We start from the raw sequence: 57,671 nt of genomic DNA, 5'->3' as shown, positions 1-57,671 counted from the left end.
CGACGGCCTTCCGATTCGACGGAAAAAATGATTTTCCCATTAAAACTTTCACTAAATTGCCGGATGGCGGCTAAAGGCTCTTTATTTTGATGCATAACCGCCAAGTCGGGTAATGCACTGACCGCTAAATTGATTCGTCCTTGCTTTTCGGTAATCGGCTCGATGCTGAGTTGTATTTGAGCCACGTTTTTGAAAAGACTAAAAAGCTCATCTTTTTTAAGCCACAATTCGTGAGGTGGCAGTAATGGGCGAAGAGGGTCAACTTTACGCTGCTGGTAACGATATTCGACGTCGGTTAAAAACTGGTCAATCGCTGTTTCGATGTTTCCTACGACAATCAGTTGGCTTTCTGGCGCGATATAATCGAACAAGGTTTCGGTGTGTTCAAAAAATAGCGGTTGCCAGTATTCAATACCTGCGGGCCAAATCCCCTTTGAGACTTGCATATAGACTGATTCTGGTTCGCGACGCGCTTCAAATCGTTGACGCCAGCGGGTGCGAAAATCTTCAATGGCACTTTCTGTGGTGGGAAATTCATGAGCAGGCAGTAAGCGTATCTCGCTGATCTCTTCAATTGAGCGTTGATTCTCAGGATCGAAGGTGCGTATGGTGTCGATTTCATCATCAAAAAAATCAATGCGATAAGGATCGCTGCTGCCCATTGGAAATAAATCAAGAATCGAACCTCGGCTGGCATATTCGCCTGGGCCAAACACTTGATCAACATGACGATAGCCCGATTTTTCCAGTTGAAGACGTAATTTATCTAAGGAAAATTGATCACTGATTTTGACCATTAAAGTATGCTGTAGCAGAAATTCTCGCGGCGTTTGACGCTGTAATATGGTGCTCACAGGCACAATGGTAATGCCTGTTTTCAAGCTCGGTAATTGATACAGGCGTGCGATGCGATCAGAAATGATCTCTTGATGAGGCGAAAAATTATCATAAGGCAAAGTTTCCCAATCAGGGAACAGCGCTACTTCGGTGTCACTAAACTGCTCAATTTCGTGCTGCAGCTTTAAGGCGGTTTTAGGATCAGGTACAGCCAATAAGGTGTGGCTATTATGCTGGTTGGCCAGTTCTGCAATTGCCAATGCTAGGCTTGCACCACGTAGGTTACCAATGTGTTTTTTGTCGCCCGCGCCAGCAGGTTTAATCAGAGTCAGTAAAGAGTGTGTAGTCATGAGAACGCTTATGGTTTATTTCGGTCTAAAGAGCGTTGACGCAGCAATTTTTGCTGCTGGTACAGTGCGGCTTTAATTAAGAGATCTTGGTCAGTATCTCGCAGTAAATCGTATTTCATCGTGATGAGATAGTGTTGATCGTCCGCTTGGCAATCAATCACCGAACTATAGCAATAAATGGCAGCCGCCGGATGATCTAAAAACAGTTTACTGCGGGCTTGGGTGCCAATTTCTAGTGCGCTTGGATAACGAAAAGAGAAGCGGCTGGCGCCAAATGTGCTGGTGATGAAGCGTGAATGCGGTTCATCTTGCTGTGATAACATAAAGGTCAGTAACAAATTCAGTTTCGAATTTTGAGTATCAAGTAACTGAACGACATGCTTGAAATCGCTACTCTTCAGCTCTAGCCGTGCACTTTCGGTGAGTGCATCCAACTGGCTAAACTCACTAGCCACAATAAATGGGGCGGGAATTTCCGCTTCAAATATCGACTGGGAAGGTAGCATAAATGCGCTGTCTAAAAGTTCAATATTGGCTGTCAGTCCATAGTGAACCGTAAAAAATTCTTGCTCGGTCATAAAGGCGTCCTTCTCATTACTTTGTTGATTATCATCATACCGGCGAACTAATCAAGGTATGTCATTGTTATCGAGCCTATTTAACCGATAATTGGCAAATTAAAGCTACAACCTTGCATCGTTTCTCGTTACAGTACTGAGCATCACTTTTAGGCGGTTTTTGTTATGTTTCATCCTATTTCGGCGTTTATCGGCTTACGTTATCTACGAGGCCGATCCGGTGATAGATTCAGTCGATTTGTTTCTTACATGTCTACGGCGGGGATAACCATTGGCGTGATGTCATTGGTGACGGTACTTTCTGTCATGAATGGCTTTGAATCTCAGCTCAAAAATAGAATTTTGGGCGTGTTGCCTCAAGCGGTAGTTTCACAAAACGGCGATCACACTTTGCTCACGCAAGATGTGCCTCAATTTATTAACCAGCTCTCTAGCGCCAGAGCGGCTGAACCGATTGTGCGCAGTGAAGCTGTGGTGCAAAGTTCATCGCAACTTGCAGCTGGTTTGTTGGTGGGAATTGAACCAAATCAACATGATCCGATTGCGGCGCACTTGATTGAAGGTCAAGTGAGCGCACTTAATCCGGGTGATTATCAACTGTTGCTTGGCCATTCACTGGCGCGGGCACTTAACGTGACAATTGGCGATAAAGTGCGCTTGATGGTGACTTCGGCTAGCCAATATACCCCTCTAGGTCGTATCCCTGCACAACGTAATTTTACAGTCGCAGGCATCTTCAATACGGGGTCTGACGTTGATGGACAACTGATGCTGACGCACATCAAAGATGCAGCGCGATTGCTTCGTTTACCATCAAATACGGTGTCGGGATGGCGGCTCTTTTTTGATGATCCTTTTGTGGTCGCAGACCTAGCTAGCGCACCTTTGCCTGAGGGGTGGCAATGGAGTGACTGGCGAGATCAGCGTGGCGAGTTGTTCCAAGCTGTTCGCATGGAAAAAAATATGATGGGTTTGATGCTTGGGTTGATTGTTGGCGTGGCGGCTTTCAATATCATTTCCGCGTTGATCATGGTGGTGATGGAAAAACAAGCTGAGGTCGCGATTTTGAAAACGCAAGGCATGACAGATCAACAAGTACTGGCCATTTTTATGGTTCAAGGTGCGAGTAGTGGAGTGATTGGTGCGCTTGTCGGTGGTGTGTTAGGCGTATTGCTGGCGGATAACCTCAATGGATTATTAGAAGGCATGGGGGTCGCGCTGTTCTCTGTAGGGGGAACGCTGCCTGTAGTGATTAACCCCATGCAAATTATGTTGGTGGTGATAGCGGCCATCACGCTCAGCTTATTCGCGACACTGTTTCCTTCCTACCGCGCTTCATCCGTAAAACCTGCCGAGGCTTTAAGATATGAATAACCTTTTACAATGCCATAACGTATGCAAAACCTACCAAGAAGGGGAGCTACGGACTCAAGTGCTAAAAGGCGTCAGTTTTGGCATTCAAGCGGGCGAGTTAGTCTCAATTATTGGGACTTCTGGATCTGGGAAAAGTACGTTATTACACATTCTGGGTGCACTGGATGAGGCAACCGAAGGTTCAGTGTCATTTTTAGGTCAGGATTTATCGAGCTTAAGCTCCAATAAACAAGCGAACATTCGCAATCAACATTTGGGTTTTGTGTACCAGTTCCACCATTTATTAGCCGATTTCACCGCTCTTGAGAATGTTGCCATGCCGTTGCTTATTGGTGGCCAAAAAGCATCGCGTGCTAAACAGGCCGCGCAAGCATTGCTAGAAAAAGTGGGGTTGGGGCATCGCTTATCTCATCGACCCTCTGAGCTCTCTGGTGGAGAGCGGCAGCGGGTAGCGATTGCGCGAGCGCTGGTCAATCAACCCGATTTGGTGTTAGCCGATGAGCCTACGGGCAACCTTGATCACAAAACGGCGCTGGCGATTTATGATTTGATGCGTCAAATGAATCAAGAGTTTGGCACGGCATTTTTAGTGGTAACGCATGATAGCGAACTTGCTGAAAAAATGGACAGACAGATGCACATGCAAGATGGTTTGCTGATTAATGTGGAGGCACTGTAGATGTTCACCTCGCTCTCTTTAGTGATTGGTCGTCGTTTTAGCCTGGCAAAGCAGCGTAATAAAATGGTGTCGTTTATCTCGCTCTCTTCCATTATCGGTATCGCCGTGGGAGTCGCGGTGATCATTGTTGGCTTGTCGGCGATGAATGGCTTTGAGCGCGAACTGCAGAATCGGGTGTTATCTGTCATTGCACACGGAGAGTTTGAAGGGGTTCAACAACCCATCGCGAACTGGTCGTCATTAGTCAAGCAAGCCGTGCAGCATCCAAAAGTGGAAGCGGCCGCTCCTTATGTAAAATTGACGGCATTAGCGGAGAAAGGCGCGCAACTGAAAGCGATTGAGGTACGCGGAATTGATCCGCAAATGGAGCGCGCCGTGTCGCGTTTATCTCAATTTGTCTCTTCCGATGCATGGCAAGGTTTTGTCGCAGGTCAGCAACAGGTCATCTTAGGCAAAGGAGTGGCGGATAAATTGGGCGCGGTAGTCGGTGACTATGTCACTTTGATGATCCCCTCTGCGAATGAGATCGCTAAAGTTCAAGCGCCAAAGCGCGTGCGCGTCAAGGTCTCAGGGCTTTTGGAGCTCAACGGCCAAATTGATCACAGCCTTGCGTTAGTGCCATTGGCAGATGCACAAGCTTACGCCAAATTAGGAGAGCGAGTGACGGGCGTTGCTATCAAGGTCTCAGAGGTATTAAATGCGACTCAAATTGTAAGAGAGGTCGGCAATACGCTTGATCAATACGTCTATCTACGCAGTTGGCAGCAAAAGTTTGGCTTTTTGTACCGTGATATTCAGTTGGTCAGAACCATGATGTATTTGGTGATGGTGCTGGTGATTGGTGTGGCGAGCTTCAACATCGTTTCAACACTTATGATGGCGGTAAAAGATCGTGCGGCTGAAATCGCTATTTTGCGCACTATGGGCGCGACCGATGGATTAGTGAAACGAATTTTTGTCTGGCAGGGTGTTTTCTCTGGTGTATTAGGCAGTGTGATAGGTGGCGTGTTAGGTGTGTTGATTGCGTGGAATTTAACAGCGTTAATCAAAGGATTAGAACGGTTAGTCGGCCATCAGTTTTTGTCTGGTGATATCTATTTTGTCGACTTTTTGCCATCACAAGTGAACCTATCGGATGTGGTGCTTGTCTCTTCGACGGCGATTGTGTTGAGCCTACTAGCTACTTGGTATCCTGCCTCTAGGGCCAGTCAACTGAACCCGGCGTCTGTGCTTATCGCTAAATAATCTCAACTCGGATTCTTTTCGTTCATCAGCATTGAGCTATTTTTAGCAAACAAAAAGGACCATTTGGTCCTTTTTCAACATCATGCGACATCGTTTTACATGCTCAGTTGTATAGCCAGTCTCAATCTCTTGAAGCTTTTATCTCGCTTGGCGCTTTTGCCAGCTTCTTACGACAGAATAGCGCCATAAACCGTGAATGCCGAAGTAGCCGATTATGGCGGAGATCACTCCGCACATCATGCAACCCAAAAGGAATGGCGGACCAATGGTACTCATTTGTTGCATGATAAAATGCCAAGAGAGTTCAAAGTGAAATGGTTGTGGTGGTGTTTGCATTACCCATGCCCCAAGTTTGTAGGCGAAGTAGAACAGCACTGGCATGGTGATGGGGTTGCTAATCCAGACCAAGGCTACAGAGAGCGGTAAATTGACGCCGCACATAATGGCAAGGCCAGCGGACATGATCATTTGACTCGGAAGTGGAACAAAAGCCATGAACAAACCTACGGCGAAGGCGCCCGCTGCTGAGCGGCGGTTCAAACACCATAAATTGGGGTTGTACAGCACATTGCCAAAAATTTTTAATGCCTTCTGACGCTTAATCACTTCATGGTTAGGCATAAAACGTTTGATGAACTTTCTTGGCATCGTGACATGACTCTCTTATCTAATTACTGGACTCTAGCTTCGTTTTCGCTAACCGCCATTTCTGCTTCTTACTGGTCTTGGATGCCAGATTGGAAATGGAGTATGCCTCTATTCGCCATTCTTATACTCTCTGTCGTTTATAGAAAACTGCGCTTTCTCTCAGGAGTAACAATGGCTGTAGTCGTCATTGTGATCAGCGGGAACCTATTGCGTGAGCAGTCCAACACTCTGTTCCAGGCAGGTCCGGATATTACCATAAATGGCCAGGTTAACAGCTTTTTTAGACAAATTAGTCATGGTTACGAAGGAACAATTTCGATTCGATCAATCAATGGTCAAACCTTAAACATTTTTTTGCGACCAAAAGTACGATTAGTTGCGCCTTTGCTGTTGAAAAAGGGCGATGTGGTTGAATTTACCATTACTGTAAAACCTATCTTTGGCCGGTTAAATGAGACGGGATTTGATGTAGAGTCGTACTCTTTGAGCCAAGGTATTGTGGCTCGAGCAACCGTGAGTAATGGGCAGCCTTATCGTATTGAACCCTTGCCAGAGCGGCGAACACAATGGTATCAGAAAATCAAAACTTGGCTCGCGGATGATCCTAATCTTGGTATTTTAATGGCGCTCACATTTGGAGAACGCAGTGATATTTCAGCAGCACAATGGCAAGCATTACGAGACAGTGGCCTGATTCATTTGGTTGCCATTTCTGGTCTGCACATTGGCATCGCATTTGGTTTTGGTTATAGCCTTGGGCTCGTATTGATGCGTTTGCATCACCGTATGGGGTGGTCGCCATTCGTCGTAGGAAGCTTGTGCGCACTAGGCTATGCTTGGTTGGCTGGCTTTACCTTGCCCACTCAACGCGCGCTCATCATGTGTTTGCTTAATGTGGCGATGATTATCCTCAATGTCCGTATCAATACGTTGCAGCGACTACTTATGACGTTATCGGCGGTGCTGCTCATCGATCCTTTTGCTGCGCTATCCAGTAGCTTTTGGATGTCCTTTATTGCTGTCTCAGTGGTGTTTTACCAACTTTCGCTACCTCAAACTCAGCGATTTTTTTTATGGCGTTTATTGACGATGCAGATTGGGTTAGTGCTGTGTATGCTTCCGGTAACCGCTTATTTTTTCGGTGGGGTGAGTACCAGTGCGGCGCTCTATAACTTAGTGTTTATTCCTTGGTTCAGTTTTGTGGTGGTTCCGGCGCTCTTTGTTGCTTTAGGGTGTACGGTTTTGACTTTTGATGGCGCACCTATGGTGTGGCATTGGGTGGCTAAATTACTCATTCCCGTTGATTGGTCAATACATTATTCAAGCCTCAGTTGGTTTCCTATTTCTGGTGCTGTTTTGGTTCTGTTGAGCAGTGCTCTGTTGTTGTTTGTGTTTTCACCGTTGATCTCGCGTTTTGCGCTTGCTGTCTGTAGCTTAATTATGATGGCTTCTTGGGTCACCATTCCAATCAAAACAGGTTGGCGGATTGATGTGTTAGACGTTGGGCATGGGTTGGCGGTGTTGATCGAAAAAGAAGGGCGCTACGTGCTTTATGATACTGGTGCAAGTTGGCAAGGTGGCGATCATATCCAAACTACGGTTGCCCCTGTGTTAACCAAGCGAGGAGCGAAACAATTAGACGGGTTGATTTTAAGTCACTTGGATAACGATCATGCAGGCGGAAGATCGGAAGTTGAGCGTGTTTGGCAGCCCAAATGGAAACGTGCTAGTCAAACGATAGCGGGTTATCAACCTTGTATTGCTGGCGAACAATGGCAGTGGCAACAGCTCTTTTTTGACGTTATCTGGCCACCTAAAACTGTAGCGCGGGCTTACAATCCTCACTCTTGCGTGATCCGGATCTTTGACCCAAATACCGGTTTTTCAGTGCTTCTGCCCGGGGATGTGGATGCCATGAGTGAGTGGTTACTTGCGCGAACAGAGCAATCCTTACAAAGTCATATCCTGCTTGTACCACACCACGGTAGCAGAACATCTTCTACTGTTGCTTTGATTAATAAGGTCAATCCTGAGGTCGCTATTGCCTCGCTTGCCAAAGGTGGACGCTGGCAATTACCTTCCGCACAGGTTGTTCAACGCTACCTGCAACATGGAACAAACTGGTTGGATACGGGTGAAGACGGGCAAATTAGCGTTATTTTTGGCATGCAGAACTATCAAGTCAACAGCCTGCGTACCTCTCGCTCTCAGCCTTGGTATAGGCAGATGCTCCGTAACGAGGTAGAATGAGCGCAATATTTTCTTAAGAACAAAACATGTCTATGTCACTCAATACTGACGAAACCACTTGGCAAACCTTCAAACGCCTGTGGACCTATATCCGCCTTTACAAATCTGGCCTAGCGGTTGCGGTTGTCGCATTAATCATCAATGCGGTTTCTGACACGTATATGGTGTCGTTACTTAAGCCTCTTCTCGATGAAGGGTTTGGGAATGCGGAATCTGATTTCTTGCGCGTGCTGCCTTTTATCATCTTGGGGATGATGGCGCTGCGTGGCTTCAGTGGCTTTGTCTCCTCATACTGTTTGAGCTGGGTTTCTGGCAATGTCGTGATGCTAATGCGTCGAAAAATCTTTAACCAATTCATGCATATGCCTGTCAGTTTCTTTGATAAGGAATCCACGGGTGGCTTGTTATCACGCATTACCTATGATTCAGAGCAAGTGGCTGGGGCGACCAGCCGTGCGCTGGTAAGTATTGTTCGTGAAGGTGCGAGTATCATCGGCCTATTGACCTTGATGTTTTGGAATAGTTGGCAGCTATCACTGGTCTTAATCGTTGTTGCACCAGTGGTTGCGATGGGGATTGGCATTGTCTCTAAACGTTTTCGCAAGATCTCAAAAGGGATGCAGACCACCATGGGTGATGTGACCTCTTCAGCAGAGCAGATGCTAAAAGGGCATAAAGTGGTACTGAGCTATGGTGGTCAAAACGTAGAACGTAAACGTTTTGACCATGTCAGTAATCAAATGCGTCAACAAACGATGAAACTAGTGGCCGCACAGTCTATTGCTGACCCTATTATTCAAATGATTGCGTCATTAGCATTGGTTACCGTGCTATTTTTAGCCAGCGTTGATTCTATTCGTGCTGAATTAACACCGGGTACCTTTACAGTGGTCTTCTCGGCAATGTTTGGCTTGATGCGTCCATTGAAAGCGTTAACAAGCGTCACCTCTGATTTTCAGCGTGGTATGGCTGCTAGCCAAACGTTATTTGAGCTAATTGATTTAGAAACCGAGCGAGATACTGGCCAGTTTGAAGCCGAAAAAATACGTGGTGACGTTAGAGTTCAGGATGTGACCTTTACCTACCAAGGTAAAGAAAAACCAGCGCTGTCTCATGTGAGTTTTGATATTCCTCAAGGTAAAACTGTCGCACTTGTTGGGCGTTCCGGCTCAGGAAAAAGTACTATCGCTAGCCTCTTGACTCGTTTTTATGATGTCGATTCAGGCGCTATCTATCTAGATGATCATGATATTCGCGATTATAAACTGAAGAACTTGCGCACCCACTTTGCGCTGGTTTCGCAAAATGTTCACCTCTTCAACGATACCATTGCCAATAATATTGCTTACGCGGCAGAAAATGAGTACACGCGTGAGCAAATTGAGCACGCGGCTAAGCTCGCTCATGCCATGGAGTTTATCGACAATATGCCTGATGGTTTGGACACTATGATTGGTGAAAATGGGGCCAGTTTATCCGGAGGCCAACGTCAACGAGTAGCGATTGCGCGAGCGTTATTACGTGATGCCCCCGTTCTTATCCTAGATGAGGCAACTTCGGCGTTAGATACGGAATCTGAAAGAGCGATTCAATCAGCGCTTGAAGAGCTACAAAAGAATAAAACGGTATTGGTCATTGCGCACCGCTTGTCGACGATTGAAGAAGCTGATGAAATTCTGGTGGTCGATGAGGGGGAAATTATCGAACGTGGTCATCATGCTCAGTTAATTGCACAGGATGGGGCATATGCCCAATTGCACCGGATCCAATTTGGTGACTAATCAGTGATTGAAAAAATCTGGTTCGGGCATCATCCCGTGCGTTTTTTGTTGTGGCCACTATTGTGGCCACTGAGTGTCTTGTTTCGGTTAGTCAGTCAAGCACGTAAGCGAGCATTTCAAGCGGGCCAAAAAAAGCGTTATAAGGCTCCCATTCCTGTAGTTGTGGTGGGTAATATTACCGCGGGTGGTAATGGCAAAACGCCGTTGGTTGTATGGTTAGTCGAAGCTTTACAGAAACAAGGCTTCAAACCGGGAGTTGTTTCGCGTGGGTATGGTGGTAAGGCCCCGGTTTATCCATTGGTGCTGCAAAGTGATACGCCAACCGCTCACTGCGGCGATGAACCTAAATTGATTCACCAGCGCACGGGTGCTCCGGTTGCTGTTGCACCAAAGCGCTCACAAGCCGTGCAAGCCCTGCTTCCGTTAGGTGTTGATGTCATTATCACTGACGATGGCCTCCAGCACTATGCATTAGAGCGCGATATTGAATTTGCAGTCGTGGACGGCGTTCGTCGCTTCGGTAATGAGCAGTTTATGCCTTTAGGTCCGTTAAGAGAGCCACTCTCTCGGTTATCGGAAGTTGATTTTATTGTGACTAATGGCGGTCAAGCTCAATACGGCGAATTGGCGATGCACCTTTCACCTAGCTTAGCCGTTAATTTGGTGACCGGTCAGCAAGTGTCAGTGAGTCAACTGCATGCGCTAGTCGCGTTTGCTGGTATTGGTTACCCCGCACGCTTTTTTAATACACTAGAAGCTTTAGGCGCGAAGACGGTATTAACTCAAGGTTTTGCTGATCACCAAGAGTATCAATATTCAGAATTAGAGGCGCTTGCGCAACATGGAGCAAACGTCATCATGACAGAAAAAGACGCAGTAAAATGTGCAGCGTTTGCGCAAGAAAACTGGTGGTATCTTCCTGTTTCTGCGCAATTTAGTTCGCCAGATGAACAGCGTATTTTGGACAAAATAAAAGAGGTAATGGAGCCATATGGATCACCGTCTGCTTGAAATTGTAGCTTGCCCTGTATGTAAAGGGAAGTTGACTTATGATAAAGAAAACCAAGAGCTTATTTGTAAGTTAGATCGTTTGGCCTATCCAATAAAAGAAGGGATCCCAGTGTTGCTTGAACCAGAAGCGCGCAGCATGACGATGGATGAGGGACGATAATGGCTTTCAGCGTTGTTATCCCTGCTCGTTATCAGTCGACGCGTTTACCTGGTAAGCCTTTGGCTGATATTGGCGGTAAACCTATGATTCAGTGGGTTTATGAGCAAGCGCTGCAATCGGGTGCTGAGCAGGTCGTGATTGCTACTGATGATGCTCGTGTTGAAGCGGCTGTCCATGCGTTTGGTGGCAATGTTTGCATGACATCATCACATCATGAGTCCGGTACTGAGCGTTTAGCCGAAGTGGTGAAATTAATGGGCATTGCCGATGACCACATTATTGTTAACGTACAAGGTGACGAGCCACTCATTCCACCGATCATCATCAAGCAGGTCGCTAACAATTTAGCCAACAGTAGCGCGCCGATGGCGACTTTAGCGGTTGAAATTACTGATCAAGCTGAAGTGTTTAACCCTAACGCGGTTAAAGTGGTAACAGATCAAGAGGGTTACGCGCTGTATTTCAGCCGTGCAACGATTCCTTGGGATAGAGATCACTTTGCAGCTGGTGGTCAAACAGTGATTCAGCCAGTGCTGCGTCATATTGGTATTTACGCGTATCGGGCTGGTTTTATCAATACTTATATCAACTGGCAACCCAGTGTACTTGAGAAAATTGAGTGTTTAGAGCAGCTTCGAGTACTGTGGTATGGTGAAAAAATTCACGTTGCCGTTGCCAAAGAAGCTCCGCCTGCAGGGGTTGATACACCAGAAGATTTAGAGTTAGTGAGAGCGATAGTAAGCCAACGTTAGTTAAAAGAAAGGAGCAATTGTGCTCCTTTCTCTCTCCGTTTTCAGCGGTTTATAACCTTTTTTCAGAAGCTTATAACCTGTTTTCAGAAGCTTATAACTAAGAGCGAGTTTCATTTTGTGGCGGGCAAGTCGCTAAAATTTCACGTCGGCCACTCTCTTTGACTTCCTCTAAAATCACATCAAACCCCCATAAACGGTAAAGATGTTTTAGTACCTCATGACAGCTCTGATCTAAAGGAATTCTATCGTGTGGAACGTGTTGCAGTGTTAAAGAACGATCACCGCGCACATCGACGTTATAGACTTGAATATTAGGTTCTAAATTACTGAGATTATATTGTGCTGCAAGCTTTTCACGGATGGCGTGATAGCCAATATCATTGTGAATTGCACTAACTTCAATGAAATTTTTACGATCGTCATCCACAATGGCAAACAGCTTGAAATCGCGCATTACTTTAGGTGAGAGATACTGGCTAATAAAGCTCTCGTCCTTGAAGTTGTGCATAGCAAAATGAACCGCATCTAACCATTCTGTTCCAGCAAGCTCAGGAAACCATTCCCTATCTTCATCGGTTGGTTCTTCACAAATACGTTTAATATCTCTGAACATAGCAAAGCCAAGCGCATATGGATTGATGCCACTAAAATAGGGGCTATTGTAAGACGGTTGCGCCACGACACTGGTGTGGCTATGTAGAAATTCAAGAATGAATTTATCAGAGACAAAGCCTTCGTCATAAAGATGATTTAAGATAGTGTAATGCCAGAATGTGGCCCAGCCTTCATTCATCACTTGTGTCTGTTTTTGTGGGTAAAAATATTGGCTTATTTTCCTCACAATGCGCACAATTTCTCGCTGCCATGGTTCAAGCAGTGGCGCATGTTTCTCAATGAAATAAAGAATGTTTTCCTGTGGCTCACTTGGAAAGCGAACCTTAAGATCTTCTTCTTTGGTTTTTGCTTTGGGTACGGTGCGCCACAGTTCATTGACTTGCGATTGCAGATAAGCTTCACGCTCTTCTTGACGTGCTTTCTCTTCTGCTATCGATATTTTTTCAGGTCGTTTATAGCGGTCAACGCCATAATTCATTAACGCGTGGCATGAGTCGAGCAGCGATTCGACTTCGGGCACGCCATATTTTTCTTCGCATTCTGAAATGTAGTTTTTGGCAAATAAGAGATAGTCAATGATGGAGCTCGCATCCGTCCAAGTTTGGAAAAGGTAGTTGCCTTTGAAAAACGAGTTGTGCCCATAGCAAGCGTGCGCCATCACTAAGGCTTGCATAGTGACGGTATTTTCTTCCATCAAATAGGCGATGCACGGGTCTGAGTTAATGACGATTTCATACGCGAGCCCCATTTGACCATGTTTGTAGCCTTGTTCGGTTTGAATAAATTTTTTGCCAAATGACCAGTGGCTGTAATTGATAGGCATGCCGATGCTAGAGTAGGCATCCATCATCTGCTCTGAGGTAATGACCTCGATTTGATTAGGATAGGTGTCAAGACGATAAAACTCAGCTACCCGACGTATTTCAGTATGGTATTTCTCTAAAAGCTCAAATGTCCAGTCTGGCCCGTCTGGTAATAATTTACTTTTTCGCTTTGAAGTTCCCTTCGCTTTTGTTGTCATTAGCATGCCTCCCTAAGCTGTTTCCTTTTGGAATAGCTCCCTAAATACAGGGAATATATCATCCACGGTGCGAATGTTTTTAATGGCAAAATTGCCAAATGAGGGTTGTAATTTTTCGTACTCATGCCATAAGGTTTGGTGTGAGCGGCGAGTGATTTCAATATAAGCGTAATACTGACAATATGGCAGTAGCTTCTTGGTGAGGAGCTCTTTACACCGAGGTGAATCGTCAGCCCAGTTGTCACCATCGGACGCTTGAGCTGCGTAGATATTCCATTCACCGAGTGGATAGCGCTGCTCAATGATTTCATGCATTAACTTCAGGGCGCTAGAGACAATCGTGCCCCCCGTTTCTTGAGAGTAAAAGAACTCGTGTTCATCGACTTCTTTGGCTTGTGTGTGGTGACGAATAAATACCACTTCAACGTTTTCATAAGTGCGAGTTAAAAACAGATACAGCAACACGTAAAAACGTTTAGCAATATCTTTGGTGGCTTGATCCATCGAACCGGATACATCCATTAGACAAAACATAACGGCTTGGCTCGATGGAATAGGCCGCTTCTCAAAATTTTTGAAACGCAGGTCAAATGTATCGATGAACGGCACACTTTCGATCTTTTTGCGTAGCGCTTCAATTTCTTGTTTAAGTCGCTTCGCTTCTAATGCTTGAGCTGGCTCTCTATTCTGAATGCGTAGCAACTCTTCTTCCAATTCACCCATTAAGCGGCGTTTTCCAGCAGTCATTGCAGTGCGACGAGCTAATGATTGCTGCAAAGAACGTACTACCGCAATATTGGACGGTACACCTGCGGTTTTGAAGCCCGCACGATGAGTTTTCCATTCTGTAATCTTATTGATTTGATTTTTTTCGAGATTAGGTAATTCCAAATCTTCAAACAGCAGATCCAAATATTCATCTTTAGAGATCTGGAAAATAAATTCATCTTGGCCTTCACCGTCAGAACTCGCATCACCCTGTCCTGAACCATTACCTTGTCCACCACCTTTAGGTCTCTCAATTTTATCACCGGTAATAAACTGATCATTACCCGGGTGAACTCGCTCTTTTAGGCCGCCTTTTCCTTGGTGAAACACGGGTTCTTTAATGTCGTGATTTGGGATCGACACATCTTCGCCTGACTCGGTGTTAGTGATCGAGCGACGGTTCACTGCGTCTGCAACAGATTCTTTGATCTGCTCTTTATGACGGCGTAAAAAGCGTTGTCTATTGACCGCGCTTTTGTTTTTACCGTTCAATCTTCTATCGATAAATTTCGCCATGATTATCCCCTTGAAACGTCACCTTTGCGTTAGCCATTGTTCTTATGACTAACGCATGTACAGGTTTGATTTTCTTGAAGTTAAGAAGATTTACGGACACGTAAATACCACTCAGACAGCAGCCTTACTTGTTTTTCGGTATAACCTTTCTCCATCATACGAGCGACAAAATCATCGTGTTTTTTCTGATCATCAGATGAAGTTTTGGCATTAAATGAGATAACAGGAAGCAACTCCTCGGTATTTGAGAACATTTTTTTCTCAATAACAGTACGCAGTTTCTCGTAGCTGGTCCAAACCGGATTTTGCCCATTGTTATTAGCTTTTGCGCGCAACACAAAATTGACGATTTCATTTCGGAAATCTTTCGGATTGCTAATACCAGCCGTTTTCTCGATTTTCTCTAACTCGCTATTGAGCGATGAGCGATCGAAGAGTTGGCCAGTTTCTGGGTCTCGATACTCTTGATCTTGGATCCAGAAATCAGCGTAAGTAACATAGCGATCAAAAATATTTTGGCCATATTCAGAATAAGATTCCAAATAAGCTGTTTGAATCTCTTTACCAATGAACTCGACATAACGAGGTACTAAGTAGCCTTTCAAAAACTCCATGTACCGCTCAGCAGTTTCTTGAGGGAACTGCTCGCGTTCAACTTGCTGTTCGATGACATAGAATAGATGAACGGGGTTCGCCGCGACTTCCGTTTGATCAAAGTTGAAGACGCGTGACAATATTTTAAAAGCAAAGCGAGTCGACAAACCGGACATCCCTTCATCGACACCAGCATAGTCGCGATACTCTTGATAGCTTTTTGCTTTTGGATCGGTATCTTTTAGTGTTTCACCGTCGTAGACACGCATTTTGGAGAAAAGTGACGAGTTTTCGGGCACTTTTAGGCGCGATAGGATACTAAATTGACCAAGAAATTCTAATGTACTTGGTGAGCATGGCGCTTTGGATAGTTCGCTGTGCTCAAGCAGTTTTTGGTAAATTTTCACCTCTTCCGAGACGCGTAAACAGTAAGGAACTTTAACGATATAAACTCGGTCCAAAAACGCTTCGTTGTTTTTGTTGTTACGGAATGTCTGCCACTCGGATTCGTTTGAGTGCGCTAAAATCATGCCATCAAAGGGTAGGGCAGATAATCCTTCGGTGCCGTTGAAGTTTCCTTCTTGTGTGGCGGTTAAAAGCGGATGAAGCACCTTAATTGGCGCTTTGAACATCTCAACAAACTCCATTAACCCTTGGTTGGCTTTACAGAGTGCACCGGAATAGCTATATGCATCGGGGTCATCTTGCGAGAAATGTTCCAGTTTCCGAATATCCACTTTGCCAACCAGTGATGAAATATCTTGGTTGTTTTCATCACCGGGCTCGGTTTTCGCGACCGCAATTTGATCGAGAATAGAAGGCCGTACTTTGACGACTTTGAATTTGGAAATATCGCCGCCAAACTCGTGTAATCGTTTGGCCGCCCAAGGTGATGTAATCGAGCGTAAATAGCGTTTTTCTATCCCATATTCCTGCTTGAGGATTTCGCCATCTTCAACCACATCGAACAGACAAAATGGGTGGTCATTCACTGGGCTACGAACACCATTTGCAGACAAAACATAAATAGGCATTTGCTGCATCAAGGCTTTGAGTTTCTCAGCAAGTGAAGATTTACCGCCACCGACTGGGCCGAGTAGATAGAGGATCTGTTTTCTTTCTTCTAAACCTTGGGCAGAGTGTTTGAGGTAGGAAACAATCTGTTCTATGGCTTCTTCCATACCATAGAAATCCTCAAAAGTTTTATAACGAGAAATCACTCGGTTAGAGAAAATGCGGCTCAATCGTGGGTGTTTCGCTGTGTCTATCAGCTCTGGCTCACCAATCGCCATTAACAGCCGCTCGGCGGCATTGGCATACGCACTTTTATCTTCTTTACACAGAGCTAAAAACTCTTGCAGTGATAACTCTTCATCCTTGGCGGCTTCATAGCGTGCCTGAAAGTGGTCAAAAATACTCATAGTGAATTCCCCTCTGAAAACTGTCTAACTGACAACACCGCTTAAAAACACAAATTAATAACAATTTAAGATTAGTCCGAGTTTGGCAATTTTGCTTAACAATTATGTGTTTATTTAAATTTCGTGACACTAATAACGTCGGTGAGGTTGAGTTATTTAGTGTCTGAATATCAATGATCTGAGGGATAAGTTGGTTTGGGGCTTAATAACTGTGAGGTGGAATGCAAAAAGACGCAGTGTCTGCGTCTTTTTGTTTTTCGTCAGCCTGCCTTTTTAGGCATTAAAATCTAGGCATTAAAAATTTGTGTAAATTCTGCGGTTGATAAATGGTATTGACGAGGGCAATTACGCCAAGCAGTTAACATGCGGCGGTATTTGTCCAACATTGGCATTTGGCTGTTGAAATGGTGATCGGCTTTCTCAAATTGTGGGTAAAGTCCTTCAGATTCAACCAAGAAACGCACGTAGTGAACGCGTTGTGATTCTCTGGCGATATCAAACCCTAAAAAGTGTAGGCGACGTTGATCCACATTTTTGCTTTCAGAATCGGAGAGCATTTTGTGTGATTCTTGCATGGCGTGATACATCTCCATAATATCGATTACTTCGCGGCATTCTGCTTCGGTCAAGCAACCAAATTCTTTGTTGAGTTCTCGCATTTGCAGTTCATAACCGCGTTCAACAATCGTTTGTAACCGCTTATATTTTTCGGCATTGTTTGGATCCATTTGTGACATCAAAAAATACTGATTAGATAGAATCAGTCGTTGAGCATTGGTCATTTCCATGGAAGTAGCCTCACTAAAATTTATGTTCTATTTGATGGCATAAGATTAACAGCAATTATCGGCAATGAAACATGATCTCAACACGGATTTAATATGGAAAGTATAAAATGTGCGCAATTCTTGTTACTTTTTATGTAAGTGGTTATAGATATAACTTTGTCCAAAATGAGTATTTAAAATCGCGTAGTTGACCCAATCAGCAGCAGGAGCACCGCAAGTTGTTCCTGTTGCATGGCTAGCCTCTCTATAAAAATACCAGCGTTATGCTGGTATTTTTATGGTTGTTAGATCAAGTAATCAATATTTTATGTTTGAGTGATATTGAGCCAAGATCTCGACGATTTTTTCCATGGTCTCTTTTGACGGTGGATTCACACCTTCTAATGGATATTTTAATCCCATGGCTTCCCATTTATGAGCGCCCAATTTGTGATAAGGCAACAGCTCTACTTTCTCGATATTATCCATATCTTTGATAAAATCACCAAGCATATGAGCGGCTTCTTCGTCATCAGTGTAGCCAGGAACAATCACATAACGGATCCAAGTTTTTTTACCAATGGTGTGCAAGTAGCGCGCGAAATCTAAGGTTCGCTTATTCGACACACCAATAAAATCATGGTGGATCTCATCTTTCATGTGTTTGATGTCTAACATTACTAAATCAGTGGCATCGAGCACTTCATCAATAACATCTGTGTGTTTGCGAACATAACCGTTGGTATCTAAGCAAGTGTGAATACCTTCGGCTTGCGCCGCGCTGAATAAATCACGAACAAATTCAGGTTGAAGCATAGCTTCACCGCCTGAGCAGGTAATTCCGCCGCCAGAGGCTTTCATAAAATGGCGATAAGATTTTGCTTCGGTAATGATTTCTTCGACAGTCACTTCCTTGCCTTCATGGGTGTCCCATGTGTCACGATTATGACAATACATACAACGCATTAGGCAGCCTTGCATAAAAATAATGAAGCGAATTCCAGGGCCATCTACTGTGCCACAAGACTCAAAAGAATGAATACGACCAGTTGTTGACATCAGTTCATCTCGAATAGGTTATTTGCCCGTTATTTTATTACAAATGGTAGGGATTAAGTAGGGTTAATGTGCAATTGCTGCCGCATATCCTGGACCACATGCTGTGGCTCAAAATGAATGCCATGAAATCCTGCGCATTGACTACACTGTATAGAAATAAAAACTCGTTGAATACGATAGAGTTTAAATAAGGAATAGCTCATGGATGTACAGTTTTCTAAAAAACAAAAAATCAGTCTATTTTTGCTCATCCTTTGTGTTGGTTTTTTAGGTTTAGGGATTTATACCGCAAAAAGCCTAATGGGAATGGATGATCAGTATCGGTCTAGTGGAGACGTGGCATCTGGTTCTGTGGCGATATTTACTACTCAAGCAAATTTGTTATCGATTGCATCTGAGCTAAACAGCATGCAAGGCAATCAAATCAATTCTGTTTTGAAGAAATTGGATCTGTTAATGGGAGAGGTGAATGTTGATGTGGCTTTCCTACAAAAGACCAATTTTGCTCAAGAAGGGGAAGTGTTGCTCAAGGCAGCTAAACAATTTGATCATTTTTTGCATCCTTGGTTGCAGGTGAAATCGGAAGTGGGTTTCAATGTGAACGAAGGTAAGCTGGGCGAGCTGAAAACGTTGGCTATCACAATAGAGAAAAAGATAGATGAGACGGGGATGGTTACAATCAACTCGGATTTTCAAGTAATGGTTAAGGCGCAGCAAAATTATTTATTAGAACCCTCTGAGCAAAACTTAAGGCTGTTTAATCGTGCTATGACCAGTTTTGTCAATATGTCTGATTCTTATTCGATGCTGGATCTATATGAAAAAGAGATACAACAATTTAAACAGGCATTTTTACGATTGAGTGAGCTGTCCCAGCAGTTACAAATGATGGAGAAACAAAGAATCGCTACAGAGGCGCAAGTGAAGTCGGTGATTCAAGATATTTCAACCAAGCTTTCTGCGTTGAGCGAACAATATCAGTTGGCCGCCAATATGACCGCATCGCAAACACAGTGGTCTGTATTGGCGGCCTGTGCGTTACTTGCCATATTGACCATTGCTATTTTCCTTACCTTTAGTTTTTCTCTTTCTCGTTCTTTGTCGCAAACTATTCACGTGTTGAACAATATCTCGCGTGGTGATTTGTCACGCCGTATGCCGATGACGAATAACGAAAAGGACGAATTCAATCAACTGGCATTAGCCATTAACCAAAGTTGTGAAAATTTAGGCAAATTGGTCAGTGGGGTGCAGAAAAGTAGTGAAGCTTTGTCTGGCGATGCCACATCGTTGAATATTGGCTTGGATACTTTGGTAACAAATCAATCTGACGTTTTGGGTCAGACTCAATTATTGGCATCGGCAACGGAAGAGGTTAGCGTGATGACGCAACAAGTCTCCAACTCATTAGAATTTGTTGCGAAACTCAGCCAATCTTCTATGCAAAGCGCAGAAGAGGGGGGGAAAGTAATTTCCGTTGCTATTACGTCACTGGCTGAGGTGGGAAAAATCCTAAGTTCGGCCTCGGGGCATATTCATCAACTTGAACAAGCTTCTGTAAAAGTAGACTCGGTGATGGACACGATTAATAGTATTGCTGAGCAGACTAATTTATTGGCACTCAATGCCGCCATTGAAGCGGCGAGAGCTGGGGAACAAGGTCGTGGCTTTGCTGTTGTTGCAGATGAAGTGCGAAGTTTAGCGGTAAGAACGGTCAATGCCGTGGCCGAAATTTCCGGCACTATTGAAACTATGCAAAAGGAAAGTGCCGAAGTAATCACTTATATTGCGCAATCCGAGCAGTCTATGCAGAATGCGCAAGAAAAAGGTAATGAAGCAATCCAAGCGATAGCGAAAATTATCAAAAAGGCAGATGAAGCGGCGAATAAAACAGAAGCCATTTTTGCATCGACCCGAGATTTGGCGAAAACTAGTCACTCAATGGCGGATAACATGACGCAAATATCTCGAGCCATGAGAGCCTTGGAAGAGAACAATGAACAGTTAAGAGCAACAAGCAAGATTGTAGATAAACGCTCTAGCAGTCTAAGTGCGGACTGCCAAAGCTTTACCATATGATTTCAGTTTTTCAATGTTAGAAGAAGGCAAAAAGAGAAATGCTACCAACACCGTGAATGGAGCTTTTGTCCTCCTTATACTCAGGTGTATTTGCGATGAACGTTAAACTCACGCCAACTTGTTGAATATACCAAGCCGCACCAACTACAGCGGTCGCTTGGAGATTTTGCAAGTTAACTTGGTAATATTCTGCTGGGTGATCCAATCCGTTTAAAGGCCTATCTCCTTCGATGGTGATGTCATTGAAGCGATAGCGTCCTTCTACACCTCCGAAGAGAAACCATCCAGTATCCGAAGCACCAATCATCCCTGCGGAAAAAGGGTTTTCTGCACTGATTTGAGCACTGCCAAAGTTGCCTGCAAGATCGGTCCCCCAACGCATCATGAAACCTGTCGAAACATCACTACGAAAGTTACCAACATTGACCTTTGAAACGTTAGAAAACTCAGCGTCAGTACCAGCGTAGCTGCGATAGCGTGTCAAATTAAAATGCGATTGGTAGCCAATACTACCGACGATTTTGTCTTCTACCTGGTAGGCCCATCCGTTAGGTTCGTCAGATTTAGTGATGCTGTGCACTAACTTTTGCGCTTTTTCAGAAAGCGCAGCATCGCCAATGGTTCCAATAGTTAAATTTGCCCGCGTGGCTTGTTGGGGATGCAAACTAATATAGTTAAGCTCGGTGTGTAAATACCCAGCGTAAGGTCGTTCATTCGGCTCTGGTTTGGTAAGAGAAATCTCCGAAGGAGTCCACATTTTGTGACCGATAGTGATTTCCCATTTATCTAACGGAGCTGTTCCCCAGATCGAAAGGCTGAGTGGTTTAGCCCACCAATATGGAGTAATCGCCTCTGAGGTGTAGCTTAAAAATAAACCATTGGTGTAGTCGCGATCTACGCCAAACACACCATCGTTGTCGAGGTTAAAAGCAACGGTTGCGTGTTGAGAGGCCAGCGCAGAAGCACTGAGTAACGTCAATGGAATAATGTGAAATAACTTCATACGGACACTGCAGAATATAGACAAGCTCTAATCATATAGGAAAGAATCGCTATTTAGTTGATTAATGGGCAATTGAATCAAAATAAATGTGGTAGCCGTAACATTTGTGACCGATGGATTACACATTTTTGATCTCTGAGTATAAAAAAAAACCCACTCACCGAGCGGGGCTTAACTACTTTGCTAGTAATTTAACTGAAATTATAGAGATTCAGTGAAAGTACGCGCAATAACGTCAGCTTGTTGTTCTGCAGTCAGTGAGTTAAAACGCACAGCATAGCCAGATACACGAATGGTTAGCTGAGGGTATTTCTCAGGGTGTTTAACCGCATCTTCAAGAGTTTCGCGATTAAGCACATTCACGTTTAAGTGTTGACCACCTTCAATGCCCGCTTCATGGTGGAAGTAACCATCCATAAGGCCTGCAAGGTTTGCACGTTGACTTGCTTCTTCTTTGCCTAACGCATTTGGAACGATAGAGAAAGTATAAGAAATACCATCTTGCGCATCAGCAAACGGTAGTTTCGCTACTGAAGTCAATGATGCTACTGCACCTTTTTCATCACGACCATGCATTGGGTTCGCACCCGGTGCGAAAGGCATGCCAGCACGACGACCGTCAGGTGTGTTACCTGTTTTCTTACCATATACCACGTTTGAAGTGATAGTCAGGATAGACTGAGTTGGGATTGCATCACGGTACATCTTAAGTTTACGGATTTTGCCCATAAAGGTAGAAACAAGTTCACATGCAATGTCATCAACGCGGGCGTCATTGTTACCAAATTTAGGATAATCACCTTCGATTTCGAAATCGATCGCTAGGCCATCTTCGTCACGAATTGGCTTAACTTTTGCGTATTTGATTGCTGATAGAGAGTCAGCAGCAACAGACAGGCCAGCAATACCACATGCCATCGTACGTTTAACGTCACGATCATGCAGTGCCATTAGCGCTGCTTCATAGCTGTATTTGTCGTGCATGTAGTGAATGCTGTTTAGTGCAGTCACATATTGCTTCGCCAACCAATCCATGAAGTGGTCCAATTTTGTCCATAGTTCGTCATAGTCAAGATACTCACCTGCGATCTTGTCCATTTTAGGACCAACTTGGATTTTCAACTTCTCATCAACACCACCGTTGATAGTGTAAAGCATGGTTTTGGCAAGGTTTGCACGCGCTCCGAAGAACTGCATTTGTTTACCTACAACCATTGGCGATACACAACATGCGATAGCATAGTCGTCAGAGTTCATGTCTGGACGCATTAAATCGTCGTTTTCGTACTGGATAGATGAAGTATCGATAGATACTTTTGCACAGAAACGTTTAAAGCCATCAGGTAGCTGCTCAGACCAAAGTACAGTGATATTTGGCTCTGGAGAAGGACCCATAGTGTATAGGCTGTTTAGGAAACGGAAGTTAGAACGTGTAACGAGTGTACGGCCGTCAAGACCCATACCACCCATTGATTCTGTTGCCCAAATTGGGTCACCAGAGAATAGTTCATCGTATTCAGGAGTGCGTAGGAAACGAACCATACGCAGCTTCATTACGAAGTGGTCGATCATTTCTTGAGCTTGTACTTCAGTGATTTTACCCGCTTCTAGATCACGTTGGATGAAGATATCTAGGAAAGTCGAAGTACGGCCTAGCGACATTGCTGCACCGTTTTGTGACTTAACAGCAGCTAGGTAGCCGAAGTAAGTCCACTGAATAGCTTCTTGTGCGGTTTCTGCTGGGCGAGAGATATCAAAACCGTATTTTTCAGCCATTTTTTTCATTTGGCCAAGTGCACGGTGTTGTTCGGCAATTTCTTCACGAAGTTGCATCGTTGCCGTTAGGTCTTCGCCGTTCTCAAAACGCTCTTGTAGCGAAGTGAATTGAGCAAGCTTATCCTTCATTAGGAAATCAACACCGTAAAGTGCTACGCGGCGGTAGTCACCAATGATACGGCCACGGCCATAAGCATCAGGAAGGCCAGTCAGAACACCAGACTTACGACACGCTAGGATATCAGGAGTGTAGATGTCGAAAACGCCAGCGTTGTGAGTTTTACGGTATTCTGAGTAGATTTTTGAAATCATAGGGTCAAGAGTTCTACCGTATGCTTTGCAAGAGCCTTCCACCATACGCACACCACCGTTAGGGATGATAGCGCGCTTAAGTGGCTTCTCAGTTTGTAGACCAACGATAGTTTCAAGATCTTTTTCGATATAGCCTGCATCGTGAGCAGTGATGGTAGAAATAACGTCAGTATCGAAATCGACAGGGGCCTTAGTCGCGTTTTCCTGTTTGATACCTTCCATTACTTTAGCCCAAAGCTTGTTTGTCGCTTCAGTACCTTCAGAAACTAGGAAAGATTCGTCACCTTCATACGGCGTATAGTTCTTTTGAATAAAATCACGAACGTTAACTTCATTTTGCCACTCACCTGCAGCAAAACTTTCCCAAGCTTTAGCAAATTGCTCTGCCATGACATACCTACCTTTTTAGTAGAAAAAACACGCACTGTCTTCACTGTTGAGCCAGTTATCCTCGAAAGGAGCAGTACACTCTATTAATACAATATCTATATTCACACTATTCAATTATCTGAATATAGATATTGTGCTTTGAAGCCTTGAATACAAGATTAGGCTAAAATTTTTTTGTAAACCTTAAACTAAATCAATAAAAGTTAAACTTTTCAAATAAAGTTTGGGTAGTGCGAGCACTACCCAAATTAGTATTAGTCGAATCTCATTATAGCCAAGCTTTTAAACCGTATTGGTTTTCAAGCATACCAACCGCAAGCATAGCAATTAAACAGATGATCAGCACACCACCTGGAATGATGATTTTGTCGACAAAAGACAGCTTTGATGCACGTTCTTTGTCGCCAATCAGGCCATTATTGTCCAGTAGCATGGTCAATGCCCAAGCCAGAACAGGGTTCACCACAGCGCTACCAAAGATACAAATGCCCGCTGCTTGTGAATCTTTTGTGTTTCTTACCATTTGCATACCCGCTTCTAGTAAAGGAAGAAATACCCCTACTAATAGAGCAATACGCATTACTGGCGGCCAAACCGCTACGTCCATTGGGAAGCCAAGGATAGCAATAGTCATGACCAATAAGCCTAAAATGATGGCACCACCAGGAATTGGGCGTTTAGCAATCGCCGCTGGGATCATATACGTTCCCCATGACGATGTGATATTACCACCACCCATGGTCATTGTGTCATCAACATCCATCAGTACTTTTTCAGTTCTCTTCGGATAGTTCAACTCTTGGAAAATTCGGTGACCAAGGAAATCTGGTGACCACATCGCAACGGCCAAAATAGCAAAGGGCAATGAAGCGATAAAGTGTTCTACTGTTGGCAAACCAAGCATCCAACCTTCAGTGGTTGAGCCCCACCAGTAAACAGGATTAAGGTTAGGTAAGCCCATCTGAGTTTCAAATTGAAGATCAAAGCCAGTACCGAATAAAAGTGCAATCGCAAGGCCTGTCATTGCACAGACAGGAATTGCCAACCAACGCATGTTGATTTTTGCAAGAAATGCATACAACACAATATTGACACCTAAAACCACTAGGCCAACGTAACCTAAGCTGCCTGCGGCGACATCGGCCGATTGCAAACTGGTAGCCCAAGTTTGGATAGAACCAATTTGACTCATTGTTCCGGTAAAGCCGAGGAAGATAAGCAACCCGCCTGCGGTTCCCTCGGAGGTTAGATTGACCAGTTTCGAGCCTCCTTTAAAGTAACTTAAGAGAAGACCAAAAACGCCAAGCAAAATTGCCAATGCCAAAGGGTGTGCACCAGCTAATGCGATTGAGCCGATAAGAGGGATCATTGGGCCATGGTTGCCAGCTAAGTTGGCTTTTGGGTTTAAGAAACCAGAGGCAATAACACAGAAGAAGAGGGCAGGAAATAACATCTCTACACGTGCAACTTCAATCGCGAAGTCTTTACCTAGATGAATGTGATCCCATGCTTGGGTTAGGCCATCAGCCCAAGACATCATTACCGCTGAGTACATGGCGATAATGCCGATTGTACCCGCGATAGCTGGTACAAAATCTTCAAGTTCAAAACGGAAGTCACGACCAGGTAAGTTCAAACCAAAGCGACGGGGCTTCATGATCTGCAGTTCGTGGTCTAGGTAATCTTAACGGCTTGCAAACTCAGATGCTGGACGATGCAGCTCTTTATAGCTTTTCGTCTCGATTTCTGAGCGCTCATTGTTGACTACGTCTGGCATAGATTCCTCATATTTGTAAAAGTTAGTAATTCGTACTGAATCCTAGTAATCCGCGAAGAAGCGGTAATGTTTTTAATTGAATATGTAGCACATCTCATATGTGCTTGCATAACAACAACTAAAAAAAGTGTGTGGTTATTTATACAACCTTATCTTTGCTCGCGAGTTTATCTTGCTTATCCTTTAGGGTGATTGATCTTGATCACTTTAAGAATAAATGTGAAAGAAAACTACAGCAGCCTAATGAAAACAGGAGGTTGAGGCGTTACTTACTTGAAATAATGTTTCATATTGTGATGTTTGTAAAAGAGTTTCAATGATATTAATGACCTTAAATATCCTATGAATCTAGGTGTACTTTATGCCTGCATAGGTTGTCGATTTTTAAGTTTATGTTAATAGAATGAATTAAGTGTTAATCGCTTGGTGTGCCATTTATATGCGCCATATGGAGAAGTATTGGCTAAAATGTGAATTTTTAATCAGATAAAATAACTAAATATCCTTATTTTATAGGTTAATAATTTGTTGCATGTTTTTGGTGTGAATGCTAGTTTGTATCAAAAATGGGAGTTGGAATACTCTGCAGTAGCAAATACAGGGAGTTAAGCGCATGACTGATGTACTGGCGCTGAATATTAAAGAGCTGCACAAAACCTTTGGTCAAAACCAAGTACTAAAAGGAATCTCACTAGAAGCTCGTAAGGGTGATGTGATCTCCATTATTGGTTCTTCTGGTTCGGGAAAAAGTACCTTTCTTAGATGCATCAATTTACTTGAAACACCAACCTCTGGTGATATTTGGGTCAATGGTGAACTCATTCAAATGAAAAAAAATCGGCAAGGTGAAGCTTCACCTGTGAGTGAAAAGCAGGTGCAACGAATTCGCTCACGCCTTGCTATGGTATTTCAGGGATTTAACCTTTGGTCGCACATGACGGTGTTAGAAAACGTTATTGAAGCACCAATTCATGTGTTAGGAGTACCGAAAGCACGAGCCATCGAGAGTGCTGAGGTGCTGCTAAAAAAAGTCGGCCTGTATGAACGTAAAGACTATTATCCTGGACACCTTTCTGGTGGGCAACAACAACGTGCGGCGATTGCTAGAGCGTTAGCCGTGGAGCCAGAAGTCATGCTGTTTGATGAGCCCACTTCCGCACTTGATCCTGAATTGGTCGGTGAAGTGTTGGGTGTTATGAGAGACTTGGCAGAAGAAGGCCGTACTATGCTGGTAGTGACTCATGAAATGGCCTTTGCTCGCGACGTTTCAAACCATGTGATGTTCTTGCACCAAGGTTTAGTGGAAGAGCAAGGAGACCCTGCAATCCTGTTCACCCAGCCCAAATCTGAACGGTTAAAACAATTTATATCCTCTATTTATTAATGTATTCATTGCGTTGTGGTGTTCACCACGACATAAATATTAAGCAAAACCAACACAAACACAACATGATAAATAAATAAGATCTCAATCACAGGAGTATGGAAATGAAAAAGTGGTTATTAGTTGCAGCCGTTGCCGCTAGTGCAATGACTGGCATGGCCCAAGCGAAAGAATGGAAGACGGTTCGTTTTGGTATAGAAGGGGCTTATCCTCCTTTTAGCTGGACAGAGGCAGATGGATCTCTCAAAGGCTTTGATGTTGATATGGCCAATGCGTTGTGCAAGGAGATGAAAGTGGAATGTAACATCGTTCCACAAGACTGGGATGGCATTATTCCATCACTGCTCGTACGTAAATATGATGCGATTATTGCAGCCATGTCAATTACCGACGAGCGTAAGAAAAAAGTCGATTTCACTGGTAAGTACGCATTAATTCCCAATAAATTTATCGCCAAGAAGGGAGCCGCGTTGGATTTTTCTAAAGAAGGTCTAAAAGGGGTGAAAATTGGTGTACAACGTGCAACAACGCACGATAAGTATCTTACTGATAATTATGGCGATGCAGTTGAAATTGTCCGTTATGGTTCATTTGATGAAGCCTATATTGACCTAGCCAATGGCCGTATTGCGGCAGTATTGGGTGATGCCTCTGCATTGGAAGAGGGTGTGCTTAACAAAGCGGGCGGCGAAGCGTATGAGTTCGTCGGCCCATCATTAACCGATCCGAAATGGTTTGGCGATGGTTTTGGTATTGCGGTTCGTAAGCAAGACAAAGATCTCACTCAAAAACTTGATATGGCGATTAAATCTCTTCGTCAACAAGGGATTTACCAAGAAATTGCGGCCAAATACTTTAATTACGATGTCTACGGTGAATAAGCTGTAACATCATATCTTACCCATATAATTAGAAGGTGAGAGTGGGCCGAGCATATGAATATGTTTATCGATCACTCTGTAATTAGGACTGGTTAGCTCAGTTGACTCCACCTTCTCAATTATGATGGGAATCCATTGATTCTTAACGGCTGGATCCTAGTTCCAGAAGTACCCAGTCGTTAAATTCTCCAGGGACTAGGGATGAATTATGTTGGACCTACACGGGTATGAAGCCTCAATTTTGAAGGGAGCGGTGCTGACCATTGAAGTTGCCGTGCTCTCTTTATTACTTGCCATGTTACTTGGCATGCTAGGTGCACTAGCCAAGCTTGCACCTTACCGTTGGGCAAGAGCCATTGCCACTCTTTATACGACCATCATTCGCGGTATTCCAGACCTTGTGTTAATGATGCTTATTTTCTTTGGCGGTCAAATTTTGTTGAATAATAGCCTTTATTCAATCAACGAATGGCTAAACAGTTGGTTTATGGCAAGTGACCCGAGCCATGAATGGACCGCTTATCTCCCCGATTATATTGATGTTAGCCCTTTCATTGCAGGGGTGCTAACCATAGGTTTCATTTTCGGTGCCTATATGGCTGAAACCTTTCGTGGCGCTATTATGGCGGTTGATAAAGGGGAGATGGAAGCGGCGAAAGCGTATGGTATGAGTTCCACGTTAGCATTTAGACGCATTTTGCTTCCTCAAATGGTCCGTCATGCGTTACCAGGATTTGGTAACAACTGGTTAGTATTGCTCAAAACGACGGCACTTGTTTCCATTATTGGATTAGAAGATATGGTCAGAGTCAGCTCACTCGCGGCGGGTTCGACAAAAATGCCATTCACCTTTTATATGGCTGTTGCAGTGATCTTCCTTTTCTTTACCAGTGTATCAACTGGTCTTCTCAAATTGGTTGAGCGCAAGTTCAGCATTCACACGAGGTAAATATGGATTTTTCCCTTATTACTCAAAGCCTACCAATTTATTTTAGTGGGCTGTGGACAACGGTTTGGCTGGTGGGGTTGTCGTTAATCATCGGTTTGAGCCTTGCCATCCCCTTAGCGATTGCTAGAAATAGCCACAACTATTTTATTCGTACTCCAGCATGGGCTTATACCTACTTTTTTCGTGGTACACCGTTATTGGTCCAGCTTTATCTCATCTACTATGGAATGGATCAATTTTTCCCGGTGAAAGATACCTTGTGGGAAAACGCTTGGTTTTGCGCGTTGGTTGCTTTTGTTCTCAATACGTCCGCCTACACGGCTGAAATTATTCGCGGCGCGATCAATGGATTGCCGAAAGGCGAAGTTGAAGCGGCGAAAGCATACGGAATGAGTACTTGGAAAACGTATCGACGAATTATTCTACCGAGTGCGTTAAGGCGCGCACTGCCCGCTTATAGTAATGAAGTTATCTTCATGCTCCACGGCTCTGCGGTTGCTGGTATTGTTACCATTATGGATTTAACGGGAGCTGCGCGTTTAGTGAACTCTCGTTATTATGCTCCATTCGAGTCATTTTTAACCGCAGGTTTGTTCTATATGGGCTTGACCTTCATTATTTTGTTCTGCTTCAAACAGGCTGAAAAACGCTTCTTAGCTTATTTGCGCCCATTAAGCTGAAGGGCTGCGAGTAGCAATTTATTGTGCGAGTTTGTTTCTATAATCCAGGCATAGATTAAAATAAGAAGCGCGCTGAATGCGCGCTTCTTATTGGCACGTGACTTTCTGTTCCTACAAAGAAAAACTGGACCAAATTGGCGCGTGATCAGAAGGTTTTTCTATTCCACGAAGCTCATAGTCGATGCCGACCTCTTGGCATTTTTCTGCTAGGTTCGGGGTCGCTAAAATGACGTCGATTCGCAGCCCACGGTTATCATCAAAGCCGCGTGAGCGATAATCAAACCACGAAAATTGATCATTTACATCCGGATTTAACTGACGGAATGTGTCAACAAAACCCCAGCCGATTAAAGTTTGTAACCATTCACGCTCTTCAGGTTGGAAAGAGCATTTTCCCGTTTGCAACCAGCGTTTTCTATTGGCTTCACCAATCCCAATATCCAAGTCGATAGGGCTGATGTTAATGTCTCCCATCACAATTATTTGTTCGTCAGGGGAATGATGTGACGTTAAGTAACCCATTAGATCTTTATAAAACTGACGCTTATAGGGATATTTTGTTTCATGGGAAATATTCTCCCCTTGAGGAAAATAGCCGTTGAGTATGGTTGTTTTTTGGCCGTTGTCATCTTCAAAAGTGGCCATAATCATGCGTTTTTGATGATCTTCATTATCGCTAGGAAAGCCTTTCTGTACTGAAATGGGTTCCTTTTTGCACAACATGGCGACGCCATAATGTGCTTTTTGACCATGAAAATAGACGTGGTAGCCCATGGCTTCAACCTCCTCAAGAGGAAAAGCGTCATCGTGTACTTTGATTTCTTGAAGTCCAATGACATCAGGTTGATGCTTATCAATAATCGCTTGCAGTTGATGAAGGCGAGCTCTCAACCCGTTGATGTTAAAACTGATGACTTTCATAAGGGATCCTTAAGATGAGTTGTGCGGAAGATGTTACCATTTCAAGGCGCAAGGACAAGACGAAAAGCGAATCGATTCTAATAGGTGTTAATGGTTGACATTGTCATTACCATTTCGGTAAACAGAACAATATGGCATGTTACGCCTTCGCTGCTTCCTCTATTTTACGCAATAAATCCTGCTGTACGATTTTCAGCGCTTCAAGTGCGGTGTGTGGTTCAATCTGATTGGTTTCTAATAAGTAGATGAGATCGACAGCGAGCTTTATCTCTTCAGACGCACCGTCTAGCGGTACAGTAGGATCATTCATTTTATTGGTTTTTCTCCCTGAACGTAATTTGTTTCTCAATTTTGGCTTTGGCTTCTTGGCAACGCTTGAGCCGCTGCTCTACGGTCAATAACGCTTTTTGTGCTTGCTGCTGACTAACAGCCGAAGTTTGCTTGAGCCCGAGTTCTTTTTCTCTCACCATATCCATCAGCCTCCGCTCCCATTCTTGGTGCTGGGCCAGCTCTTGATATAACGCATTGATCGGTTTGCGATAATAGCTGCGATGCTTGGGCTCACTTTTTCTGATCGATACTGTCGATATTTCGCGTTGGATTGCCGCAATTTGTGCAAGCAGTCGATCGGTTAGATATTGAGCTCGTTGACTGGTTAGCCGTTGGCTCTCTTGTTCGCGCACGATGGAATCAAAGGTCGCTTTTGCTTCCATAACACAAGGGATTAATAAGTGCGCTTTACAGTGGAACAGGCGCTCATCAAACAGAGCCTGATGGTGTTCACCACGAGTTCGGTCAACACTGGCGGCTTGTTGCTTCAACTCTTCAATTAAGGACTTCAATTGAGAAAAATGGTTCATAAGCCTGCAAACCACGCATCATAAGTCAGCTTAATTGCAAGCACACTGACCACACTCACAAACACCGGACGAATAAATTTAGCGCCGAAACGAATCGCTGAATGTGCGCCAACAAAAGCTCCAGCCATCAAACAAACTCCCATAGTCAGTCCCAGCACCCAGTCAATATGCCCCAAAATGGCAAAGGTAACCAATGACGTTACATTACTGGTAAAATTCATCGCTTTAGCAAGGCCAGAGGCCAATAAAATGTTGAGTCGGTATAACGCCATCGAACTGACTGTCCAAAATGCGCCAGTCCCTGGCCCTGCCAGCCCGTCATAAAATCCAAGTATCAAGCCTTGCGCATACTGCTTTTTGTGAAGTACAGGGCAGGGAGGCGGGCTGACATTCTGGTGTGCATGTGGTGTTTTATGCCATATCGTATAGATAGCGGCCGCTAGAATAATGAGCGGCAGTACTTTTTGTAGCCAATCGGTGCTGATCGCATCGACAGCAAAAGTACCTATGGTTGCGCCAATTAAGGTGGCAATGAAAGCTCTGACCCAGCAACTTGGTTGAAACAACTTCTTCTGATAGTAGGTTAATGCGGCAGTTGATGAGGCAAATGTTGCTGCCAGCTTATTCGTTCCTAGTGCGATGTGCGGCGGAAGACCGATTGATAATAACGCGGGTACAGTAAGCATGCCACCGCCGCCAGCGACTGCATCGATAAAGCCAGCAATAAAAGCAACAAGCGCCAACACAATCAAAGTGGTTGGCTCAACAAATTCCATGAATAAAATCGGCCCTGAGTAATGAGATGAAAGGGCGCAGCGTTAAGCCCCTAGCTAATATTCTATTGTTCTTTTAAATGGAGGAAGCGAGTCCAATAATGATTTTCCGTAGCGTTTTGAAACGATTCGGCGATCGAGAATCACGACTCTACCAGAATCACGCTCTTTGCGCAGCAATCTCCCGACGGCTTGGATCAGCTTTTTGCTGGCTTCAGGAACGGTTATCTGAATAAAAGAGTTTCCGCCTCGCTTCTCTATGTATTCGGCGTGAGCTTGCTCAACTGGAGAGGTTGGTACGGCAAACGGAATTTTTGTGATCACCAGATTCTCCAAAAGTTCTCCTGGTAAGTCTAGCCCTTCCGAAAAGCTACTGGTGCCAAACATCACGCTCGTTTTACCACACTGCACTAGCATTTTATGTTTATTTAGAATTTCTGTGCGTGATATTTCACCTTGGACTTGCAGCGCCCAGCCTCGTTTAACAAAATCTGTTGATATTTTTTCAGCCACTTCGCGCATTTGCCAGTAAGAAGCAAACAGCACTAAATTAGCTTTGTTTGGCTGAATAAACTCAGCGAGCCGCTCTACCAGATAATCAGTATACTCTTTCGCTTGCGGTTCAAAACGCATTGCTGGAATGAGTAACTCGGCCTGATTTTGATAATCAAACGGTGAAGCGAGTGCTAGGAAACGTGTGCCATCTTCGGCCTTTTCACTGATCCCTGCTTGCGAGCAAAAGTAGCTGAACGAGTTAAGAGCTCGCATCGTCGCGGAGACTAAGATTGCGCCGATGCAGCGGCTCCAGATCTGTTGATCAAGTTGCCAACCAATTTCTAGCGGTGAAACGTTAACAATGAAATCACCTTCACGTTCAGGGTGAATTTCAAGCCAACGTGCCAAAGGGGCTCCTTTTTCTCGCTTAGGTTCCGCCATCAGCAGCCATACTTGGGCAAGGTTCTCTAAACGTTGAATATAAAAGCCTAATTCAGCCAGTGCCGATTCTGCCAACCGAGCGGCGAGTTCGCCTTCCTTAACTCGTTCCGCAATCAAGTCCGCAATTTTAGCGACGGATTGATTGGCTTTTTGAGAGAGCCGCTTCAGGGTTTTAGATTCTTCTTCAAGCCATTGTGGCAGTTCGCCATGCTCAAAACGGTATCGCTTTTCTTCAAATTGTTCGGGCACAAACTGCTTTGTCAGTTGGCTCAAGCTTGGGATAAGCTGTTGCAGTGTCTCCTGCAGTTCGTTACGAAAACGTGCCACTCGTTTTTCTTCGGCTAAGCTTGAAAACTTGGTTACGGATTGATTGAGTTTTTCTAACCAACTTGCTGCGCCTTTCAAGCTTGCGGACGCTGAAGCGTGATCTCGTGCTACATGAGGTAAGTGGTGTGCTTCATCAAAAATGTAAATGGTGTTTTCGGGCTCAGGCAGAATGACACCACCGCCAAGGTCAGCATCCGCCATGACCAAACTGTGGTTGGCAATAATGACATCGGCTTTATCCAGTTCCGAACGGGCCTTCTGAAAAGGGCAATCTCTGTGGCCAGCAAAGCTACCATTACAACTATGCTTATCACTAACAATCAGTTGCCATAACTCATCTTTAATCGCTTTTGGCCACGAGTCGCGATCACCGTTCCACTTTCCTTGAGTTAGTTTTTCATACATGGTGGTGAATAATTCAACGTCTTTTTTTTGTGGCTTTGATTCGAACAGGGCAATTTGTGATCCATCTACTCCACACGCAGCCGCGAGTTTTTCGGTGCAACAGTATCGTTGACGTCCTTTGGCAAGAATAAAAGAGAATTGACGATCGGTGATGCGTCTAAATAAAGGCAAATCTTTGCTGATCAGCTGTTCTTGAAGTGCCACTGTGGCTGTCGAAACAACAACCTTTCTATTATTCAACACTGCAACAGGAACCGCTGCCATTAAATAGGAGAGTGATTTCCCTATTCCTGTACCCGCTTCAGCAATCAAGATTCGGTTGGACTTGTGATATGAACCACACAATGTTTTTGCAATCTCAGCAACAAGATAGTTTTGTCCTCGACGAGGAATGAAGTTTTCGAGCTGAAATTGCAGATTTTGATAACTATCCCGAATGGATTTTTGGATTTTTGTTGTAAGCATACACAGACCTAAATAGCAGAGTGCCGAGTCTAGCACAGTTCACTAAAGGATACGCAGTTCACGAAATCGTATGCTTTTAGATCAAATCTAGATCTTGTTCACAAAAAAAACTGAACCTTCAGGAACTTATATTTAATTCTTATTATGAAAAATATAAAACTATCCTGATTGCAGAATGATGATATTAATGTCGGTTTAGTGCCGTTTAATGCAATTCTTATGGAATTTAATGCTAATGTTGCATGATTGTTGTTTTTTAGATTATATGATGTTTTTGCTTGGAAGTCGCCCGTAATTTTATGAAAATTTCATGTAACCATATGTTTTTAATTGTCTTTACCTTTATTTTTGTTTGTTTTTTAGGATATTTGACATGCAGGATAATCTTTTGCAATCTAATCCTTGAGATTTAATGGCGGCAACGAACCGAGTTTAAATTTGGAAGTTGCCAGCAAAAACAAAGGGAACCGGATAAGGAATTCCCATACATAAGAAAAGGCAGTGGATTAATTATGAAAAAGACTCTATTAGCACTAGCAGTGCTTGCGGCAGCAAGCTCAGTTAACGCAGCAGAAATTTACGCTAACGACAGCACTTCAGTTGGCCTTAAAGGCGAAATTGATGCTTACCTAATTCAGAAAGAAAAAACAGCTTCTGATGTTAAAACAAAAGAATCGGCTGATTTCTCTACTTGGGCAAAAATTCAATTAGATGCTTCTCATAAGCTATCTAATGGTCTAACCACTTTTGGTTCTTTTGAATTTGAAGGTGATGGTTCTGCAGGAGTTGAAGTAGACGACCTATATGTCGGCGTGAAAGGCGATATCTGGGGTGTGGCTGTTGGTGAAACGGGTGACTTCGCAGAATCTTTTGATGCAATTCAAAAAACCGATATTGCTAACGAAGGTAACTACATCGGTCTAGATCGTCCTTATGAAAGCAAAACAGAAGGTCTTGCACTGAAAGTGACTCCAGTTGGTGGCCTAACCTTGGTTGCGGATGTATATACTAATAACACTGACAAACTAGATAACTCTTACGGCCTATCGGCTAACTACGCGATGGAAATGTTCTCTGTTGGTGCTTCATTCAACAGCAGCGAAGTGACAAAAGACTACGATGCAAGTTCATTCGGTGTATCTGCTTCTGTTGATGTTGCTGGTTTCTTCTTCGCGGCAACTTATCTAAGCACTGAAGGTTTAAGTACGCTTGGTGCGGTAGATACACAAAGTGTAGCCATAGCTGATAAAGATAAAAAAGTACTTGCTGCTTTAGAAGGCGATGTATGGAACTTGGCGGCGTCTTACAAAGTTGATGATCTTCGTCTATACACAACTTACGCATACGGTGATTTCGATAAGCTGGTAAGCTTCAGTGATGTAAACAACAAAACTAAGCTAGATGCTCAAGTTACAGACTTGGTTGTTGGCGTGGACTATGCCGTATCTAGTAATGTGCTAGTTTTTGTTGAATATGAAACAGCGAAAGCTAAGAAAGATTTTGCTGGTAACAAATACCAAGATATTACTCTAGGTGTTTACTACACGTTCTAATCCGAGTAATTTGATGAACAAAAAGCCGACGCTTAGCGTTGGCTTTTTTCATATAGGGGCTGTAAAAGTGAAAATGGTCAAGAACGTTATTGTAAGTTTATTGCTGTTAGTGAGTTTTTCTTCATTATCTCAATCGCTTGATTTGCAAAGAGGTATTACTTTGGAAGTGCTGAATGAAGCGCTATTCACGGATGAAGAAAAACCAATATTTATTGATGGTGAAAACCAACTGGTTCTCACCTTTGCTGGTCGATTAAAGAAAGTGGCTAAGCCAGAGTATTTCTCGTCTCTCCCTTATGTTATTCGAACAGAAATTAAAGCTGGAGATAAGCTATCTGTGGAGCTGGTTTCGGGTCGATACGAAGTTATTCAGGAGAAGCAGTTTAAGAGTGAGCCGATTTTTGTTTTGAAGAAAAACGGAGTCGAAGTCACAGATAGTAATAGTAAACAATATCGCCTTGAGCCAGAAAATGGTTCGCTGATGCCTTATTCAGATATTCGTTCTTTGACGATTAAGCAAAACCGCAAAGAGGGTGTCATTTTTGAATCTGGAAAGTTTCATCATTTGACCGACGAATTAAAATCGTTGGGCACTTCAACTCAATCGACAAAATACACTGAATCGGAAGCGGCCTTACAGCTAAAAATTTGGTTTAGTAAAGCTTCAAAAGAAGAAAGACGAGAGTTTTTGAATTGGGTTGTACAAGGTCTTTATACTGAATAGGTTATTTCGTACTACACCATAATTCCAGGATTCAAAGTCACAGCTGTGTGTGACTTTGAATCTATTACCCACAACACTTCTTAAATTTCTTGCCGCTACTGCAATGACATGGGTCATTTCGTCCTAGCTTCGTTGGTGTGTTCTCCTGTGGAAATTCACCATCAATGTAGAACCAGATACCATCTTCTCGTATAAATCTTGAACGCTCTTGCAGACAAAATTGCTGTTGATTCTGTGTGTAATAGGCTTTGAAATGAACGAAGCCTTCATTTTCGTTGTTGCGGATACTTGCGGAGATGACGTCTAGCCCACACCATTGGCTGTTGATTGATTCTTCAATTGCGTCGCGTTGCTGTGGTGCATTGCAACTCGGATGATAGGTATTGATGACGAAATCAACCAAGCCCAGAACATGGGCACTATAGCGGGCTCTCATCAGTTGTTCTGGATAGATGGCTAAGGCTGAATCACTGTGGATTGGTTCACAGCAGTGTTGGTAATCTAAATGGCTACCACAATAGCATTGGTTCATAAATCCTCTCAAATTGCCCATGCAGATAAGACGGGGAAGTTTAAGGGGATCTAAACTCGATGTCTACTCAGGAGTGGACACCCAGTAAATCAGCTGTCCATTTCACAGCTTCGTTGTAACACTCTTTTACCACGGGTTCTTCGATACTTAATGTATGAGCAATTTTCTCAACATTTTGCCAGTCAGCCTGTTCATAAGCTCGAGTTAATTCAAGTACCAGACCTAATTCTCCTTTCCCCTCTATTAGTGCAAGTTTAACGTATTCGTCGATAGGCATCTCTTCCATGATACTTTCTAAAGGTTGATCAAGTAGGCTATCGAGTAACGAAAACATTCCTGTCAGGAAGGCCGAGCCTGGTTCAACATTAATTTTTGCTGTTACACCGATCAGTTCGCAATATCTTGCCCTTTGAATAGACAAGCCATACAAATAATCCGGTTTAGATTCTTGCGTCGAAGCAATCGCAACCAAGGAAATAAACTTTCTCAATCGTTGTTCACCGAGATAAATCAGTGCTTTTTTAAATGAGTGGATCTTTGAACTTACGGTCGCGGATGAGTTAACGAAGGTTAACAGTTTATAAGACAAGGTAAGGTCTGTAGCGACAAGATCCTCAATGGCTTTGTAATCGAGGTTAGATTTGGCTACTTCTTTAAACAGTTGCACTACAGTAAGAAATGAGGGCTCTAACGCTTTGCGCTGTAACATCTCTGGTTTGCTAAAAAAGTAGCCTTGAAAATAGGTAAAGCCCGCCTTTCTGGCTTGTTTAAATTCTTCATAGGTTTCTACTTTTTCTGCAAGGAACTCAATTTTCGTCGCGCCAAGTTTTTTAATGAAGCGAGTGGCTTTTTCAAGAGAAATAATGCGGATGTCAAATTTGATAATTGATACATAAGGGAGGAAAGCGAGCCAGCCGGAACTGGGTACAAAGTCATCAAGCGCAATTCTGTAGCCAAGCTGTGCCATCTTTTTTATTGCTTCTAATAGCTCTTGGGTTGGTTCGCAATCTTCCAAAACCTCAACAACCAGACTTTGCGCAGGAAAAAGCGTCGGAACGAGGTTAATCAGGCTTTGATAAGGGAAATTGACAAACCCTAAATGCTTACCCAGCGTATTGTAATGAGTAGATAAAAAATGATCAGAGAGTAACCGGCTCGTTGCTAAGTCTGGGTCTATATCTGGAAAGGTGTTCTTAGGGCCGTCTCGAAATAGCAGCTCGTAGCCGATGGTTTTTCGGTCACGATCGAGTATCGGCTGTCTGGCGATATAGGAGCATTTCAAGGCAAGACTCTTATCTAGTTATTGATATCATTGATATTACTTATTATAGCTTAACTTGTGATACGACCACTTAAACCAATAGTACCAGAGTGCGACTTGACGTCAGTTTTTAGAACTAAATGGCCGAGTTTGCAGTTCGTAACCATCATTAGCATAGACCAAGACTGAGCCTTGGGTGTACCAGTCACCCAAAACAATTCGCGTTGCGGTGCCATGAAGTTGATTTTTGTGATGAATCTCTGGTCGATGAGTATGGCCATGAATCATTAAGTCAACCTCATATTTTGCAAGAACTTTATCCACTTCACTTTGTGTGACATCCATAATATCCATAGCTTTCATTTGTTTATCGTTATGGATGCCCGACTGTACTTTACCCACAATACTAACCTTTACAAAAAATGGCAGCCGATTAAATACCCATTGTAGCCAAGGCTGGTGAACCTTCTTTCGATAGGCTTGATACTTTATATCATCAATACAGAGTGTGTCACCATGCAACACCACGGTTTTTTTTCCATAAAGGTCAATTACTTGTTCTTCTTGGAGAAGGGTGAGCCCGGTTTCTTTCGCAAATCGTTTGCCAAGCAAGAAGTCGCGGTTTCCTTGAGTAAAATAGCAAGGAACCCCTTCGCGAGTCAGTTGCTTAAATTCCGATTTTATTTGGTTGGCGAAAGGTGAGTTATCATCGTCACCTATCCAAAATTCGAAAAGATCGCCAAGCACGTACAGCGCATCGGCATGAATGGCTTCTTCGCGCATGAAACGGATAAAACACTCGGTGATATCTGGTCGAGAAGGGCTTAGGTGTAAATCAGAAATAAATAGTGTATGCATAATAAAAATAAGGAGCGCTATGCGCTCCTTTTACCGTTACTCTTCGATGGTTGTGCCAGAAATGAACACTTCTTCTAGTGGAACATCTTGATGCATGCCCATAGAGCCTGTGCTTACTGCTTTTATTTTGTTCACAATATCCATACCTTCGATCACTTCAGCGAACACGCAGTAGCCCCAGCCATCTCGGCTTTCTGAACGAAAATCTAGGAATGTGTTGTTGTTCACGTTGATGAAAAACTGAGAACTGGCCGAGTGTGGGTCCATAGTGCGCGCCATGGCAAGAGTACCGATCTTATTGCTTAGGCCATTGTTGGCTTCGTTTTTAATCGTTGCGCGAGTTGTTTTTTCTTTTAGGCCAGAGGTCATGCCGCCGCCTTGAATCATGAATCCATCGATAACGCGGTGGAACAGAGTGTTATCGTAAAAACCGTCACGGCAGTACTGTAGAAAGTTTGCGCTTGTTTCTGGTGCTTTTTCTTCATTAAGTTGAATTTTAATATCACCAAAATTCGTGTGAAGGATGATCATGATAGTTACCTTTATCTATTTTTCGTTGAGGGCCGGATTTTAACTGAACTTTGGACACATTCAAATCAACAAATGTCTTTAGGGGCCGTATTATTGCGAGAGAATAAGGATGACCAAGCTAGGCTAGAGTTGTTATACTGTGAAGCCATTTTAGTTCAAACAGTTATTAGATAGAGATCATGCTGAAAATATATAACTCAATCACTAGACAAAAAGAAGAATTCAAACCAATTCATGCCAACAAAGTGGGTATGTATGTCTGTGGAGTCACCATTTATGATCTCTGTCATATTGGCCATGGTCGCACCTTCGTTTCTTTTGATGTGATTTCTCGCTACTTGCGCTACTTAGGCTATGACCTTACATTTGTGCGTAACATCACTGATATTGATGACAAAATCATTAAACGTGCTGCCGAAAATGGTGAATCTTGTGATTCGCTAACCGAGCGCTTAATCGCAGACATGCATGCAGACTTTGATGCATTGAATATGAAACGCCCAGATGTCGAGCCTCGTGCAACCGCTTATATCCAAGAAATCATAGGCTTGGTGCAACGACTGATTGAACGCGGTTTTGCTTACGTTGCTTCTAATGGCGATGTGATGTTTGAAGTCAGCAAATTTGACGAATACGGCAAGTTATCCAAACAAGATCTCGATCAGCTTCAAGCGGGCGCTCGTGTTGATGTTGATCTTGCTAAGCGCAGCCCACTTGATTTTGTGTTGTGGAAAATGTCGAAGCCGGGCGAGCCCACTTGGGAATCCCCATGGGGAGAAGGACGCCCGGGCTGGCACATCGAATGTTCGGCGATGAATTCAGCGATTTTGGGTAACCACTTTGATATTCATGGTGGAGGCTCTGATTTGCAGTTTCCTCACCATGAAAATGAAATTGCTCAATCGTGCTGCGCACATGACACTCCCTATGTGAACACATGGATGCACAGTGGCATGGTGATGGTGGATAGAGAAAAAATGTCTAAATCATTAGGGAATTTTTTCACAATCCGCGATGTACTTGCTCACTATGATGCGGAAACGGTGCGCTATTTCTTGATGTCGGGCCATTATCGCAGCCAATTAAATTACAGCGAAGATAACCTAAAACAAGCGCGTGCCTCGCTAGAGCGGCTATACACTGCGTTGAGAGGGTTGGATTTAACCGTTCCAGTTGCGGGCGGTGAAGAGTATGTCAGTCGCTTTACGATAGCGATGGATGATGACTTTAATACGCCAGAGGCTTATTCCGTATTGTTTGATATGGCACGTGATATCAACAAGCTGAAGACAGAAAATCATCAGCAAGCCAGTGCGCTTGGCGCACTCATGCGTGAGCTTGCCGATGTGATTGGCATTTTGCACCAAGATCCAGAAGTGTTTCTTAAAGGGGACACTAATGGTGATGACCAAGTGGCTGAAATTGAAGCTTTGATCAAACTGCGTAATGACTCACGTGCAGCGAAAGATTGGGCTAATGCTGACGTGGCACGCGATAAGTTGAACGAACTCGGCATCATTTTAGAAGATGGCCCAAGCGGAACTACTTGGCGTTGTAAATAATCAGGCAGTGAACTTGTCGATGATGGGCTTGAACTTTATTGGTTAAGCCCATTTTGTTTTTCGTCTACGATTAAGGTTTTCATGTCAATTATTTTAGGTATAGATCCCGGCTCGCGAATCACAGGTTATGGTGTGATCAGGCAGCATGGACGATATTTGTACTATCTTGGTAGTGGATGTATTCGTACATCCGAAAAAGAGTTACCTGGTCGGCTCAAGCAAATTTACGCTGGTGTGACGGAAATCATCACACAATTTCAGCCTGATGCTTTTGCCATCGAGCAAGTCTTTATGGCAAAGAATGCGGACTCAGCACTCAAACTCGGGCAAGCAAGGGGCAGTGCTATTGTGGCGGCGGTTAATGCAGATCTTCCAGTCTATGAATATGCCGCTCGACTGGTTAAACAATCTGTAGTTGGTACGGGTAGTGCTGATAAAGCGCAGGTGCAACATATGGTCCAGCAAATGCTTAAATTATCGGCTAAGCCACAAGCGGATGCCGCCGATGCTTTGGGTGTGGCAATTTGTCATGCGAATACCAATAAAACCTTGATTGCCTTAGCTGGGCGGGCAAGCAGTGCTAAAAAAGGCCGATATCGCTGAAAAACCGATCTCGAGCGAGGTGGTATTTTTTCTACTGGCTATACATCCAGTTATTTATTATCATCCAAGTCAAATAACCTCATTTCTCTAAGGAATTTCCTGTGATTGGACGTCTTCGCGGCATTCTGATTGAAAAGCAACCTCCAGAGCTACTGATTGAAGTCGCTGGCATTGGTTATGAAGTCCAAATGCCAATGAGTTGCTTCTATGAACTCCCTAAATTAGGCGAAGAAGCGGTCATTTATACCCATTTTGTGGTTCGAGAAGATGCGCAGCTTTTATATGGTTTCAACACGGTAAAAGAGCGAGCTTTATTTCGTGAAGTGATTAAAGCGAATGGCGTCGGGCCAAAATTAGGCTTGGGTATTTTGTCCGGAATGACGGCCGGACAATTTGTTTCATGCGTTGAGCGTGAAGATATCTCCACATTAGTTAAGCTTCCTGGGGTGGGTAAAAAAACCGCTGAACGTTTGGTTGTTGAGATGAAAGATAGGTTGAAAGGTTGGGGAGCTGGCGACCTTTTCACTCCCGCTACTGACGCTGCGCCAGTCGATAACAATTCCTTGGAAGCGCTCACGAGCAATGCGGAAGAAGAAGCGATCAGTGCGTTACTGTCTTTGGGTTATAAGCCTCAACAAGCTTCTAAAGTAGTGGCGCAAGTAATGAAAGCTGACATGACCAGCGAAGTGCTGATTAAAGAAGCCTTGAGAGCAATGGTATGATTGAAGCTGATCGCTTAATTGCCCCTGATAGCCCTATTTTTAAAGATGAAGATATTATTGATCGCGCGATTCGTCCCAAAAAATTAGCGGATTATCGTGGCCAAGATCATGTACGCAATCAAATGGAAATCTTCATTAAAGCGGCACAAATGCGCAGCGAACCACTCGACCATCTGCTGATTTTTGGCCCTCCAGGGCTTGGAAAAACAACCTTAGCCAATATCGTTGCCAATGAGATGGAAGTGAATATCCGCACAACTTCTGGTCCGGTATTGGAAAAAGCAGGCGATTTAGCGGCATTACTGACCAACCTTGAAGAGAACGACGTTCTTTTTATTGATGAAATTCATCGTTTAAGTCCGGTGGTTGAAGAAATTCTCTATCCAGCAATGGAAGATTACCAGCTCGATATAATGATTGGCGAAGGCCCAGCCGCTCGGTCCATTAAAATCGATTTACCCCCTTTTACGCTGATTGGGGCAACAACTCGCGCTGGCTCGTTAACCTCTCCCTTGCGTGATCGTTTTGGTATCGTGCAGCGCCTTGAGTATTACAAAATTGAAGATCTGCAGTATATAGTGCAGAGAAGCGCGGATTGTTTAGGATTATCGATGGAAGCGGATGGTGCGCTTGAGGTGGCGAGGCGTGCAAGAGGGACCCCCCGTATAGCCAACCGTTTACTGCGCCGAGTTCGAGATTACGCTGAAGTGAAAGGCAACGGACACATATGCATAGAGACTGCAGATATGGCTCTAAACATGTTGGATGTTGATAGCCAAGGTTTTGACTATATGGATAGAAAGCTATTGCTAGCGATCATGGACAAATTTGGCGGTGGACCTGTTGGTCTCGATAACCTAGCAGCGGCGATCGGCGAAGAAAAAGATACTATTGAAGATGTGTTAGAACCCTTTCTTATCCAACAAGGTTATTTACAACGGACCCCAAGGGGGCGAATGGCGACCGATCGCGCTTACCTTCACTTCGGAATTGAAAAATAAGTTTGCAGTTCATTGTCGCTTTTTCTCGATAGTTATAAAGTGTGACTCATGTCTTCTTTATGGCATTTTTTTACCGCCAAAGAGTTAATAATATGGAGTGCGTTGTTAACTCTCTGTGTGATTCGTTGTTCTAACCTCTAACCCCTTCACTAAATGCTTACAATATTTTCATTCTTCCTTTGATACAGATCATTTTGTTCTTTTTTTGTTCAGGATTGCCGTATAAAAATTGATATAAATCAAGGTATTTTTCTCCTATAAACCTTTTGAAACAACGTGTAATTAGCAGTAGTATTAGCCCTAGCTATATTAGCTAATGCTTAACAATTAACTAACCATAACGGTACATGTTCGCAACAAAGAACTGATATTTTTCAACATTTGATAATGTTCATATCACTGATGAATTTTGAGGATTTTTAACCAGCTCAGCATGTCAAAAGTGTCATTCAGCCGGCACAAAGGAGTTACCATGATTGACGTCGTTGATCTATCGCGGTTGCAGTTTGCACTGACAGCGATGTATCACTTCCTGTTCGTTCCATTGACTCTAGGTATGGCTTTTCTTTTAGCCATCATGGAATCTTTGTATGTAATGACTGATAAGCAAATCTATAAGGACATGACAAAGTTCTGGGGTAAGCTTTTTGGTATTAACTTTGCTCTTGGGGTGGCCACTGGCCTCACTATGGAGTTCCAGTTCGGTACAAACTGGTCATACTATTCCCACTATGTAGGTGACATTTTTGGCGCCCCTCTTGCGATTGAAGCACTTGTAGCCTTCTTTTTAGAATCAACCTTTGTCGGTTTGTTCTTCTTTGGGTGGGATAGACTATCAAAACGCCAGCACTTGGGCGTGACTTGGCTAGTTGCGCTGGGGTCTAATTTCTCGGCACTTTGGATTTTGATTGCGAATGGTTGGATGCAAAACCCAGTCGGCGCAGAATTCAATTTTGAAACCATGCGTATGGAAATGGTCAGTTTTGCTGAAGTCGTTTTCAACCCAGTTGCTCAAGTGAAATTTGTGCATACCGTCGCTTCTGGCTATACCACGGGTGCGATGTTTATTTTAGGAATTAGTTCTTACTACCTACTGAAAGGTCGCGATATCGCTTTTGCCCGTCGTTCATTTGCTATTGCCGCGTCATTCGGTATGGCTGCCATTTTGTCTGTAATTGTACTTGGTGATGAATCAGGTTATGAAGTCGGCGAAGTTCAAAAAGTAAAACTTGCGGCGATTGAAGCAGAGTGGCACACAGAACCCGCACCCGCTGCTTTCACCTTGTTTGGTTTGCCAAATCAAGATGAGATGCACATCGACTATGCGATCAAAATTCCTTATTTAATGGGGATTATCGCTACGCGCTCTCTCGACACCGAAGTCACAGGGTTGCGTGATTTGCGCGATGATCACGTCGATCGCATCCGTAACGGTATGTATGCCTATGGTTTACTAGAAAAACTTCGTGCGGGTGAAAAATCTCAAGCAAATATGGATGCATTTGACGAAGTGAAAGGTGACTTAGGTTATGGTTTACTTCTGAAGCGCTATACCGACAAAGTGACTGATGCAACGGAAGAGCAAATTCAAGCCGCCGCTGATGATTCAATTCCAACCGTATGGCCGCTATTCTGGTCATTCCGTTTGATGGTCGGTGTCGGTTTTGTGATGTTGTTTGTATTTGGTGCGGCATTTGTTCAAACCTGCCGTCAAAAAATAGAGCAGAAACCATGGGTTCTTAAAGCGGCATTATTCAGTATTCCTCTGCCGTGGATTGCGATTGAAGCGGGTTGGTTTGTTGCTGAATATGGCCGTCAGCCATGGGCGGTTGGTGAAATATTACCGACCAATGTTGCCGCTTCTGCACTAACTCTTGGCGAATTATGGACTTCACTGTTCGCGATTCTTGCACTGTACACTGTGTTCTTGATTGCTGAAGTTTACTTGATGGTTAAATTTGCTCGTAAAGGGCCTAGCAGCCTGAAAACTGGTCGTTATCACTTTGAGCAAAACGCAAACTCTGTTGAAGACAAAGTTAGCCGTCAAGTTGAAGCATAAGGCAGGGAGATAGAATAATGTTTGATTACGAAATCTTGCGACTAATTTGGTGGGTGCTGATCGGCGTACTGCTGGTTGGTTTTGCAATCACGGATGGTTTTGATATGGGCGTTGGTGCTCTTGTTCCTGTCATTGGTAAAAATGACAGTGAACGTCGTGTCATGATCAACTCGATTGCCCCACACTGGGATGGTAACCAAGTTTGGCTTATCACGGCAGGTGGCGCACTGTTTGCGGCTTGGCCGTTAGTCTATGCGACATCATTTTCCGGATTTTATTTGGCGATGATTGTTACATTGGCTGCATTATGGCTTCGTCCGATTGGTTTGGATTACCGTTCAAAAATTGAAGATCCAAAGTGGCGTAATACTTGGGATATCTGTATTTCAATTAGTGGTTTTGTACCACCAGTCATCTTTGGTGTTGCCTTTGGCAACTTACTACAAGGCGTACCATTCCAACTTAGTGATTTCTTGATGCCAACGTATCACGGTTCATTTTTTGGTCTGTTGAACCCATTTGCTCTGCTTTGTGGCTTAGTTAGCTTGTTTATGATTATTTTACAAGGTGCCGCTTGGCTACAGATGAAAACCACCGATGAGCTGCATACACGCGCTCGTGGTGTTGCTCAACTGATGGGTTTGTTGGTTACTGTTACTTTTGTCGCCGCAGGTTTTTGGATCCAAAATATCGATGGTTATGTGATTACCAGCGTCATTGATACACATGCGGCATCAAACCCACTCAATAAAGAAGTGATACGTGAAGCAGGGGCATGGATGGCTAATTTCAACGCTTATCCATTACTATGGATAGCGCCAGCTTTGGGTGTTGTCATGCCACTAATTGCTGTGTTGGCGTCGCGTTTTGAAAAAGGAGGTCTCGCATTCTTGGCTTCTAGCTTAGCCAATGCGGGTGTAATTTTCACCGCTGGTTTTGCTATGTTCCCATTTATCATGCCTTCAAGCTTAGTACCAAGTAACAGTTTGACCATGTGGGACTCAACATCGAGTGAATTGACGTTGAACTTAATGACAGTAGTTGCTTTTGTAATGGTACCTATCATTCTTGGTTACACCACTTGGACTTACTACAAGATGTTTGGTCGTCTTGATAGCAAGTTTATTGAAGAAAACAAAAACTCACTTTACTAAGGAGCATAGATATGTGGTATTTCGCATGGATTCTAGGTGTGCTTTTAGCGTGTGCATTTGGCATTATCAACGCTCTTTGGTTAGAGCATTCTGAAATGATGGACAAAGACCGTGAGTAAACTTGCTTTGCAAGTCACTGAATACCATAAACCGCTTGATAAGACTCTGTTCAGAGTCTTATCGCTTGTGCTTGGTTTTTATCATGTTGCCATGATTATGTGGGATCCTGAGCTTTATTCTCAGAGCATTGGTGGTTTTAACGTGGTTATTTCACCACTCATGATATGGTCGCTGTGTGCAAGTATGGTTTTTGGTGTTGATTTTAGACCACGCAAATGGTTTTGGCAATTATTGTTTAGCCCCTACATTTCATTATCGATCTTAATTTATCTAACGACTATTCGACTAGTTTGATATTTACTGTGTATGAATAGCCTATCGAAGGTTGATTAAGGACCCACATTAGTGCTGCCTCTTTGAGACAGCACTAATTTTTTGTTTCAAGTTTTGTAAAAGTCCACTCAATGCTTGTACTAACGCCAATGAGTTGCGTTATAGTACTTACCTAAATCTGTATGTATGTTGGAACCTTTGTGCAAAATACAGCTTCAGCCTTTTCCTTTTATTGGCCTGTGACGATTTACTATGAAGATACGGATGCTGGCGGTGTCGTCTATCACTCAAACTATCTTAAATTCTTTGAACGAGCCCGAACCGAAATGTTACGTGCAGTTGGAGTGTCTCAGCAGACGCTTTTGCAGCAGAACATCGGCTTTGTGCTCAGACACGTTGACATCGATTTTCTACAAGCTGCACGTTTAGACGATATGCTGACGGTAAAAACCGTAATTTCGGCTTTGAAAAAAGCTTCTTTGCTCTTCTGTCAAGAGCTCGTCAATCCTGAAGGCAAAGTATTGTGTAAAGCAATAGTTAAGGTAGCATGCATCGACAATAAAAACATGAGACCAAAAGCGATGCCTCAATCAATTATTTTGGAGTTAACCCATAGTGACTGCTGATATCTCAATTCTCGATCTGTTTTTGCAAGCCAGCTTATTGGTCAAGATGGTGATGCTAATCCTTTTGGGGATGTCTATCGTTTCATGGGCGATGATCATCAAACGCAGCAAAGTACTTTCCTTAGCGGAAAAAAATGCTGAAGCTTTCGAAGATAAGTTTTGGTCTGGTACTGACTTATCTGTTATTTATCAAGACGTAAAAAAGCGTAAAGATGAACTTTTGGGTACAGAAGAGATTTTTTATTCTGGTTTTACCGAATTTGCACGTTTACGCAAGACTAACGCCACTTCACCCGATTTCATCATGGAAGGCACGGGACGTGCGATGCGAGTTGCCGTTGCAAGAGAGGTGGACGAGTTAGAAACCAGTTTGCCATTTCTAGCGACTGTGGGGTCTATCAGCCCGTACATTGGATTATTTGGTACGGTATGGGGTATCATGCACTCTTTTATTGCATTAGGTGCAGTGAAGCAAGCAACATTAGCAATGGTGGCTCCAGGTATTGCGGAGGCGCTGATTGCGACGGCAATGGGTTTGTTTGCGGCGATTCCTGCTGTAATGGCTTATAACAGTTTAAGCAACAAAGTCAGTAAATTAGAGCATAATTACGCCACATTCTCTGAAGAGTTTCATAGTATTCTTCATCGCCAAGCGATGGCCGGTAGGGAATAGACAATGGTTGGTTACCAGCGTAAAAAGCGCAAGTTAACAGCCGAGATTAACGTTGTTCCCTATATCGACGTTATGCTCGTGTTGCTGATTATTTTTATGGTGACATCGCCGTTTGTGACTCAAGGAGTTGATGTAGAACTTCCTAAAACCACTACGGCAAAGTCGACGTCGGATCTGAAAGGTGATAGTGATAGCAGCTTTATCATTGTGGAGATCGATAAAGAAGGCCGCCTCGGGCTGAGCGTAAATGATGATGAGGTCGAGCGGGGTCTTTCGCTACAAGATGTCATTATCAGAGTTAAAGCTGAATTGTCGTTGAAACCGGATTCACCGGTTGCGGTTGGTGGTGATGCAGCAACGCCTTATGCAGAAGTGATACTGGTTCTGGATGAATTGAATCGTGCGGGTATTTCAAAAGTAGGTTTGCTAACCGAAATTAAAGGATAGTTTGTACTGTTCATGAAAGATCATAAATCCAAAAAAAGCGATTACAAAAAGCCCATCATTATCTCGGCTGCTTTGCATATAATGTTGATCACTGCTTTGTTATGGGGATCGGATTTTAACCTAACTAAGCCCGAGCCTGTAGGGCCGATGGTTCAAGCCGTGGTGATTGACCCACAATTGGTACAAAAACAGGCACAGCAAATTCGTAATCAGCGTGAGGCCGTCGCCAAAAAAGAGCAGGATCGGCTGGATAAGTTACGCCGCGAAAGTGAGCAGTTGGAAAAAAGCCGCAAAGCGGAAGAAGAGAATATTCGCCAATTAAAAGAGCAACAAGCTCAGGAAGCCAAAGCGGCCAGAGAAGCTGAAAAGCAACGTGCCGCAAAAGAACAAGAGCGTAAAGTAGCAGAAGAGCGAGCCCGTAAAGAAAAAGATCGAGCATTAAAAGCAGAAACGGAACGCAAGATAAAAGAAGAAGCAGTTAAAAAAGCGGAACAGGAGCGCATTGTTAAAGAGGCTGAAATTGCGAAAGCGGAAAAAGAACGCATTGTCCGCGAAAAAGAAGCTGAGCAGGCCAAAGAGAAAGCTCGTAAAGAGCGTGAAGCCGAAGAGCGAGCCGAGAAAGAGCGAATAGCCAAAGAACAAGAAGCGAAAAAAGCGGCCGAGAATGCAAAAAAAGAGAAAGCACGCTTGGAGAGATTGGAACGCGAACGCAAAGAACAAGAAGCGGCACTGAACAACATTTTTTCCGGGTTAGAATCAGAAGCCGAGCAAAATAGCTCAGCTCGTTCTCAATTTGTAATGAGTGAAGCTCAGCGATATGGAGAAATTTATGTGCAGCTCATTCAACAAAATTTGCTGCTTGAAGAGAGTTTTAAAAGCAAACAGTGCAAAGTGAACCTGCGGCTTATTCCTACGGGAACGGGAGCGGTACTCGGGAATCTAAGCATTATTGAGGGAGACTCTAGGCTATGCGCGGCGACAAAACGTGCTGTTGCGCAGGTGGGCACATTTCCACTTCCTAAAGATGATCTTGATGTAGTCAATAAATTGAAAAACATTAATTTAACTGTAGACCCAAATTAAAAGGAAAAGCTTGTGTTAAAGCGATTGATGTTAGGATGCCTACTTACCATTATAAGTAGCGTACAGCTCGCCAACGCCGCATTGGAGCTTGTGATAACCGACGGTATCAATTCAGCAAGGCCGATTGCTATCGTACCGTTTAAGTGGGAAGGTAAAACAAAATTACCACAGGATATTTCTGCGGTGATCGCGTCAGACTTACAGCGTAGTGGTAAATTCAGTCCAATCGATACTAATAAAATGCCACAAACCCCTTACAATGAAACCGATGTCAAGTTTGATGCTTGGACCAGCATCGGCGTTGATGCTTTGCTCACGGGTAGCATTACGCAAAATGCTGAAGGTAACTATGTCATCAACTATCAGTTAGTGGATGTGGTCCGTGGGCAATTGACGCAAGGGCAAAGTAAGGCATTAAGTAATGATGGGCAGTTGGTACTCTCTAAAGATCACGTGTTATTTAATAAAGTTGCTACCGTACCCGCCAATCGTATGCGTGAGTATGCGCACCGAATTTCAGATTTAGTCTACCAAGAACTTACGGGCGATAAGGGTGCCTTTCTTACTCGCATTGCCTACGTGGTGGTCAATGACGATGAGCAATATCCTTACCAGCTAAGAGTTGCCGACTATGACGGTTACAATGAACGGTTGGTACTTCGTTCAAAGCAGCCTTTGATGTCGCCGACTTGGTCACCTGATGGCAAGCAACTGGCGTACGTGAGCTTCCAAAACGGCCAAGCGGAAATATTCATCATGAATATTTATACTGGTGAAAGAGAGAAAGTGACCTCGTACCCACGCCATAATGGGGCACCAAGGTTCTCGCCAGATGGGAAAACCCTCGCCTTGGTGTTGTCTAAAACGGGCAGCTTACAGGTTTATACTCTGGACTTGGCAACCAAGAAGCTTAAACAAATAACGAGTGGCAGATCAAATAATACAGAACCGTTCTGGCATCCTGATGGTAAATCGCTAATATTTACTTCGGATCGGGGTGGTAAACCACAGATATATCAAGTAAATTTATTTGGCGGTTCTACCAATCGTCTGACATGGCAAGGCACTCAGAACTTAGGTGGTCAAATCACACCTGATGGCCGATTCCTTGTTATGGTAAACCGAAGTAATTCGGGTTTTAATCTGGCGAAACAGGATTTGGAAACAGGTTCAGTGCAAATTCTAACAAAGACTTTGCTCGATGAATCTCCAAGTATTGCACCCAATGGTGGTATGGTCATATACAGTTCTATTTATAACAAAGCGAATGTACTTTCGATGGTGTCTATAGATGGGCGTTTCAAAGCTAGATTACCGGCAACAAATGGTCGCGTTAGGGCTCCTGCGTGGTCTCCGTTTTTATAGCAAGTAAGTATCAAAAAGTAAGGAAAAAAAATGCAACTTAATAAAGTTCTTAAAGGGCTGCTGATTGCGCTACCAGTACTTGCAGTAACTGCATGTAGTTCAAGCGATGAAGCGACTAACGCTTCTGGTACTCAAACTAACCAGTCTACTTCAGGTTCAGCAAACAGCGTCGATACAACCGTAGTTTCTCCAATTGATGCGAATGGCCAACTCGCTGAACAAGAGCTAAAGGAACAAGCTCTTCGTGAAACCCAAACCATCTATTTCGCATTTGACAACGCGACAATTGCTGGTGATTACGAAGATATGCTTGCTGCACACGCGGCTTACCTAAGCAAAAATTCAGCAATGAAAGTTACCATCGAAGGCCATGCTGACGAACGTGGTACGCCTGAATATAACATCGCGCTAGGTGAGCGTCGTGCACAAGCTGTAGCAAAATATCTACAAGCGCTAGGTGTACAAGCTGACCAAATCTCGATCGTTAGTTACGGTGAAGAGAAGCCACTTCTTCTTGGGCAATCTGAAGAAGTGTATGCGAAGAACCGCCGCGCGGTTCTCGTATACTAATCGAGGAATCGCCTCATGTTCAGTAACTTTAAGCGAATTGTAACGCTTACGTTACTGGCAAGTGCAGCGGGTCAAGTGCCCGCTGCACCAGCTCCAGTAGCCGATCTTAGCAACAGCGTTTCAGTCAGCACATCTCGCGCTAAAAAACCATCATCTGAATCTGATGTGCAACGTCTTGAACGTCTGCTTGAAAACCGTAATAGTGTTCAACTTAAAATGCAGCAGCAGCTCGATGATATGGCACTTGAAGTCAGTGAACTACGTGGTCAGCTAGAACGTAACAGTTACGATATGCAGCAAATGTTGCAGCGTCAACGTGAACTCTTTATCGAGTTAGATCGCGTACGTGGCGAAATGAAGAATAAAACCACAAGTTCGTCACAGCCGACAGTTGACACTGATATTGCAGGAACGTTTAGCAGCAATGTTGATGAGCAAACCGCTTATCAAAATGCGGTTGATTTGATCCTAAAGAAAAGGGATTACAGCGGTGCTATTGCTGCGTTTCAGCAGTTCCAAAAAGATTACCCGGATTCTAATTTTGCCTCTAATGCCCATTATTGGCTAGGGCAGCTCTATTTTGCGAAAAAGCAAGATAAAGAAGCGACGCAAAGTTTTGCTGCGGTGATCACTTACAGTGATTCTAACAAGCGTGCTGATGCGCTGGTTAAGTTGGGTGATATTGCCAAGCGCAATAATAACTTGGCACAAGCCAATAAGTACTATCAGCAAGTTGTCGATGAATATCCTAGTAGTGCATCGGCAAAGGTAGCTAAAGAGAATTTGAATTAATAGTAATTTGAGTTATTAAATCAGAGGCCGTAAGGCCTCTTTTCAAATATGCAATTTATGAATCACTTTTGATCCTTCGTTAGGTGCGGTGTACAATGCTCGGATTCTTGGAAGTTGCGTAGAGCAAGAGCAATGAGCCACATATTAGATACGATTGAAACTATTTATCCATTTCCGCCAAAGCCCATTCCACTGACGGTTGAGCAAAAACAAGCCTATACAGCAAGTATCAAACAACTCTTAAAAGAAAAAGATGCAGTACTGATTGCGCATTACTATACCGACCCTGAAATTCAAGCTCTTGCTGAAGAAACTGGTGGTTTTGTTGGTGATTCATTAGAGATGGCCAAGTTTGGTAATCGCCATCCTGCCAGTACATTGATCATCGCTGGTGTGCGCTTTATGGGCGAATCAGCAAAAATCTTAACCCCTGAAAAACGCATTTTAATGCCAACGTTAAAAGCAGAATGCTCTTTGGATCTAGGGTGCCATGCCGATAAATTCACAGAATTTTGTGATGCACACCCAGATCATACCGTTGTTGTGTATGCAAACACATCGGCGGCGGTCAAAGCTCGTGCCGATTGGGTGGTGACATCAAGTATCGCGCTGGATATTGTCGAACACTTAGATGCGGAAGATAAACCGATTATTTGGGGGCCAGATCGCCATTTAGGCTCATACATCGAGAAAAAAACAGGTGCAAAGATGTTGCTCTGGCAAGGTGAATGCGTCGTTCACGACGAGTTCTCTGCCGATGCATTGCGTAAGATGAAAGCACTGTATCCCGATGCGGCCATCCTTGTACATCCAGAATCACCAGCCAGTGTGGTAGAACTTGCGGATGCTGTAGGCTCTACCAGCCAGTTGATTAAGGCAGCAAAATCCTTACCTCAACAGAAAATGATTGTGGCGACCGATAAAGGCATCTTTTTTAAGATGCAGCAGTTAGTCCCTGAGAAAGAATTAATTGAAGCACCGACGGCAGGAGCTGGGGCAACATGCAGAAGCTGCGCGCATTGTCCTTGGATGGCGATGAATGGTCTGCGAGCGATTGAGTCAGCTCTTATGGAAGGCGGTAAAGATCACGAAATCTTCGTCGATGAAGCCGTGAGAGTGAAATCACTCATCCCATTAAACCGTATGTTGGATTTTGCTGAACAGTTAAATTTGCAAGTCAAAGGGAATGCCTAATTCCTTTCGGCGGTAGTGGATGAAAAAATGCTCTTATTCAGAGCCTTTTTTATCGCAAGCAAATTGATGTGAAATTAACGTTATTCGAAAATAAAACTATTCAAAAACACAGTTATTGCTCTAGTGCCAACTGAGCGCCGCGTTGCGTTAAGCCACACAACATCACCGGTATGGCCTGATAGATTTCTTCAAACTGGTCGAGTCCTTGCATACCTTGTTGGGAAAGTGTTGCCAAGGACGTCTCCGGATCATAAAGCATACTCAGCGAAAGGAGTACGCCCCCAAGTAGCGCATTGTCTTGGCTATCTTCAGGCATTAACGTTTCCCAATCATCACGCGTAAGTTGCCAACCTTGAAGAAAACCTTCACAAAAATCACGGACACGTTCAGTCACTATTTCTTGTTCATCGAGTGAGCAACCCACAGGCCAGCTCCATTGATTTTCGAGCAAAGCAGGGCGATAGTCATTCCACATTTCAACGATCAGTTGGAAATAGGTTTCTAGCTGTTTGCCTTCGCTAAATGGCGCGATCTCTTCTCCTCCCCATAGAAAAGGGAGCCATTCCTCTGGTGGGAGCAAGTTAGGCGCTGACGCCATGGATGCCACAAAACCTTGAGTTTTGGCCTCATTAAGCAATTTATCTTCTAGTTCGGGTTGGGTAAGGAGTTCTTGTAAATTCACAGCAGATCCCATCAGTTGCCGAGTGTATTTGCGGTCATTTTAACGTTAAAGCGATGCGATGTGCGAATTTTGCTGATAATTTGTTGGCTTTAGTGAGGTTTTACAACAATCAACATATTGCTCGCTAAGATTGTTCACTATAATTTGCACAAAAGAAAAAGTTGAAAGGATTTATGAGAGCACTTATTTCATTGAAGAGAAAGAGCATTATCGCTCTTGCTTTGTATCTCTGCTTTTTTATTGCGATCACAGGTAGCGTCACTTATTGGGTGGTCGAAGCGCCACTACGAGCTGAATTAAATCAGAATTTAGATCTTCGTGCGGAAGTACTATCAGCTCAAATCCGCGAACCTCTCAATCGTTCTATTGGCGTGCTCCAAAGCATAGTGAGCCTTGGACAAGCTGCAGCCAACCAAGCTGAGCAAGACAGAATGCTCTATTCGCTGTTCACTATACTTGATGATGTTGTCGTCAGTGGTGGACTATGGCCGAAACCCTATAGTATTAATGCATCGCAGCGATACAGTGGTCTGTTTTATAACCGAGCCGCTGATGGTCAAGTCGACAAACTACACTCTTGGAACAATCCAGAAGCACATGGCTACGATAACGAAGAGTGGTACAACGCAGTAAAAGAGAAGCCTGTTGGTAGTGTTGCATGGTCAGAAGTCTATGTAGATGCGTACACGCATGTTCAAATGATCACGGCTTCATCGCCCTATTACGTTAACGGTGAATTTGCTGGAGTAGCAACAGTCGATCTGTCATTGGCGGGGTTAGCCACATTTATTGCCAGTCAAGCGGAGCTTTATAACCTTGGCGTATCCTTAAGTGATTCGGGGGGATCCCTGATCACTGAACATAATTTTATAATACGTGAAGAAGCTAACGTAAGTCATTTCGGTTTTGGTGATTTTGAATGGCGAGTTGATGTTATTAATGCCCATCGGTTAGTGAATGACGAAGTGTTTGATCTGGTGATGAATATCGAACGGAGTATCATTCCAATCCTTTTAGTTTGCGTTATGATCGGTTATTACTTGATCAATCAATATGTGATCAAACCGATTACCATCATCGCCAAAAAAGTGAGCGATTCTAAACAAGGCGGTATTATTGATATGCCGTATCGAAGCCAAGATGAGATCCGCCAACTTATCGATTCCTTTAACCAAAAAACCGTTTATCTTGAAGCGGAAAAAGTGAAAGCTCAAGCTTCGACTCAAGCCAAAAGTGCCTTCTTAGCGACCCTGTCACACGAAATCAGAACTCCAATGAATGGTGTTTTAGGAACCGCACAAATCTTATTGAAAACAGAGCTTTCCCCAGAGCAGAGACAGCACCTCAATAGTTTGTATGAATCGGGTGAGCACATGATGGTGCTGCTTAACGAAATTCTCGATTTCTCCAAGATTGAACAAGGGCGGTTAGAACTTGATAATACCCGTTTCACTTTGGATTCGTTGATTGGCAGTGTTAACAGTGTTTATCACACCTTATGCAATGAAAAAGGACTGCAGTTTAGAGTTTACAGCGATATTGTTTACGACCGCTGGTATTACTCAGATAAAGCACGATTAAGACAGATTCTGTTTAATTTACTGAATAATGCGGTTAAGTTTACCTCTCACGGCTTTGTCGAAGTGACTTTAAAAGAGCAGCAGATGGAAGAGAAACGGTATCTTTCTATTCGTGTACGAGATTCAGGGATTGGTATAGCAAAAGAGGCTCAGGAAAAAATATTCCGCCCATTTGAGCAGGCCGAATCATCGACGACAAGGCGTTTTGGTGGAACGGGGTTGGGCTTAGCGATTGTAAAACAAATTGTAGAGCTAATGGATGGGACAGTCACGGTAACCAGTGAGTTAGGAATTGGTACCAGTTTTCACGTTATGCTGGCGATAGAAACAACGGCGCCTGGGACCATTGAAGTCAAGCCACACCGCAAGCTTAATTACCAAGGGCTGAAAGCCCTTATCGTGGAAGATAACCGGACCAACTCTATCATCATCGAAACCTTTATGAAGAATAAAGGGTTTACATGCGATTGTGTTGAGAATGGTGAATTGGCAATTCAAGCGGTTGTTGGCGGGAATTATGATCTCATATTGATGGATAACCATATGCCCGTAATGGATGGCGTAGAAGCGGTGTCTGCGATTCGGATCTTAGTTGGGGAGCAACGTAATGTGCTCATTTTTGGTTGTACTGCTGATGTTTTCAAAGAAACACGTGAGCGAATGCTGTCGGCCGGCGCTGATTATATTGTCACCAAACCCATTGATGACAATGAATTAGATGATGCTCTTTTCCAATTTGTCGAAAAACTGTATCAATATCATCCAGAGTCCTCGATGCCGATAAAGATAGGCTCTGCAGAGGAATCATTAGTGACGTTTTATATGGCCGTAGAAGATCAAAATATAGAACTTGCATTAGCCATGATTCAACGTTTGATACAGCAGTTGCCGGAGATTGAAAACACTCATATTCATCAAGTGTTACTCGACACCAAAACGAGCTTAGAAAAGCAGAACTTACCTACACAGCAACAAGTCGATCTGCTAACGGTGTTGCTTACCGATTTTTGCAATTAAATAACCATTTTGAGATTTAGCAAGAATGCGTTGTAACAAAAATTTAAAGAATAGCGTTAGATTCTAGTTTGCAATTTAAAATTGGTTATAAATTTACCTAAGTCAGTTGAATTTGGTCACTAAATCTACAAAATATATGTTCTAATTCCCTCATCATCTATCTTAATGCTGTTTTCTAGGTATCTGTACCGCTTATTGGTGTATTGGCTAGTTATATCTATTGTGTAGAGGGAAGTAATGAAAGCTCGTGGCCCATTTTGTATTCGTCATGCTGCGGCGGACACATTCGCAATGGTTGTTTTTTTGCTTTATCTCAGGAATGCTCAATTGTAAATTTTGGTCGTG

52 protein-coding genes and 2 pseudogenes (1 of these 54 running past the window's edge) are annotated in these 57,671 nt (G+C 43.6%); 33 read left to right on the top strand and 21 right to left on the bottom strand.

What is annotated here, in order from left to right:
* Together mfd and VOR_RS0108225 are read right to left on the bottom strand one after the other, a co-directional pair.
* On the bottom strand, positions 1-1,187 hold the 5' end (the start) of the coding sequence (gene mfd, locus VOR_RS0108230) for a transcription-repair coupling factor (RefSeq protein ID WP_010319236.1). 2,275 nt of this gene lie to the left of the window's left edge; the window shows 1,187 of its 3,462 coding nt (coding positions 1-1,187); it begins with the start codon at positions 1,185-1,187; the stop codon falls past the left edge of the window.
* Positions 1,188-1,195: 8 nt separating this feature from the next.
* Positions 1,196-1,765, bottom strand: a complete 570-nt coding sequence (locus VOR_RS0108225; protein WP_010319235.1) for a hypothetical protein — start codon at positions 1,763-1,765, stop codon at positions 1,196-1,198.
* Positions 1,766-1,930: 165 nt separating this feature from the next.
* On the opposite strand from VOR_RS0108225, the gene lolC reads away from it, so the two are divergent.
* The 3 genes from lolC to lolE are packed head-to-tail and all read left to right on the top strand — an operon-like array spanning position 1,931 to position 5,063.
* Positions 1,931-3,139 (top strand): lipoprotein-releasing ABC transporter permease subunit LolC, encoded by a 1,209-nt coding sequence (gene lolC, locus VOR_RS0108220; protein WP_010319234.1) that lies wholly within the window; start codon positions 1,931-1,933, stop codon positions 3,137-3,139.
* Positions 3,132-3,818, top strand: a complete 687-nt coding sequence (lolD, locus tag VOR_RS0108215; RefSeq protein ID WP_010319233.1) for a lipoprotein-releasing ABC transporter ATP-binding protein LolD — start codon at positions 3,132-3,134, stop codon at positions 3,816-3,818. Before lolC ends, lolD begins: the two co-directional genes overlap by 8 nt.
* Positions 3,819-5,063, top strand: a complete 1,245-nt coding sequence (lolE, locus tag VOR_RS0108210) for a lipoprotein-releasing ABC transporter permease subunit LolE (RefSeq protein ID WP_010319232.1) — start codon at positions 3,819-3,821, stop codon at positions 5,061-5,063.
* 138 nt (positions 5,064-5,201) lie between these two features.
* On the opposite strand, the gene VOR_RS0108205 is transcribed toward lolE, so the two are convergent.
* Complete coding sequence (locus tag VOR_RS0108205) at positions 5,202-5,711, bottom strand: DUF2062 domain-containing protein (RefSeq protein ID WP_010319231.1); 510 nt, start codon at positions 5,709-5,711, stop codon at positions 5,202-5,204.
* Positions 5,712-5,717: 6 nt separating this feature from the next.
* Here VOR_RS0108205 and VOR_RS0108200 point away from each other — a divergent pair, with 6 nt between their 5' ends.
* The 5 genes from VOR_RS0108200 to kdsB are packed head-to-tail and all read left to right on the top strand — an operon-like array spanning position 5,718 to position 11,665.
* Entirely contained in the window at positions 5,718-7,961 is a 2,244-nt protein-coding gene (locus tag VOR_RS0108200) for a DNA internalization-related competence protein ComEC/Rec2 (protein ID WP_029627004.1), read from the top strand.
* A gap of 32 nt (positions 7,962-7,993) precedes the next feature.
* On the top strand, positions 7,994-9,742 hold the full coding sequence (gene msbA, locus VOR_RS0108195; protein ID WP_010319229.1) for a lipid A ABC transporter ATP-binding protein/permease MsbA: 1,749 nt from the start codon (positions 7,994-7,996) through the stop codon (positions 9,740-9,742).
* Positions 9,743-9,745: 3 nt separating this feature from the next.
* Complete coding sequence (lpxK, locus tag VOR_RS0108190; RefSeq protein WP_010319228.1) at positions 9,746-10,753, top strand: tetraacyldisaccharide 4'-kinase; 1,008 nt, start codon at positions 9,746-9,748, stop codon at positions 10,751-10,753.
* Complete coding sequence (locus tag VOR_RS0108185) at positions 10,734-10,913, top strand: Trm112 family protein (protein WP_010319227.1); 180 nt, start codon at positions 10,734-10,736, stop codon at positions 10,911-10,913. Before lpxK ends, VOR_RS0108185 begins: the two co-directional genes overlap by 20 nt.
* On the top strand, positions 10,913-11,665 hold the full coding sequence (kdsB, locus tag VOR_RS0108180) for a 3-deoxy-manno-octulosonate cytidylyltransferase (protein ID WP_010319226.1): 753 nt from the start codon (positions 10,913-10,915) through the stop codon (positions 11,663-11,665). Before VOR_RS0108185 ends, kdsB begins: the two co-directional genes overlap by 1 nt.
* A 97-nt stretch (positions 11,666-11,762) precedes the next feature.
* Here kdsB and VOR_RS0108175 read toward each other — a convergent pair whose 3' ends face one another.
* The 5 genes from VOR_RS0108175 to pflA form a co-directional block, all read right to left on the bottom strand.
* Positions 11,763-13,301, bottom strand: coding sequence for a SpoVR family protein (locus tag VOR_RS0108175; protein WP_010319225.1), 1,539 nt, complete (start codon positions 13,299-13,301; stop codon positions 11,763-11,765).
* Between the two features lie 12 nt (positions 13,302-13,313).
* Positions 13,314-14,585: a YeaH/YhbH family protein gene (locus tag VOR_RS0108170; protein ID WP_010319224.1), complete on the bottom strand. Its 1,272-nt coding sequence runs from the start codon at positions 14,583-14,585 to the stop codon at positions 13,314-13,316.
* Positions 14,586-14,665: 80 nt separating this feature from the next.
* A complete protein-coding gene (locus VOR_RS0108165; protein ID WP_010319223.1) occupies positions 14,666-16,600 on the bottom strand; it encodes a PrkA family serine protein kinase in 1,935 nt (644 codons plus the stop codon).
* 287 nt (positions 16,601-16,887) lie between these two features.
* Positions 16,888-17,388: a YfbU family protein gene (locus tag VOR_RS0108160; RefSeq protein ID WP_010319222.1), complete on the bottom strand. Its 501-nt coding sequence runs from the start codon at positions 17,386-17,388 to the stop codon at positions 16,888-16,890.
* Positions 17,389-17,685: 297 nt separating this feature from the next.
* On the bottom strand, positions 17,686-18,426 hold the full coding sequence (gene pflA / locus VOR_RS0108155) for a pyruvate formate lyase 1-activating protein (RefSeq protein ID WP_010319221.1): 741 nt from the start codon (positions 18,424-18,426) through the stop codon (positions 17,686-17,688).
* A 201-nt stretch (positions 18,427-18,627) separates the two neighbouring features.
* Between pflA and VOR_RS0108150 the strand changes: the two genes are divergently transcribed.
* Entirely contained in the window at positions 18,628-20,505 is a 1,878-nt protein-coding gene (locus VOR_RS0108150) for a methyl-accepting chemotaxis protein (protein ID WP_010319220.1), read from the top strand.
* Positions 20,506-20,521: 16 nt separating this feature from the next.
* Here the strand turns inward: VOR_RS0108150 and VOR_RS0108145 are convergent, their stop codons facing one another.
* The 3 genes and pseudogenes from VOR_RS0108145 to VOR_RS16940 form a co-directional block, all read right to left on the bottom strand.
* Positions 20,522-21,508 (bottom strand): lipid A deacylase LpxR family protein, encoded by a 987-nt coding sequence (locus tag VOR_RS0108145; RefSeq protein WP_010319219.1) that lies wholly within the window; start codon positions 21,506-21,508, stop codon positions 20,522-20,524.
* Between the two features lie 201 nt (positions 21,509-21,709).
* The gene (gene pflB, locus VOR_RS0108140; RefSeq protein ID WP_010319218.1) at positions 21,710-23,986 is read right to left on the bottom strand and encodes a formate C-acetyltransferase; all 2,277 of its coding nucleotides are present in this window, start codon (positions 23,984-23,986) and stop codon (positions 21,710-21,712) included.
* Between the two features lie 268 nt (positions 23,987-24,254).
* Positions 24,255-25,763, bottom strand: a pseudogene (locus VOR_RS16940) (DUF3360 family protein).
* Positions 25,764-26,376: 613 nt separating this feature from the next.
* On the opposite strand from VOR_RS16940, the gene VOR_RS0108130 reads away from it, so the two are divergent.
* From VOR_RS0108130 to VOR_RS0108115, 4 genes are all read left to right on the top strand, one after another.
* Positions 26,377-27,147, top strand: a complete 771-nt coding sequence (locus tag VOR_RS0108130) for an ABC transporter ATP-binding protein (RefSeq protein WP_010319217.1) — start codon at positions 26,377-26,379, stop codon at positions 27,145-27,147.
* Positions 27,148-27,251: 104 nt separating this feature from the next.
* Positions 27,252-28,028, top strand: a complete 777-nt coding sequence (locus tag VOR_RS0108125) for an ABC transporter substrate-binding protein (RefSeq protein ID WP_010319216.1) — start codon at positions 27,252-27,254, stop codon at positions 28,026-28,028.
* A 208-nt stretch (positions 28,029-28,236) separates the two neighbouring features.
* On the top strand, positions 28,237-28,977 hold the full coding sequence (locus VOR_RS0108120) for an ABC transporter permease (protein ID WP_010319215.1): 741 nt from the start codon (positions 28,237-28,239) through the stop codon (positions 28,975-28,977).
* Between the two features lie 2 nt (positions 28,978-28,979).
* Entirely contained in the window at positions 28,980-29,657 is a 678-nt protein-coding gene (locus tag VOR_RS0108115) for an ABC transporter permease (RefSeq protein WP_010319214.1), read from the top strand.
* Between the two features lie 111 nt (positions 29,658-29,768).
* Here the strand turns inward: VOR_RS0108115 and xthA are convergent, their stop codons facing one another.
* From xthA to dinG, 5 genes are all read right to left on the bottom strand, one after another.
* Entirely contained in the window at positions 29,769-30,578 is an 810-nt protein-coding gene (gene xthA / locus VOR_RS0108110) for an exodeoxyribonuclease III (protein WP_010319213.1), read from the bottom strand.
* Between the two features lie 139 nt (positions 30,579-30,717).
* Positions 30,718-30,888, bottom strand: coding sequence for a pleiotropic regulatory protein RsmS (rsmS, locus tag VOR_RS16935; protein ID WP_010319212.1), 171 nt, complete (start codon positions 30,886-30,888; stop codon positions 30,718-30,720).
* Position 30,889: 1 nt separating this feature from the next.
* Complete coding sequence (priC, locus tag VOR_RS0108100) at positions 30,890-31,438, bottom strand: primosomal replication protein PriC (RefSeq protein WP_010319211.1); 549 nt, start codon at positions 31,436-31,438, stop codon at positions 30,890-30,892.
* Positions 31,435-32,214: a sulfite exporter TauE/SafE family protein gene (locus VOR_RS0108095; RefSeq protein ID WP_010319210.1), complete on the bottom strand. Its 780-nt coding sequence runs from the start codon at positions 32,212-32,214 to the stop codon at positions 31,435-31,437. The genes priC and VOR_RS0108095 overlap by 4 nt, the downstream gene beginning before the upstream one ends.
* A 54-nt stretch (positions 32,215-32,268) precedes the next feature.
* Positions 32,269-34,344 (bottom strand): ATP-dependent DNA helicase DinG, encoded by a 2,076-nt coding sequence (dinG, locus tag VOR_RS0108090; protein WP_010319209.1) that lies wholly within the window; start codon positions 34,342-34,344, stop codon positions 32,269-32,271.
* A 512-nt stretch (positions 34,345-34,856) separates the two neighbouring features.
* Between dinG and VOR_RS0108085 the strand changes: the two genes are divergently transcribed.
* Positions 34,857-35,897, top strand: a complete 1,041-nt coding sequence (locus VOR_RS0108085; RefSeq protein WP_010319208.1) for a porin — start codon at positions 34,857-34,859, stop codon at positions 35,895-35,897.
* 13 nt (positions 35,898-35,910) lie between these two features.
* Positions 35,911-36,621, top strand: a complete 711-nt coding sequence (locus VOR_RS0108080; protein WP_010319207.1) for a DUF2057 family protein — start codon at positions 35,911-35,913, stop codon at positions 36,619-36,621.
* 64 nt (positions 36,622-36,685) lie between these two features.
* Here the strand turns inward: VOR_RS0108080 and VOR_RS16930 are convergent, their stop codons facing one another.
* From VOR_RS16930 to VOR_RS0108060, 4 genes are all read right to left on the bottom strand, one after another.
* Positions 36,686-37,153 carry a YchJ family metal-binding protein gene (locus tag VOR_RS16930; RefSeq protein ID WP_010319206.1) on the bottom strand — a complete coding sequence of 156 codons (468 nt, stop codon included), beginning with the start codon at positions 37,151-37,153 and terminating at the stop codon, positions 36,686-36,688.
* A gap of 67 nt (positions 37,154-37,220) precedes the next feature.
* Complete coding sequence (locus VOR_RS0108070) at positions 37,221-38,435, bottom strand: EAL and HDOD domain-containing protein (RefSeq protein WP_010319205.1); 1,215 nt, start codon at positions 38,433-38,435, stop codon at positions 37,221-37,223.
* Positions 38,436-38,537: 102 nt separating this feature from the next.
* Positions 38,538-39,272 carry a UDP-2,3-diacylglucosamine diphosphatase gene (gene lpxH, locus VOR_RS0108065; RefSeq protein ID WP_010319204.1) on the bottom strand — a complete coding sequence of 245 codons (735 nt, stop codon included), beginning with the start codon at positions 39,270-39,272 and terminating at the stop codon, positions 38,538-38,540.
* A 36-nt stretch (positions 39,273-39,308) separates the two neighbouring features.
* A complete protein-coding gene (locus tag VOR_RS0108060) occupies positions 39,309-39,803 on the bottom strand; it encodes a peptidylprolyl isomerase (protein ID WP_010319203.1) in 495 nt (164 codons plus the stop codon).
* 179 nt (positions 39,804-39,982) lie between these two features.
* Here VOR_RS0108060 and cysS point away from each other — a divergent pair, with 179 nt between their 5' ends.
* From cysS to nadA, 16 genes are all read left to right on the top strand, one after another.
* Positions 39,983-41,365: a cysteine--tRNA ligase gene (gene cysS, locus VOR_RS0108055; RefSeq protein ID WP_010319202.1), complete on the top strand. Its 1,383-nt coding sequence runs from the start codon at positions 39,983-39,985 to the stop codon at positions 41,363-41,365.
* Positions 41,366-41,446: 81 nt separating this feature from the next.
* The gene (gene ruvC / locus VOR_RS0108050; RefSeq protein WP_010319201.1) at positions 41,447-41,968 is read left to right on the top strand and encodes a crossover junction endodeoxyribonuclease RuvC; all 522 of its coding nucleotides are present in this window, start codon (positions 41,447-41,449) and stop codon (positions 41,966-41,968) included.
* 101 nt (positions 41,969-42,069) lie between these two features.
* Positions 42,070-42,690 carry a Holliday junction branch migration protein RuvA gene (ruvA, locus tag VOR_RS0108045; protein WP_010319200.1) on the top strand — a complete coding sequence of 207 codons (621 nt, stop codon included), beginning with the start codon at positions 42,070-42,072 and terminating at the stop codon, positions 42,688-42,690.
* Positions 42,687-43,691, top strand: coding sequence for a Holliday junction branch migration DNA helicase RuvB (gene ruvB, locus VOR_RS0108040; protein WP_010319199.1), 1,005 nt, complete (start codon positions 42,687-42,689; stop codon positions 43,689-43,691). The genes ruvA and ruvB overlap by 4 nt, the downstream gene beginning before the upstream one ends.
* A 472-nt stretch (positions 43,692-44,163) precedes the next feature.
* Positions 44,164-45,750, top strand: a complete 1,587-nt coding sequence (cydA, locus tag VOR_RS0108035) for a cytochrome ubiquinol oxidase subunit I (protein ID WP_010319198.1) — start codon at positions 44,164-44,166, stop codon at positions 45,748-45,750.
* A 17-nt stretch (positions 45,751-45,767) separates the two neighbouring features.
* The gene (cydB, locus tag VOR_RS0108030) at positions 45,768-46,904 is read left to right on the top strand and encodes a cytochrome d ubiquinol oxidase subunit II (RefSeq protein WP_010319197.1); all 1,137 of its coding nucleotides are present in this window, start codon (positions 45,768-45,770) and stop codon (positions 46,902-46,904) included.
* A gap of 11 nt (positions 46,905-46,915) precedes the next feature.
* Positions 46,916-47,023: a cytochrome bd-I oxidase subunit CydX gene (gene cydX, locus VOR_RS18345; RefSeq protein ID WP_010319196.1), complete on the top strand. Its 108-nt coding sequence runs from the start codon at positions 46,916-46,918 to the stop codon at positions 47,021-47,023.
* Positions 47,016-47,318, top strand: coding sequence for a cyd operon protein YbgE (ybgE, locus tag VOR_RS0108020; RefSeq protein WP_010319195.1), 303 nt, complete (start codon positions 47,016-47,018; stop codon positions 47,316-47,318). Before cydX ends, ybgE begins: the two co-directional genes overlap by 8 nt.
* Before the next feature lie 161 nt (positions 47,319-47,479).
* Positions 47,480-47,923 (top strand): tol-pal system-associated acyl-CoA thioesterase, encoded by a 444-nt coding sequence (gene ybgC, locus VOR_RS0108015; protein ID WP_010319194.1) that lies wholly within the window; start codon positions 47,480-47,482, stop codon positions 47,921-47,923.
* A complete protein-coding gene (gene tolQ, locus VOR_RS0108010) occupies positions 47,913-48,596 on the top strand; it encodes a protein TolQ (RefSeq protein ID WP_010319193.1) in 684 nt (227 codons plus the stop codon). Before ybgC ends, tolQ begins: the two co-directional genes overlap by 11 nt.
* 3 nt (positions 48,597-48,599) lie before the next feature.
* Positions 48,600-49,043 carry a protein TolR gene (tolR, locus tag VOR_RS0108005; protein WP_010319192.1) on the top strand — a complete coding sequence of 148 codons (444 nt, stop codon included), beginning with the start codon at positions 48,600-48,602 and terminating at the stop codon, positions 49,041-49,043.
* 12 nt (positions 49,044-49,055) lie between these two features.
* Positions 49,056-50,126, top strand: coding sequence for a cell envelope integrity protein TolA (gene tolA, locus VOR_RS0108000; RefSeq protein WP_010319191.1), 1,071 nt, complete (start codon positions 49,056-49,058; stop codon positions 50,124-50,126).
* Between the two features lie 27 nt (positions 50,127-50,153).
* A complete protein-coding gene (gene tolB / locus VOR_RS0107995) occupies positions 50,154-51,491 on the top strand; it encodes a Tol-Pal system beta propeller repeat protein TolB (RefSeq protein WP_415679662.1) in 1,338 nt (445 codons plus the stop codon).
* 30 nt (positions 51,492-51,521) lie between these two features.
* Entirely contained in the window at positions 51,522-52,061 is a 540-nt protein-coding gene (pal, locus tag VOR_RS0107990) for a peptidoglycan-associated lipoprotein Pal (protein WP_010319189.1), read from the top strand.
* A 15-nt stretch (positions 52,062-52,076) separates the two neighbouring features.
* Complete coding sequence (gene ybgF / locus VOR_RS0107985; RefSeq protein ID WP_010319188.1) at positions 52,077-52,853, top strand: tol-pal system protein YbgF; 777 nt, start codon at positions 52,077-52,079, stop codon at positions 52,851-52,853.
* 132 nt (positions 52,854-52,985) lie between these two features.
* The gene (gene nadA, locus VOR_RS0107980; RefSeq protein ID WP_010319187.1) at positions 52,986-54,047 is read left to right on the top strand and encodes a quinolinate synthase NadA; all 1,062 of its coding nucleotides are present in this window, start codon (positions 52,986-52,988) and stop codon (positions 54,045-54,047) included.
* A 112-nt stretch (positions 54,048-54,159) separates the two neighbouring features.
* Here nadA and VOR_RS0107975 read toward each other — a convergent pair whose 3' ends face one another.
* Positions 54,160-54,741 (bottom strand): UPF0149 family protein, encoded by a 582-nt coding sequence (locus tag VOR_RS0107975; protein WP_019283300.1) that lies wholly within the window; start codon positions 54,739-54,741, stop codon positions 54,160-54,162.
* A 161-nt stretch (positions 54,742-54,902) separates the two neighbouring features.
* Here VOR_RS0107975 and VOR_RS0107970 point away from each other — a divergent pair, with 161 nt between their 5' ends.
* Both VOR_RS0107970 and alaE read left to right on the top strand, forming a co-directional pair.
* The gene (locus VOR_RS0107970; RefSeq protein WP_010319185.1) at positions 54,903-57,326 is read left to right on the top strand and encodes a hybrid sensor histidine kinase/response regulator; all 2,424 of its coding nucleotides are present in this window, start codon (positions 54,903-54,905) and stop codon (positions 57,324-57,326) included.
* 237 nt (positions 57,327-57,563) lie between these two features.
* Positions 57,564-57,671, top strand: a pseudogene (alaE, locus tag VOR_RS18695) (L-alanine exporter AlaE); the annotation flags it as partial.

It is taken from the genome of Vibrio ordalii ATCC 33509 (genome assembly GCA_000257205.1).
GTDB lineage: Bacteria > Pseudomonadota > Gammaproteobacteria > Enterobacterales > Vibrionaceae > Vibrio > Vibrio ordalii.
This window is presented reverse-complemented; position numbering and strand designations above follow the sequence as displayed.

Bases quoted from the DNA above. Each gene is read 5' to 3' on its own strand.
- VOR_RS0108225 (WP_010319235.1), bottom strand. From the start codon at position 1,765: ATGACCGAGCAAGAATTTTTTACGGTTCACTATGGACTGACAGCCAAT.
- lolC (WP_010319234.1), top strand. From the start codon at position 1,931: ATGTTTCATCCTATTTCGGCGTTTATCGGCTTACGTTATCTACGAGGC.
- lolD (WP_010319233.1), top strand. From the start codon at position 3,132: ATGAATAACCTTTTACAATGCCATAACGTATGCAAAACCTACCAAGAA.
- lolE (WP_010319232.1), top strand. From the start codon at position 3,819: ATGTTCACCTCGCTCTCTTTAGTGATTGGTCGTCGTTTTAGCCTGGCA.
- VOR_RS0108205 (WP_010319231.1), bottom strand. From the start codon at position 5,711: ATGCCAAGAAAGTTCATCAAACGTTTTATGCCTAACCATGAAGTGATT.
- VOR_RS0108200 (WP_029627004.1), top strand. From the start codon at position 5,718: ATGACTCTCTTATCTAATTACTGGACTCTAGCTTCGTTTTCGCTAACC.
- msbA (WP_010319229.1), top strand. From the start codon at position 7,994: ATGTCACTCAATACTGACGAAACCACTTGGCAAACCTTCAAACGCCTG.
- VOR_RS0108185 (WP_010319227.1), top strand. From the start codon at position 10,734: ATGGATCACCGTCTGCTTGAAATTGTAGCTTGCCCTGTATGTAAAGGG.
- kdsB (WP_010319226.1), top strand. From the start codon at position 10,913: ATGGCTTTCAGCGTTGTTATCCCTGCTCGTTATCAGTCGACGCGTTTA.
- VOR_RS0108175 (WP_010319225.1), bottom strand. From the start codon at position 13,301: ATGACAACAAAAGCGAAGGGAACTTCAAAGCGAAAAAGTAAATTATTA.
- VOR_RS0108170 (WP_010319224.1), bottom strand. From the start codon at position 14,585: ATGGCGAAATTTATCGATAGAAGATTGAACGGTAAAAACAAAAGCGCG.
- VOR_RS0108165 (WP_010319223.1), bottom strand. From the start codon at position 16,600: ATGAGTATTTTTGACCACTTTCAGGCACGCTATGAAGCCGCCAAGGAT.
- VOR_RS0108160 (WP_010319222.1), bottom strand. From the start codon at position 17,388: ATGGAAATGACCAATGCTCAACGACTGATTCTATCTAATCAGTATTTT.
- pflA (WP_010319221.1), bottom strand. From the start codon at position 18,426: ATGTCAACAACTGGTCGTATTCATTCTTTTGAGTCTTGTGGCACAGTA.
- VOR_RS0108150 (WP_010319220.1), top strand. From the start codon at position 18,628: ATGGATGTACAGTTTTCTAAAAAACAAAAAATCAGTCTATTTTTGCTC.
- VOR_RS0108145 (WP_010319219.1), bottom strand. From the start codon at position 21,508: ATGAAGTTATTTCACATTATTCCATTGACGTTACTCAGTGCTTCTGCG.
- pflB (WP_010319218.1), bottom strand. From the start codon at position 23,986: ATGGCAGAGCAATTTGCTAAAGCTTGGGAAAGTTTTGCTGCAGGTGAG.
- VOR_RS0108130 (WP_010319217.1), top strand. From the start codon at position 26,377: ATGACTGATGTACTGGCGCTGAATATTAAAGAGCTGCACAAAACCTTT.
- VOR_RS0108125 (WP_010319216.1), top strand. From the start codon at position 27,252: ATGAAAAAGTGGTTATTAGTTGCAGCCGTTGCCGCTAGTGCAATGACT.
- VOR_RS0108120 (WP_010319215.1), top strand. From the start codon at position 28,237: ATGTTGGACCTACACGGGTATGAAGCCTCAATTTTGAAGGGAGCGGTG.
- VOR_RS0108115 (WP_010319214.1), top strand. From the start codon at position 28,980: ATGGATTTTTCCCTTATTACTCAAAGCCTACCAATTTATTTTAGTGGG.
- xthA (WP_010319213.1), bottom strand. From the start codon at position 30,578: ATGAAAGTCATCAGTTTTAACATCAACGGGTTGAGAGCTCGCCTTCAT.
- rsmS (WP_010319212.1), bottom strand. From the start codon at position 30,888: ATGAATGATCCTACTGTACCGCTAGACGGTGCGTCTGAAGAGATAAAG.
- priC (WP_010319211.1), bottom strand. From the start codon at position 31,438: ATGAACCATTTTTCTCAATTGAAGTCCTTAATTGAAGAGTTGAAGCAA.
- VOR_RS0108095 (WP_010319210.1), bottom strand. From the start codon at position 32,214: ATGGAATTTGTTGAGCCAACCACTTTGATTGTGTTGGCGCTTGTTGCT.
- dinG (WP_010319209.1), bottom strand. From the start codon at position 34,344: ATGCTTACAACAAAAATCCAAAAATCCATTCGGGATAGTTATCAAAAT.
- VOR_RS0108085 (WP_010319208.1), top strand. From the start codon at position 34,857: ATGAAAAAGACTCTATTAGCACTAGCAGTGCTTGCGGCAGCAAGCTCA.
- VOR_RS0108080 (WP_010319207.1), top strand. From the start codon at position 35,911: ATGAACAAAAAGCCGACGCTTAGCGTTGGCTTTTTTCATATAGGGGCT.
- VOR_RS16930 (WP_010319206.1), bottom strand. From the start codon at position 37,153: ATGAACCAATGCTATTGTGGTAGCCATTTAGATTACCAACACTGCTGT.
- lpxH (WP_010319204.1), bottom strand. From the start codon at position 39,272: ATGCATACACTATTTATTTCTGATTTACACCTAAGCCCTTCTCGACCA.
- VOR_RS0108060 (WP_010319203.1), bottom strand. From the start codon at position 39,803: ATGATCATCCTTCACACGAATTTTGGTGATATTAAAATTCAACTTAAT.
- cysS (WP_010319202.1), top strand. From the start codon at position 39,983: ATGCTGAAAATATATAACTCAATCACTAGACAAAAAGAAGAATTCAAA.
- ruvC (WP_010319201.1), top strand. From the start codon at position 41,447: ATGTCAATTATTTTAGGTATAGATCCCGGCTCGCGAATCACAGGTTAT.
- ruvB (WP_010319199.1), top strand. From the start codon at position 42,687: ATGATTGAAGCTGATCGCTTAATTGCCCCTGATAGCCCTATTTTTAAA.
- cydA (WP_010319198.1), top strand. From the start codon at position 44,164: ATGATTGACGTCGTTGATCTATCGCGGTTGCAGTTTGCACTGACAGCG.
- cydB (WP_010319197.1), top strand. From the start codon at position 45,768: ATGTTTGATTACGAAATCTTGCGACTAATTTGGTGGGTGCTGATCGGC.
- cydX (WP_010319196.1), top strand. From the start codon at position 46,916: ATGTGGTATTTCGCATGGATTCTAGGTGTGCTTTTAGCGTGTGCATTT.
- ybgC (WP_010319194.1), top strand. From the start codon at position 47,480: ATGTATGTTGGAACCTTTGTGCAAAATACAGCTTCAGCCTTTTCCTTT.
- tolR (WP_010319192.1), top strand. From the start codon at position 48,600: ATGGTTGGTTACCAGCGTAAAAAGCGCAAGTTAACAGCCGAGATTAAC.
- tolA (WP_010319191.1), top strand. From the start codon at position 49,056: ATGAAAGATCATAAATCCAAAAAAAGCGATTACAAAAAGCCCATCATT.
- tolB (WP_415679662.1), top strand. From the start codon at position 50,154: ATGTTAGGATGCCTACTTACCATTATAAGTAGCGTACAGCTCGCCAAC.
- pal (WP_010319189.1), top strand. From the start codon at position 51,522: ATGCAACTTAATAAAGTTCTTAAAGGGCTGCTGATTGCGCTACCAGTA.
- ybgF (WP_010319188.1), top strand. From the start codon at position 52,077: ATGTTCAGTAACTTTAAGCGAATTGTAACGCTTACGTTACTGGCAAGT.
- nadA (WP_010319187.1), top strand. From the start codon at position 52,986: ATGAGCCACATATTAGATACGATTGAAACTATTTATCCATTTCCGCCA.
- VOR_RS0107975 (WP_019283300.1), bottom strand. From the start codon at position 54,741: ATGGGATCTGCTGTGAATTTACAAGAACTCCTTACCCAACCCGAACTA.
- VOR_RS0107970 (WP_010319185.1), top strand. From the start codon at position 54,903: ATGAGAGCACTTATTTCATTGAAGAGAAAGAGCATTATCGCTCTTGCT.